Source organism: Actinomadura rudentiformis (genome assembly GCF_008923185.1).
Taxonomy (GTDB): domain Bacteria; phylum Actinomycetota; class Actinomycetes; order Streptosporangiales; family Streptosporangiaceae; genus Spirillospora; species Spirillospora rudentiformis.
In genome coordinates this window covers 107,069-159,442 of sequence record NZ_WBMT01000009.1, presented here as the reverse complement: position 1 = coordinate 159,442, position 52,374 = coordinate 107,069, and the positions used below count along the sequence as shown (strand labels likewise).

Genomic DNA, 52,374 nt, shown 5'->3' with positions numbered 1-52,374 from the left:
GCATAGGTGAGTTTCGCCGTTGGGGCCAGCACCGAAGCGCCGTCGGCACTGCGGAAGGCGGCGGACGCGGCGGCACCCTGCGGGTGAATCATCCAGCGGCCGAGGAAGAGCGTGTTGAGGTACGACTGCTGCATGCGGTCCGGGATGAGCCGGAAGTTGGACAGGTCCGCCAGCATCGCGAGGTAAGGCCGGTCGGGTCCGGAGATGCCCATCCAGTTGGTGGCGCAGAGCATCAGGCCGTGGTCGTTGGAGAACGTCTTGACGGCGGTGGCGTCGATGGTGCTGTAGTCGCCGAAGAGCCCGTGCCCGTACAGCACCGGGTTGAGCTTCTGCTTCCCCGTCACCGCCGTTCGCGGGATGTTGCACTGGAACGGCGCGTGGTACGTCCGCCAGGTCGGCGCCACGGGCTTGTCGTACAGGCCCGGCTTGGCCTTGCCGTAGTCGAGCCTCGTCCCGGTCGGGTCGAGGAAGCTCGGCACCTCGATGAGACCGTTGACGCGCCGCGCGATCCGCGGGTCGTCCTGCTCGGTCAGTTCCTTCACCGAGGTCAAGCGCACCTTGGGCGCCTTGGCACCGAGGCGCCCGAACGAACTGTCGCGCATCGCGAGAGCCCGCCCGGTGAGGCTGCGCGTTGACGAGGTGGTGAAGTCCCACGCGAGGTTGAGTCCTTGAGGGCCGACCCCGCGGCGCCGAAGGTCTTTCAGCGTCGTCTGGAGGGCGGCCCACCGCGGCTTGAGACGCTTGTCCTTCGGTGCGGTGGTCCTGCTGAGCGCCTTGAACGCGGCGCTCGCCTGGACGGGCCGTCCGTCGGGGGCGCGGACGTTGCGGAGGGCGACCAGATAGCGCGTGCCCTCGTTCAGCCGGATCGCCGGACGGATGATCAGTGTGCGGTGCCGCGGGTCCTGCGCGTCGATCTCGGCCCAGTACGGCTGCCGCTGCCCGGTCCTGGCGTTCACGATCACCACCGGCGCGTCGGCCCGCAACGACCGGGCGATGTCGGTGCTCGGCGCGACGCCGGTCTTGACCGGGTCGAGCCCGGGCACCCGGACGAGGATCGGCGAGCCGGGCGAGAAGCCGTCGTTGCGGTTGAACTCGGTCGGGTCGATGCCCTTGCCGAAGACGTTCTTCGGCATCGCCGCGGCCTTGAGGCTCACCCGCCGACCGGTGTCGCTGCGGCTGTCGCGAACGGTGTAGACGTCGTTCGGGAACGGCACCAGGCACGCCGCCGGAGCGATCGGATCGCACCCGCGCGCCGCCTGCTCGGCGGCCACCTTGAGCGCATCGGCCGCCTTCGGTTGAGCGGCCGCCTCGAACGGGCCGGCTGCCGCTGGAACCGCCTGCGCCACCGCGCCGAGGGTCAAGCCGGTGAAGGCCACGAGCACACCGAACGACCGTCTCACCGGCGTCACCCCGCGTCTTGAACGTGAACAACATTCAGATGAGCAGGGTGATCTTAGCCACCGTTGACTTACTTGTCAGTAGGTCGCGGGCCTCCCGGCGGGACGACCGGCAATCCGCCCGGTACGCCGCGTTCGATCAGCCGCCATACGGCGTCGGTGTCGAGATGTTCCTCGACGAGATCGCCGAGCGTGTCGAAGGTGGCCTCCCTCAGCGCGGCGAACGAGACGTCCGGCGCGGCTGTGAAGTCTCGCCTGGCCACACCGGCGACGTCGGCCAGGAAGGCCCGGCGGAAACCGTCGTTCTCCATCGCGCCGTGCCAGGTCGTCCCCCACACGGAACCGGTCCGGCAGCCGTCGAGGAACGGTTCGCCGCCCTCGACCTCGGCGATCCCATGGTGGATCTCGTACGCGATGACCGGCTCACCGTAGGCGGTCCCGCTCGGCCTGCCCAGCGTCTTGTCCCGTTCGAACGTCACCCGGACGGGCAGCAACCCGAGCCCCTCGGCCCGCCCGGCTCCGGACTCGACCTCGTCCACGATCTCGTGCGCGAGCATCTGGAAACCCCCGCAGACGCCGAGCACCGGACGGCCTTCACGGGCGCGCCGTACGACCTCGTCGGCCATCCCGCGTTCCCGCAGCCAAGCGAGATCGTTCACCGTCGCCCGCGTGCCCGGCAGGACCACCAGATCGGCATCGGCGAGGTCTCCGGGACTGGCCGCGTACCGCACCGCGACGCCCGGCTCGCAGCTGAGCGCGTCCAGGTCGGTGAAGTTGGAGATGCGCGGAAACCGGATGACCGCCACCCGGAGTGTCTCCCGGCCGTACGGCGCCCGCGCGTCCGGCCGCGGCGCGTCCAGGGCGAGCGTGTCCTCGGAGTCCAGGTACAACCCGAGCTTCCAGGGCAGCACGCCCAGCGTCGGCCGCCCCGTCAACGCCTTCAACTGGTCCAGCCCCGGCGCGAGCAGCTCGGCCGCTCCCCGGAACTTGTTGATCACAAATCCGGCGATCAGCGCCTGGTCCGCGGGCTCCAGCAGCGCGACCGTCCCGAACAGCGACGCGAAGACGCCGCCCCGATCGATGTCCCCCACCACGATGACCGGCAGGTCCGCGGCCCGGGCGAGCCCCATGTTGGTGATGTCCCCGGCCCGCAGGTTGATCTCTGCCGGGCTGCCCGCGCCCTCGCAGATCACCACGTCGTACTCGGCCCTCAACTGCCCCAGGCTCGCGGCCACGACCTCCCGCAGCCGCTCCTTGTGCGCGCCGTACTGCATCGCGTCGACCTCGGCGACCGGCCGCCCGAGCACCACCACCTGGCTGCGCCGGTCGCTCCCCGGCTTGAGCAGCACCGGATTCATGATCGCCTTCGGCTCGACGCCGGCGGCCTGGGCCTGCATGTACTGCGCCCGGCCGATCTCAGCCCCGTCCGAGGTCACCATCGAGTTGAGCGACATGTTCTGCGCCTTGAACGGGGCGACCTTCACACCCCGCCGCGCCAGCCACCGGCACAGCCCAGCCGTCAGAACGCTCTTCCCGGCGTCCGACGTCGTCCCGGCAACGAGCAGCGCACCACTCATCCCACTCCCCTCGCCACCAGAGCCGCCAACACTCCGGCCGCCACGGACACCGCAGCCGACAGCCGTACCGCCCGCCGAATGTCTCTCACCTCCGGCGCCCGCCCGTCGCCCATCTCAGGCCGCCGTTCCAGCCGTCCACCATAGGCGTTCGCCCCGCCCAGCCGTATGCCGAGGGCACCGGCGAACGCCGCCTCACACCGCCCCGCGTTCGGACTCGGATGAGCACCACCATCACGCCTCAACACGCGCCACGCCTCACCCCGCCGCTCCGCGCAGGCCACGGTCAGCAGGCCCGTCACGCGAGCGGGCACCCAGTTGGCCACATCGTCCGACCTCGCCGACGCCCACCCGAACCGTTCATACCTGGGGTTCCGGTAGCCCACCATCGCGTCCAACGTGTTGATCGCCCGGTAGGCGAGCAACCCCGGAACTCCCCCGATCGCGCCCCACACCAACGGGGCGATCGCCGCATCCGAGGTGTTTTCCGCGACCGACTCCACGGTCGCCCGCGCCAGCGCCTTCGCGTCCAGCCCCTCCGGATCACGCGCGCACAGGTGCGAAAGCCGCGCTCGCGCGCCTTCAAGGTCGTCGGCCTCCAGGAGCCGGGCCATCTCGCGACCTTCCCTCCCCAGCGACGTGCCCCCCAGCACAGCCCACGTCGCAAGAGCGGTGGCCGGCATCCGCGCGCCCGGAAGCCGCTCAACGAGCCCCAGCCCCGCCGCGCCCGCCACCAAGACCCCCGCATACCCAACGCCCCGCACACGCGAGTCGGCGTAGAGGGCCCTCTCCAGCCCAGAGGCGACACGGCCGAAAGCGGCCACCGGATGTCCGCGCCTCGGATCCCCGAGAAGAGCATCAAGAGCGACCCCGAGGAGCAACCCCACAGCCCGTTCAGTTGAGGCAGGCATCAAGCTCATCCCAGTGGCGTTCCAGCCAGTCCTGCGCACGCCGGATACGCGGCCCGGCACCCCCATGCCACATGCGCGCCCAGTTGCCACCGACATGCTCCGCCCTGAACCGCATCGCGTCGTAGGACCGCTCGAACCGCGTCCTCGCCGCGGCCAGCAGCACCCGCCGCCGGTCCCGATCCAGCCCATAGCCGTCGCAGAAGACCCGCATCCGCCGCCCTACATCGACCCCGTACAGCAGCCCGTCCCGGTCACAGGGATCGGCGATCGGAGCCCAATGCCGCAGAGCCGTCACCACGTCGTACAACCGCGTCGTCGGCCGCGCCAGATCAAAGTCGATCAGCGCGACCGGCACCCCGTCCCTGAAGACCACGTTCTCCGGCGTCACGTCGCAGTGCCCGATGATCTCCGGCTCCCCGTCCAGATTGGACGCCGCGGTGTCCCAAGGGGCGTCGTCCGGCGCCTCATACGAACTGACCGCATCGTGGTAGCCCCGCACCAGCCGGGCCACCCCCACCAGCGCCTCCTCGGTGACCGCGTAGGGCGGCAACGGCCGGGCCGGCGCATCCCCCTGCACCCAGCTCAAGATCTCCCGTCCCTGCTCGTCCATCCCGAGCAGCCGCGGCGCCCCCTCGAACCCGACCCGCTCAAGATGCCGCAGAAGCCCGTGGACAGCAGGACTATGGGGCCCGACCGGCCGCCGCACCGTGTCCCCCACCCGCACAACGCCCTCCGTCACGTCCCCGCCGGAGAGCGGCACCTCCACGTTCACAGTCCCCCACGATAGGCGCTCTCCCCCACCGCCGAATGATCAACCGCCCACCACCAGGCGTAACGGAACAGCAACGCGAAATACGACAGTGCGAAGACCACGGGCCGCGCTCTACACTCAGGGCTCAACAAGCGCCGGTAGCTCAGCTGGATAGAGCATCGGACTTCTAATTCTCGCAGGTTAACCTGCATGCGATGAGGGTTTTCGCAGGAAGTTCGCCACCTGCATGCGGAGAATCCGATGCTCAATCGCCGGGTCCGTCTTCACCTCTCCAGGAGACGAATCCGATGGTTCCCGGTCGCTGCCAGCCCGTCCCGCCACAAGTCCTCGCCGACGGCCACGTCTTCCCGGGGCTGACAGGCCCGCAAGCCAGTGGGCATGCGTGTGTCGTCTGCTTCACGCCACTTGTCTCGCTGGACGGTCGCCCGACACCGGAGTCCGTCGTCGTCGGCACGGCCAAGTCGACGGGGCGCCAGGTCAGGGCGTGCGCGGCAATGTGCGCGAGGCAGCTTGGATATCTGCCAATGCCTATCTCCTCCGAGGACGGCGTATCGTAGGTGGCGGTATAGGTACGCCAGAGCCCCCGGCCATACGGCCGGGGGCTCTGTGCTTGTCGTGGCTAGAGGTCGAACTCGCCGGTGTTGATGCGTGCGGCGAGGTGAGCGAACGCTGAGCGGCGCAGGCGGAGGATTCCGCCTTCCTGGTCCTTGGAGTCGCGCACAGCGATTCCTGCAGGAAGGTCGGCGACCTCGACGCATTCGCCTTGCTGCTTGCTGCGGCTGCTCTTGCGCCAGTCGTCGGGCGCGGGGAAGTGAGCGGTTGGCATAGGTACGGTCTCTCGTCGTAGGGATGTGGTCAGGTCTTTGCAGCGTAATCCGTAATCAGGTTGATGCTAGCTTCGTGGCTCAGCGCTGTTGCCTGAAGGCGACGGTAGGCCGTGTGGAATCGCTCAACCTCGTCCGGGAGCTCCACGAACAACTCGCCGGCCGGGTTCTCGACATAGACGGCATCCGGGTCCTCCTCTTCGGGGAACTGGAGGATCGCGAACGCGCCAGAGGCCGCGGCGTGAGCGCCGGCCTTGAACGGGATCACCTGGACGGTAACTCGCGCCAGTGCCGCCAACTCGCAGATGTGGTTCAACTGTTCGCGCATCACATCTGAGCTGCCTACTTCGCGATGGAGCGCCGCTTCGTCGATGACGACCCATAGCCTCAGCGGGTCATCGGGGCGCGTGATGAGCTTCTGCCGTTCCATGCGTAGCTTGACCTTGCGGTCGATCTGCTCGGCTGTGATCTCAGCAGGGCCGCCGACGACGACGGCACGGGCGTAGGCTTCGGTCTGGAGGAGTCCCGGAATGACGACCAGGTCGGCGACGAAGACGGTCGCCGCACCGGCCTCAAGGCCGATGTAGGTGGTGTACTCCTCCGAGAGCATGTCCCGGTAGGAATGCCACCACCCACGCTCGCGGCCCTGCCTGGCGAGTGTGATCAGATACTCGCGCTGGCGTTCGTCGGTGACGCCGTACAGGTCGCAGAGATCCTGGATGTCACGCGGGTTGGGACGTACCCATTCCCGGCGCTCCATCTTCGTGAGCTTCCCGCCGCCCCATTCGAGGCGCTTGGTGGCTTCGACGCTGGTCATGCCGATCGACTCGCGGAGCACGCGAAGCTCGGTGGATAGGCGTCGGCGGCGGAGTGTGGGGCTTTGGCGTGACCCTGGCATAGGTACGGTCGCCCTTCCTGTCACGGTGGGTGAAGCGATCGTAGCCGCCATACACGCCTCCGACACGCAGTGATCTGGTCATCACCGCACGAAACGGTCGTACTTTGATTGTCGTATTGAAATTCTCGCACGGTTGGCCCACGATGGGGGGGTACCTAGCCACCGAGCCTCCAAGTCCTGTTTCGCGGAGGCTGTCACCGGAAGTGATCCCCATGACGCAAGACGGTGCGTCCGATGACGTCACACCCGTCAGCATCGACGCCGCCACCGCAGAAGCCCAGCGCGTCGCCTACCGCCTCAAGGGCGTGATCCGCGAACTCACCGGCGGATGGAGCACCTGGGCCTCCGACACCGGCAAGCTGTACGCGGTCAACCCCGCCCGCCTCACCGATGAGCAGATCAGCGCCGGCTGCGCCCAGACCGTGCACGGCGAGAACCCCGCTGAGCTGGTCGAGAACCTCCGATTCCAGATGCGCAAGATGACCGAGTTCAACGAGCGGCACCAGGCCAAGTCCGAAGCCGCCAGGGTCTAGCGCTCCATGGGAGCTGTCTGCGGTGGGGTCGTCACGTACCGGGGCCTGGCCGGGACTGGTACGTGGCGGCCCCACTGCAGACAACTCCGACAGCGACACAGACCACAGGTGGTTGCGCCATCGGCTCCACACCCTCCGATGGCGCAACCGTTCCCCCCAGGAGCTGCGCGGCCGGGATGCCAGGGGCGCACCTCGTCCCGGTCGCGCAGCCACTTACCGCAACTCGCGTCGTCCTGGAGCAAGGGATGAAACTCCGCATCATGAGGACGTCGAACGGCATCTACTTCGGCGTGGCCCCTGACGGTGCCGTGCTGGAGTCGTTCTACGCCGACAGAGATCAATCCGGCTGGTGGACGGTGTGCAGACCCAACACCACGCAGTATCGGCTGTTCCTGCCCGGCGCTGACTACGGCGAGGCCGCAAAGTCGGTGTTCGGCGGCACCGCGTTCATCCCACCGGACTCCGCAGCCCCGGACAGCAACCTCCCAGAAGGGCGGGAGGCTTCCCCGTAGTCCGGGGCTGCGGGCTTCAGACAGCAAGGCGGCCTCCGGTCGGGCGACCCTACCGCCCGGCCAGAGGCCTTGATCGGACCACTAGGGGGTCCAACCCATGAGCAAGCGTAACCAGTCCGTAGCGACATCACGACACACGGCCATCATCGGCCGAGTCATCACCCTCAGTGCCCTCACCACCGTGATCTATCTGCTCGCTGACACTCCCGTCACCCTGTCGGCACTCACACTCACGGGGCTCCTCGCCTGGGCCGGATTCGCCACCCTTCTCGCGGTCGGCTATGCCCGGCGCGCACGGGTGCTCACCAGGACGCAACAGGCCGCGTCCAGTCCGGCGCGCAAACCTGCCCCCTTCGCACCTCGGATGGACGTGCAGCTATGACCAGCAGGAAGCACCAGATCGGCCGCGGTGCAGGGTACGGGATCGCGCTTCTCGCGGGTGTCATCGTCTTCGCGAACGGCACCGCCACCAGCTTCGACACCCTGAGCCGCTACGCCGGCGAGCATCAATGGCTGTGGGGGCCGTCGCTGCCGCTTGGCCTGGACGTCGCCATCTTCGCGCTGCTCCTGCTCGACTGGCTGCGTCCCAACATCTGGCTCCGCGGGTCAGCTTGGATCCTCACCGGCATCACCGTCGTCGCCAACGGAGCCATCACCGACGGATCCTGGCTGGACCGCGGGCTGCACGGCCTCATGCCGGCGCTCGCGGTCATCATCGTCGAGGCCGCCCGCCGCTGGGCCCGCAAGGACTCAGCGCCGGCAATGGACAAGATCCGGGCCTCCCGCTGGGTCTTGTCCCCGATCCGCACCGCCATGCTGAAGCGCCGCATGGTGCTGTGGGAGGTCACCTCCTACGCCGAGGCGCTGACCCGGGAGTCCGCGATCCTCCACGCCAGGACTCTGCTCGTCGCCCACTACGGCAAGGACCGCTGGCGCCAGGTCCGGAAGCTCGTTCCCCTGACGCTCCGGCACCAGCTCGCGACCGGCCAGCTGCCGTCCACGGTCCTGCACAGTCTTGATCTTCAGGCAGCGGTTGGGGACTGGGTCTCCACCGCGCTCGCCGAGCTCACAGCGAAGGCATCCTCCGACCTCGTGGAAGCGCGGAGGTCTGAGGTGCCGGAATCAGAGGACTCGGAAGACCTGAGTCGTGCTCAGTGGGACCTGATCTGGGACCTGAGGGACCGGCTGCGTCCTGACGGTGAATCGCCCGAAGTTTTCGCTCAGGCGATCGCTCTCGCCAGGGAGCAGTTCGAGCAGGCGGAGACGCTGATCCGTAACGATGACCTAGCCGCCAAACTCAAGATCGGCAAGAGTCGGGCAAACGCAATCGGTCAGAAGCTCCGGACCTCGTTCACCGCTGGCCCGGACCTCCAGGTCCGAATCCAGGACTCGGCTCCTCCATCGAAGGATGCTCGATTCGAAGGCTTCAGTCCCGGTTTTGCACCCACCGGACTCTCCGGTCTGAACGGGCAGCGCGTTAGCCCCATCGGCGCCGGCCTCGGTGGTTCGCCTGAGTGGGGTGAGTCCTGATGGGTCGCCCACGCGGATGGCCCAGGACTCGATGGGCGCGCTATCTGGGTCGCGCGCTCGCAGCTGCGCTCGCCGCCTATCTCGCCGCCGTCGCGATCATGCCCCATGTGATCGCTCAAGTCCTGGCGGTCCTGGCCTTCGGGATCGTGCTCGGGGTCGGGGTCCCGCTGCCCCGGTTCAGGTCCCCCATCGCGTGGCGAAGGAGATGGTGACTCGCCATGGGTACCCGCAACATCGACGAACTGGCCGGCATCCAATTTTCTGGACCCCTCGGTGAGGCGTTTTTCGCCTACGCCCAGCAGCTCTACGTGCTCGGGCAGCGCTGGAGCTTCGAGCTGGACATGGCGTCTGCGGAGGTCCAGGCCTCCCTTGAGGCTATGTACGGCAATCCCCTGCTGTTCGGCTTGAACGCCAAGTGGAAGGCCCGGCGCGTGGCCAAGCGCCTCAAGCGCGCCCAGGAGATGGCCCACGGCATCGCCGAAGAAGGTCGCAAGTTCTACCAGGCCTACGAAAAACACATCCTCAACCAGGCGAGGTAGATCGATGTCATCCGCTGAGCGCCGCATCGACAGCCTCGGTGATATCCCGTTCGCCGGGGAGATCGCCGCGGACATCGTGCTCTACTCGAAAGCGAACCAGCAACTGGCACGCGATATGGCCTCTGAGCTGGACATCAGCTCCGAGCGTGCCCGGCTGGCCATCCTGAAGCTGAAAGGCCATCCTCGGCTGGCCGGCGTGAACGTGCGCGCCCGGTCCTTCCTGGTTGCCTACCGGTTGAAGCGGGCTCGTGACCTGTGCCGCGGCCTGTCCGCCGAAGTGGTGAAGTTCAGTCTGCAGTACCGGCGGGAGTTCATCGAGGCCAGCCCGCCCAAGAAAGACCCGTACAAGGGTGAGGTCGATCTGTAATGGCTCGCAAGCAAACTTTCGAACTCGCCCAGCGCGAGGGCATGGAACGCATCGTCGCCGCCGCGGTGTCGAAGGTCGGCGTTCTCGTTGGCCCTTGGATCCTGCTCGGCCTCATCTATCTGGTCGGCGCGTTCTCCCACTGGCTGTGGGGCAAGCCGCCGGCGGCGACATGGATGACGCTGGCGGGGACGCTGTGCACCGTGGCGCTCACGCTCCTGGTGTGGGCCATCTCCCACCACCGTGGATTGCTCGGACGCTGGCATTCGACGCTGACCTGCGCCGGAGCGGGCCTGTGGTTCGTCGTCGCGAACATCACCGGCGTGTGGGTCCCGTTCGTTGATGAGTGGTCGCGGGTGACCGTCGGGCTGTGGTTCATGTTCGGTGGCACGCTCGCGCTCGGCTGGAACTTCCGCACCGTCATCCGCAACAGCCCCAGCGAAAGTGCGGGCGACGACCCGCTGCGCTGGCTGTTCACCAAGGTCAAGGCCAAAGCCGGGCTTGAGGGCGCCGACGTCCGTACGCAGGAGGCCACCGAGCACAAGGTCCAGGCAGAGTTGGACGTGCCCGACGGTAAGACCGTCGATGATGTCCAGAAGAAGGTTCCCGCGCTGGAGGCCGCGGCCGGTGTCCCGAGCGGCACTTTCCAGGTCGCGCCGAACGTCGATAACGCAGGCAAGGCCCACTTCATCACCGTAGACCCGCGGACGATGCGCCGCCCGATCCGCTGGCCTGGTCCCTACCTGCCCGGACGCAGCATGGGTGACCCGCTCCGGCCCGGCCTGTGGCAGGACATGGAACCGGTCCTGCACACCCTCCCTGGTCATCATGTGCAGATGATGGGCATGTCGGGGGCGGGCAAGTCGATCGGCGGCGCGTGGAACTATCTCGCGGAGATCATCACACGCTTCGACGGTGCGGTGCTCGCTGCTGACATCACCAAGGGCGAGCAGACCCTTGGCCCTCTGCGCCCGGCGCTGCACAGGTTCGAGACCACGGCGCCCGGCGCCCGCTCCCTGCTGTACGACGTACGCGGTGAGCTGCAGGAACGGACGAACTGGCTGGCCGCACGTGGCTTCCAGAAGTGGGTGCCTGGCTGTGGCCTCACTTACTGGATCATCTGGTGGGAGGAGTTCCCCGACATCTACGACACCTTCAGCGACAAGGATGAGGAGACGTTCAAGTCGACGGTGCGCACGACCCGGTCCGGCGGCGCTTCGATGTTCCTGTCGCTGCAGCGCAGCGACTTCACGCAGATGCCGACGTTCGCCCGCGGTCAGCTCGCCAAGATGTGCTTCGGCGTCGCCGACGACTACGAGGCCAGCTTTGGTCTCTCGGACCGGCAGAAGGCCGCTGGGGCATCGCCTGAGCTGTGGCAGAACCACCCCGAGCACCAAGGCAAGGCCTACCTCGATGCGCCCTCGATCCCAGAGGAGAAGCTGGGAATGGGGCTGCGTACCTGGTCGTGGGGCAAGACCGATCAGGAAGCGCACGCGAACATCACCGCGCATGCCGAGGCATGGCCTGCGGCGTCGAAGACCGTTGACGAGTTCACCAAGAAGATCGCTGACGCTTCGGGGTCCGCGGCGCGGCCTTCTGCGGCGATCCCGATGCCCCCGGCGGCGCCCGAGCGGATCGTAGTCAACGGAGCGAGCACCCACGCGCCGAAGCCTGTCGAGGACGGTATCCCCGAGGGCCAGGAACTCCTGGAGCGGGCCGCTGAGCTGGTCATCAACAAGCAGCGCGCGTCAACGGCGATGCTGCAGCGCGGTCTGCGGCTGTCGCATGAGGACTGCGTGCGGGTGATGGAGGCGCTGGAGCGCAAGGGGATCGTCGGGCCGCTGCGCGAGGACGAGACGCGTGAGGTCAAGGTCGCGGCCGTCGATCTGCCGGCGGCGCTGGATGAGCTGCACAAGGCCGGTGACGCTGTCGCCGAGTACGCGCAGACGGACGATCCTGACCCAACGATCACGGCTGGGCCCGACGATGAGATTCCTGACCTTCCTCCCGCGCCTCGACCCAAGGCTGGCGCGGCGCCAAAGAAGAAGATGTCGCCGGAGGCCGCGCGCGGTCTTGTCGAGGACTGGATCCGGCACCGGTTCGAGATCGGTGAGTTGTCGTTCACGGCCTCCGATGAGGAGTTGCGGCGGATCCGCGACGAGTCGGGCAACACTTCGCGCTCGTGGGCGCACAACGTGCTGATGCGGATCGCGTCCGACGGACTCCTGGAGGTGGACAATTCGGGTCCGAGCACGGTGTTCCGCATCGTGGCGGATCGGTTCGAGACGGTGCCAGCATGATCGCCGCAGCGCTCCCCCAGCCCCTTGACGGCTTCCGTGACGCGGGAGCGGGGGCTGGGGGAGAGAGTTACAGGTCAAAGGCCCGTGACGGCCGTCATGACGCCCTCCGTGACGCCCGTGTGACGACCCATGACGGGCCCGTGACACCCCCGCGTGACACCCGCTCGCGCGCCGGTGACGCAGGCGCACACCCGCACACGCACAAGATCATCTAGGCGCGCTCGCGCCATTCCCACGCGCAGCCGTGCGCGCGAAAGGACAGGCCCGTCATGACCAACGACACTCCGACCCTCCCCCGGTTCCTGACCCTCGGCGGAGCCATCGTCCAACTGGTTCGCCACCCCCGCCCGGTGCCGATCGATACCGGTGACGTCATGTGGCGCTGCGAGGGCTGCGGCCAGCGAGGCTCGGATGCCCCTTGGTCCGCCGGTACGGCCGAGTCATACCCCGTGAGCCTCGACGACGCGCGCCAGGCGGCGAATGAACACGCCGGCCAGTGCCGGTCGACCCCCGCGGACCGAGACCCCGTCTTCGTCGCCGCCGCGATGGCCGTCCTGGCGTCGCTCGCTGGGAAGGACTTCTCGCTATGAGCGCCGTGCGGATGACGCTCGCGCTGCAGCTCGTCCTGCGGCACACCCTGGCGGAGCCGGACAGGGAGTGGTTCGGCAACGAGATCGCGCAAGCGACGGGCCTGGCCGACGGCACCGTCTACCCCATGCTGGCCCGCCTGGAGCGCGCCGGCTGGTTGAGCATCCGGCACGAGGCGCCCGCCGAGCGCGGCACGGAGCGCCGGCCGAGCCGCCGCTACGTGCGGTGGACGGAGCAGGGTGTGGCGGCGGCGCGGTCGGCGCTGGCCGGTCTGTCGGGTCAGCGCGTGCACATCGCGACGGTGCTGCCAGAGCCCAGCACGATCCTGGAGGCAGCATCATGATCGACCTCACACCGTTCACGCCTGAAGCCGGGCCGGCCTTCTATGCGCTCCTCGACCCGGCTACCGTTCACGACGGTGTGAACGTCGTCACCGAGGATGGTGAACAGTACGCAGCCGACAGCGGCGACGTCTTGTGCGTCACGCGTGAGCCACGACGGCTGCCGCTGAGCCGTAGCTGCGACGTCGACCTGCGAGGACTGCTGACCCGCGGCGAGTGCCTTGCCCGCCTGACTCCGCGCGGTGACGTGACCCGGCATCCAGACGGGAGGCGTCTGTACATCTGCACGGAGGGATGGGCGATCGCCGGTTGGCAGTCCCCTGACCTGGTGCTCGGGCCGCAGGCCGCACAGCTCCGCGCCGTCATGGACACCTTCAGCGACTTGAGGGGCTCTGGCCCGATCGGCCAGGCATACGCCCGCAGCGTCAACGCCTCCTACGACGAGGGCCGGTGGCTGCCACAGGTGCACGCCGATGCCGCCCAGGCCGCGCTCGACGCTGCCGGATGCGACGGCCGGTGGTGGGCGTGGTTCGCCGAGCCTTGCTTCATGCGCGGCGAGCTGGCGGCTCTGGCCGCCAGGGATCTGCTCGGCAGCGTCCCGGGCTGGAACTGGCGGGCTTACGCGACCCTGATGCGCTCGTGGGGGACGGCGGTCGGGCGATGGGCGCACCCGCAGGACGCCGATTGCGCGCAGGTGCACTGGAGTATGGACAGCCCATCATGACCGAACTCGATTCGGCGCCGGACGGCGAACTTAGGGTTGCCTCACCCCCGATAAGTTCCCTTATCGGGGGCGAGTGGAGCGATGTTCTAGAGCGCGGTTCAGACTTCGGCCTCACGCCAGAAGAGGCCGCGCGGCTCTCCCTGCTCGACGCCGGAGCCGACGCCTACACCCAAGCGGTCCGCCCCGGCAACACCGTTCGTTCGTACGAACGAGCCTGGCGATCATGGGAAGAGTTCTGCGCCTTCGTCGGCCTCCCCGTCGCACCCGCCTCCCGCGGCATGCTCGTCGGCTACGTCCGATGGCGCTGGGAGGCGGGCGACTCCCCCGCCACGATCGACAGCCGACTCGGCGGCATCGCCACCAGCCTCCGCGACCGCGGCCACCCCATCGACCGCGCCGTCACCGCCCAGGCCCGCGAAGTCCTCAAAGCCGAGGAGCGACGCGCCGCCGAGGCCGGCCAGCCGCACCGTGGCCGCGGGCAGGCGCCCGCCGTCACCCTCCCCCAGCTCCGCGCCATGTCTGAACATTGCCCAGACGATCTCGGCGGGATCCGGGACCGGGCGCTGCTTCTCGTCGGGTTCGGCATCGCCGCTCGCCGGTCCGAACTCGCCGGGCTGCTCGTCGGCGACGTCGAAGTGCACAGCGAAGGCCTCCGTGTGACGACACGGTTCGGCAAGAAGGGCGGCCGGACGGTCACCGTAAGGCCGGGCCGCAACCCGCTGACGGATCCGGTCGCAGGCTGGCTGGCCTGGCTCGAAGCAGCCGGACATGACGAGGGGCCGGCGTTCCTGCGCGTGGATCAGTGGGGGAATCTCGGCGGCGAGATGAGCGACCGGGCCGTCAACGAGCGCGTGGCCGCGTGCGCGCAGCGCGCTGGACTGAGCGAGCTGACGAGCCACGGTCTGCGGGCCGGGCTGGCGACGACGGCTAGGCGAGCAGGTAAGGATCCGGAGAAGATCGCCGATCAGGGCGGCTGGGCGCGGAACTCCAAGGCGCTGCTCGGCTACATCCGCAGTGTGGACGCCTGGGGAGATAGCGCCACCGCCGATATCGGACTGTAGGTCCGCTGATCTGGCCGTGGCCACCCGAGCGGGGGGCGCATTGCGGGATAGAGATGCCATGAGCAAGCAGACGAGCCTCCGCGCCGCTGTAATCAGCCCTTACGGGGCCGGCCTGGATGCATCCGGGCGCGGCGCTCGGCGAGCTCCTGTTCTCCTTGTTGCAGCGCTGCACGGTCTTCCTCGCTGCCGTGCTCCAGGATCTGGTCGCGCATGCGCTGGTGGAGGTCGCTGGTGCGGTCGGTGCCGAGGCGTTCGCAGACGCGGCCGTAGGCCTCCCATATGACGATGGGGACGCGGATGGGGCGGGTGGGCGTCTTGCTGTTCTCGGTCACGCTGCCTCCGTTGTGTAGCTACTGAATAAATCTTGGCACAGGTATTGCGTAGCTACAAGACTGGGAGTTAATCTGTAGCTACACAACAAGGGGGAAACAGGGGTGGTGGCAATGACTGCAAGGGAGCCGCAGGCCGGGCGCCGCCGTCACTCCGCTTGCCGCCCGACTGTCCATCTCGCCCCGAACGGAGACCGCCAGGTGGCCACGAACCAGAAATCTGCGAGGACGATCAGCCGCCCCCAGTACGAGGCTCTGCGCACCGCCGAGCCCGTCGCTCAGTGGCAGGACCTCCCCGACACTCACCCGATGTCCTGTTTGAAGGCACGTCACGCTGTTTGTGCGCAGCTCAGCACGATCAAGGTCTTGATGCGTCTCGGTCTCGTCGAGTTGGTCGAGGGTGAAGTCGCCGAGGAGACAGGGCGCCCGTGGAACGCGATCCACGCCTTGACCCCTGCCGGCGAACGGGTCGCCGCGTGCCTGGAGGAGGGCGGTCCCTTGGTCCGGTTGGACGATATCGGCCTAGTGGTCCGCAACCTCTGACGTCCCGCCTCGGGGCCCGTCCATCGCATACGGGCCCGGGACAGGACGCCAGACCCTGAACGCAAAGGAGAGCCTGATGCAGTTCCATCCTAGAGATCGAGTTCTGGACACCGCTCACGCGTGGACGACGGGCCTGTCCTCCACGGGGACGGTGGTCTCGGTCGACGCCAGCGGCGGCGTTTACGTCGACTGGGACGGTGAGGGTGTCGACCTGATTCCGATGGACCCGGTGCGGCTGGTCTTGGAGACCTGCCCGCAGAGCTGACGCCCCCCGACGCGACGAAGCGGCCCGCCCTCCCGAAGGAGGACGGGCCGTTTCCGTTTCCGATCGCCTACACCCGTGGCGGGGCCCACCTGGCTCATTGCGAGTCGGCGGGCGCCTCCCCGTCCGGCGGGCTGACGAACGTCCCGCGCTGCGGCACCGTGTACACCCAGCCCTTGTCCCGCATGAACGCCACCGCCCGCCGCGCCGTCTCCCGAGCCACCCCGAACTCCTGAACCATCGCCGACTCGCTCGGTATCCGCCGTCTCGGCAGAATCTCCCCCGCGTCTATCCGCGCCTTGATGATGAGCGCGATCTGCTGGTAAACGGGGACGTCAGCGTCATGATCCACGGTCACGGCGGCAACCGTAGACGTGCCCAGACATCCCCACCTGTGCAGCTACGTAGGCATACGTAGGTAGACGTCTATAGACGAGGTGCCTACCCTCAGAGTCACTGCGCCGTATCGCGGTGTGGTCAGGTCAGGGGTGCGCCGGCACATCATGGCTGGGGTGGCGGCGCACCCCAGCCGTAATCCAGGCGCCCTCGGTGCGCGTCGAAGTAGCGACTCGCACCCGATCACCTGGAGCCGACATGCGCCCCCTGCTCGCCGCACTCCTGCTGGCCGTGGTCCTGGCCGGCTGCTCCGGCGACGATTCGCCGCCGCAGGTCGACGGGTCCGCGCGGACGGCGTGCGAGCACCTGGCCAAAGCGGCACAGGCCCGCACTGCGGGCGGCTACAAGGCTGAGTACAGCACGGACGGCGTCAAGGCGATCGAGGCGGCGATGACTTCGAAAGCCCAGGGTGTGCGGGACATCATGCGCGACTACGACGACCCGTCCGATCAGATCGCGGTCGAGGGCAAGCTGCGCGCGTGGTGCCAGGCGCACGGGATGGCGGCTGGTTAAGCGCCGACTCAGGGTTCTTCGCGTGCGTGACACAACGGGCATGGCACACGGCCGCGCATGCCTTCCTGAAGCCCGATGACTTCGCCAGCCCCGATGCATTGAGGGCACAGACCCGATTCCTCTACGGCCGCTGCCTGCCCGACGGGACGACGCTCGCTCTGGGAAGGCGGGCCGACCGGATCAGGCTGGCCGCCTTCGTTGCCGGTGCCCTGGCAGTGCCAGCAGTTCACCTCGATCCAGGACCCGTCCTTGCCGGTCATGACGAGACGCCTGGTGCCGCTACAGCGAGGACAGGCGGGGGCGTCCCAGTCGCGCATCAGACCATCCCCTCGCCGTTGCAGGCCGGGCACTTCACCCATTTGCGCTGTACGCGCTGGTCGTCCTCGGTCTTGCCGTTGACTTCGGCGTAGTAGCCGCCTTCGCCGTTGCAGGCTCCGCATTTGCGTGGTCGGCGGTCTTGGTCCCTGTCTTTGGCCATCACTGCAAGCCCACTCCTGTGCGGCTGGCGCGTCAACTCGCCGGCAGGAAACAGGTCGCCTTCACCCGGACGGCTCGTCAAGGTTCTGCAGGTGGTTCTGGTTCCCAGTCACGGATGTCACCGTCTCGGCAGAGCTGGATGCGACGTACATCCTTGTACGCGGCAGGCGGCATCAATGGTTTGACCCGGCCGGCGCCGACGTTGACGAGCATTCGCTCTGCCGGGCGTTCGCCGACCTGGCGGATGTAGGTGACGATGGCCCGCCACTCACCGGTGATTTCCATGCGCATCCAGGCGAGCAGGTATGCGGGCTGGGGTGGGTCGCCTGTGATCTGCACGAACGGCGGACAGTCGACGACGTCCTTCCACTTCATGGTCGGCATGCTAGAACAGTAGTTCGAAGCCATGTCTCCAAGGGCCTGTGATCGTATAGCTCGGCCGCGCAAAGGACCGTGCATCCGCGCGTGCGGACGATCTATGCCCACTCCGTCAGGTGACAAAGCAAAACGGCCCCGCCCTCCCGAAGGAGAGGCGGGGCCGTTTCTGTGCCAAGGCTGTCCATTCAGAATGCCTGCGCTCAGGGTAACTCGAAGGTTGCTGAGCGTCTAGGCTTATGCCTCCGGGCTACGTCCCTGGCGGTCCGATCGGCGTCACCTTCGAGACACGCGCGCCATCAGCCGTTACCACCGCGTCCACCTGCGGACGCACCCCGAACAGGCCCACGGCCGCTGCGACGAACGCCATCACCATCGCGACCTGATCCGCGCTCCAGTTCAACCCGAACGCCAGACCGCACGTCAGGATCGCCTGAGTGAAGCCGACGATGGCCGGCAGGAACTGGTCACGGGCGACGAAGAACGCCGTGACGACCCCGAGTAGCGCGGCGACGGCGGCGTTCACGGCCGCAGTCTGGTCGTTGTCCCAGTCAAGGCCGAACGCGACGAGCATCTGAATGCCCGCCGAGACGAAAGCCAGGATGGTGGCCGGGTCTCGTCCGAGGATCTTCATGTGCCTTCCTTTCAGGCGGAGAGGAACTCCGCCATGACCTTCACGTGCCTGGCGTCCGCCAGGGCGTTGTGCAGGCCCTCCGCCTGCTGCGGCATCGGCGGGTTGCCGAGCCGGTCGCATTCCTGCTTCAGGTCGTGGGTGTACATCGGTACCCCATCCGGCAGATCGACCATGCGACCCCAGAGCTGGCAAAGTGCCACGTGGTCGTACGCGCCGTACCAGGCCCACAGCTCCACATCGGGTGTTTCGAGAATGAAGTCCCGGGCAGCCTGGGCGATTTCGCGGCGTGATTTCACGTGATCGATGTCGGGATGGTTGACATCCCAGCGCCACGGGTTGACGTCGAGTGCCAGGGGCAGCGAGGGGACGACATGTTCCCTCAGCCACGGATGAGCGAGAACGCGGTCAATCCGCGGCCTGTCGGCATAACCGTCAGATGCCACGGCGTAGTACTCGCGACCGTCCTCGGCCACCAACCCGATCGAAATCAGCTCGATCGTCCGGCCATCCTCCAGGAACTCGGTGTCGTAGTAGATGCGCATCTACGCGTGCACCCGCAGCAGTACGGGCCACGTCGCCGAGCCGACCACGCCGTCGTCGTCGACCTTGCCCCACCGCTGTACCGCCTTGACGGCCTTCTCAGTCGCGGGACCGAACTCGCCGTCGATCGCCACCTCCAGATGGCTGCGCGCACGCAACAGGCCCTGGAGGGACTGCACGTCCTCGCCCTTGGCGCCGCGCTTGAGGGTGGGCAGCCTCTTCACCATGGCCTCCGTCCAGTTGCTGGTGCTGGGGGTTGATGTCCCGGGCTTTGAGGAGTCGTAGGCCGGGCGCCCGTACCCGGCGATCGAGGACGCCGACCGCACACGGCGTAGGCAACGGTCGCCGGTGTTGCCCTCGATCGTCTGCACGCGCCCACCACCGAGGACCTTCTCGACGATGCCGACGTGGTCGATCGCACCGATCGAGTTGGAGGCGCCCCAGTCGAAGAAGACGATGTCGCCCGGCTTGGCCTTGTCGACGTTCTCGACGGTCCCGGCGTACCAGCGGCCAGCCTTACGGAAGTCCTGCGCGTGCCAGACCGTGTACGCACGGTCCCCGGCGGGGAGTACGGCCTGGGTGTTGCCGGAGCGGCGGGCCCAGTAGGTGACAGCCATGTCGCACCACGCGGCACGCAAGAACCCGTTGCCGTTTCTGCTGGCGTAGTCACGGGTGATGTAGTTCGGACGGCCACGCAGCCCCAGGGAGCGGCGGGCCTCGGCCAGCATCGCGGCGGCGGTGCCCATCTCAGGCCTCCAATTCGAAAAGGTGCCAGACGAGCCCGTCCTCCGTGCGCGCGGTGGTACCCCAGTACCGTGCACCATCCGGCAGGTCGTGGCCGGTGCCGAACACCTGGAACGTGCGCTTGAGCTCCTGTGCGCCGTCGTCATGCAGAGTCCAGAAGTCCACGCCGTGCTGAGCGTTGGGACCGACGTCGATCCGCACCGCCTCGCAGTGCAGCGGCGTCCCAGCGGCAACGGTGTGCGGCGGGCTGCCGACGATCAGGCGGTGCCGATACACGCGGCGGCCCATTACGCCTCACCGCCCGTGTAGATGCCTTGCACCGGTTCGCCGTACAGTTCGCCGAGCACGGTCTTCTCGTCGTCCTCGGTGGCCCGCTCGGCGTCCGGGTGGGCGTCGACCTGGTCCATCAGGTCGATCTCGTTAACGTCCTCGCCCTCGGCGGGGACATCCACGTGTGGATCAGTCACTGCCTGCCCCTCTCTCGCTTCAACCCCGGACGGATCTGCCGCCGGTACAGCAGCCAGCACCGCCACATCAGCAGCGCCGCGATCGTGCAATAGATCACCGCGCGTGCGATCTCCACGCCCAGCGACACCGGCCGGGCGCCGGCGAGAAACGACCGCACCGTCACCCAGTCGAAAACGACGGCCAGCGCCGCGGTGAACGACATCAGATGCCAGCCCTCCTCGCTGCGCCACCACCGCGCCGACAGGTGATACAGCAGGCAAAACGTCGTGGACGTGACCGCTGCGGCCACCAGGCCGATGGTTCCGATCAACTGGATCAACGACCCTCCCTCAATGCGCGCTCAATCGCCTCGGCGAGATGGTTGTGCTCACGCATCTCCCGGATGCGCCGAGCCAAGCGGTGTCCGCGCTCATCACGCGCCTGGGTCTCCCGCAGCCGCTTCGAAGCACGCTCCAGCGCCTCGTCCGCGCGCTGATCCCCCGGAGATTCCTGCCGGCGCCGCCAAGGCCATCTCATCGGCGAGCCCTCTCCACAAGCGAGCTCAGGAGCTGTGTGTTGAGCTCGGTTCCCTCGTTCAATGCCGTGAGGCGGCCCTCCAGCGCGTCGATCCGCGCCTCCGATACCCGCCATGCGGCCTCCCACTTGTCGGCACGCTCTTTCTCGTCCGTCAGGACCGAGCGGGGCACAAGGTCGCCCTTGACGATGGAGCGGATCACCAGGCCGAGCGTGGCGATGACGAGAGTAATGAGGCCGCTCGCGACGAGTTCGGGCCACGGCGACTGGCTCACGCGGCGATCCCAGTGTGCGACCGCGGTCGCTGCGAGACGGCGAACATCTATGCAGGCCCCCTGTTAGATCAGGTCGTAGCGGATGCCGTCCAGGGCGATCCAGCCGGGCGCCGCGGCAATCCCCGAATGCCACTGCAGCGCCCCCGCCGACGTGATGATCACGCGGAACACTCCATAGGAGGCGGCAGCGCCGGTAGTCGCTCCGACGACGACGGCGTGGATGGTCTGGGCGGGCCGGATCTCGGCCGGCAAAGTCGCCATGGTGTCGCCGTTGGCGAAACCGTTGACTCCGACACCACCGGCCCCGGTGCCTTTCCGTACGCCGCCGCGCAGCTCCACCTCCAGCCGGGATCTGAACCGGTAACTGGGGGTGTAGCCGCCGGCGACAGAGGTGCTGTATCCGGACGCGAGCGTGATGGCGACCCACGGGCCGATGCGCGGTGTGGTCTCCAGGGCGTGCAGGCGGCGGCGAAGGGCGGCGAGTTCGCGCTGGGCGAAGCGTTCGTCGCGTGGCGGGTTCTGGCTGGTCATGCGGGGGATCGCGGTTCTTCGATGATGAGACTGGTACGTTCCCTACCGCCTGGCTGGATGCGCAGGCCGACGACACGGACGACCGCCTCAAACGGCACCGCACTGGAGCCTGGGAACCAGTTCTCGTCGGCGATCCGGACCCGGATGTAGGCGCCGGGGTTGATCTGCGGGTAGCCGACGATGTCCAGGGAGGGGACGGTGCGGTCTCCAGAAACTGCGGCGAGGTCGGCGGCGGCGCGACCTTGCAGGATGACGAGGCTGGAGTCGCTCTTGTGGGAAGTGACGGTCTCCAGCAGCGGATATCCGGCGAGGAGCTCATCGTCGAGAGAGGACTCGGCCCAGCGGAGGTTGTCGCCTTCACCCTCCCCCAGCGCCGCGACATAGTTGGCTGACTGTTCACCGTCGTCCGGCCACTCGTAGGAGTAGATCTGGCCTGGGTACTCGTAGGTCGGCAGCGGGCTGGCATTGGGGTCGCCGCCCAGTTGCGGTGACCCGAGCAGGACGCGGCGGCGCAACGCCCGCCCTTCATCGATCCAGGTGTGGATACGCCATTCCATGCCGGGATCGCCTTCAACCAGGTCCCGCAGCAGCTGGCCGTAGGTGGTGAAGGTGTAGCCGTGGAAGGCGCCGAGTTCAGAGCCGGCGTCGCGGCGGTCGATCAGCACACCCGACATCTGCGAGGCGTCGGCTTCGATGCCCAGGTCACCGGGGCGTAGATCAAGGTAGGTGAAGTTTTGGGCGTCGGCCAGCAGGTCCCGGAAGACGGTGAACATGTCAGCCTGGGTGTAGCTCAGTGTCTTGGCGGATCCATAGCCGAGCAGAGGCCGGAACAGGCGCCGCTCCAGAACAGAGCGGATCTCGGACGCCTGGAAGGTTGCAGAGCTTTTGCTTCCTTCACGTCTGGGGCGGCGATGCCAGATGACCCCGTCCCACACCGGCACCTCGTCGCGGAAAATGATCAGGTTGGTGCGGCGCGTCAGGAGCAGTTCTCGCGGTTTGCGGGCGCGGATGGCGGGATCGCCGAGCGGAAGGGTGGCCTGCAGGGTGCCGGCTTCGCCGAGCATCGTAGTGAACGACTCGATCTCGAACGGCATGTGCTCGATCAGTTGCCGGCGAGTCAGTAGGTCGTAGATGGCGTACCGCCAGGCGTGACCGGGCACGACTCAGGTCGCCGCTTCGTAGGTGCCCGACAGCAGGAAGGTGTTGCCGTTGGCGAACGTCAACGGGACCGTCGGCGACCACACCGTCAGACGGCAGTCGGTGGCGCTGGTGGGGAAGTACAACGCGGCGACGGTGCCGTTGGGGACGATCTCGTATTGTCCCTGCCAGCGGGTGGCTCCGACTACGCACAGTTCGCCTACGGCGACCGCGTTGGCCGACTGAAACGGCACCGACACCCGGTAGGCGCCGGTACCGAACGTCGTCGTCGAACCTGGCACGATCACGACTGTCCAGTGGACGGTGCGTCCGACCTTCATGTACCGGCCATTGAGGAGGCCGTTGCCGATCGCCGGTTGCGTGCCGGTCGAGGACCAGGTGGGGGCATAGTTCGTCCACTGGCCGCCGATCCCGCCGAGGTAGACCTGACTGGCTTGCGGAGTGATATTGGCATCGACGATGTTGGTGGCGTTCGCGGCGACCGCGATGTTGGAGACTCTGAGCGTTTTCGCGGTCAACTGATCGGCAGGCGGAAGCGCGGGCGCTGATGGCGACGCGGCCGGCGTGCCGGTTAGGACTCGGTACCGGTAGAGCGAACTCGCGCCGTTGTCGGTGAATTCGGCGATCAGGGAGTCGATACGCGGCTGTGTGGGCGACGACGCGGCGATGTCGAGATCGGTGGTGGCGGCGAGTTCCAGCGGCAGCAGCCCGTTCTGCCCGTCGGAGACCACGCTGAGTCCGGCGGGGACACGGATCTGCATCGCCGGGGTGGGGATCTGGGCGGGGAAGATGCCGCGGACGACTCCGGCCGACGGGTAGAGGAGCCCGGTGACCGCGGCGCGCATCTCGGCGCCGTCCACGGGGACGCCGTCGAGCCAGGCAGGTTCACGAGCGGTCACCGACGAGGCCATGCAGTGCCTCCTTTCACGTCCAGGCGGAGTAGAACGAGATCTGAGCCGACGGCGGTGAGGCGGCGGTGAGCGTGCCGAAGATGCGCAGCAGGTTGTCGCCGGGGGCCATGAAGAACTCGGCGACGACCGCGCTGCCGGGGGCGGGGCCGCGCGGCGAGGTGCCGCCCAGCAGTGTCGTTCCGGCGGCGACGTCGATGACCAGGTAGTCGGTGGCGCCGAGCGGCAGGTCGAAGATCAGAACCTTGGAGGTGGTGTAGTTGACGACAGAGATGTCATCGCCGGGGCCGCGGATCGTGATGATCGGCGGGGAGTCGTAGTCGCCGCTGTTAGTGAGAGTCGCCTGCGATGGCGCGGTGGTGATCGCCGGAAGGGTGACCGGCGGCGTCCAGGGCGGGGCGAGGCCTCCGGAGCCGGAGCCGGCGGAGATGGACGCGGCCTGTTCCAGGACGCCGTATTTGCGGGGGTCCGGGGCGAGCAGGCCGATGGAGAATTCACCCATCACGTCGCTGGTCGGGCCGACCCGCAACGATCCGGAGCGGCGGCAGTCCACCCTGCGCGGCGTGGTCTCGTTGACCCGCAGGCTGACGAGCCGGTTGCGGGGGACGGCGCGGCGGAGCCGGTACTCGGCTGCCTCCCGTTCCTCATATGAGGGTGCGGCGAACGTCCCTGCCAAAGTGAGGGTTCGGCCGGCGAAGAAGTTCTCGACGTCCCACAGGCCGTCGGCGCCGCTGCGGGGTTCGGCGCCCTCTTCGAGGTCGGGGCTGTCCCAGCCGTCGAGTCTGGCCATGCGCCAGTCGACGCCAAACTCGTCGACACCGCTGTTGAAGGGGATGCTGGTGCCGGTTTCGGCGTCGTCGAGGAGCGCGGTCAGGTCAGAGGCGCCCGCCACAGATCACCTCCTGGACGTGTTGGCCTCGCGATGTTGTCCGTGAACGGCAGGGATCCGGAGGGGTCAGCGGAGCGCCCAGGCAGCTTCGCGCTGCGCTTCGCGGGCCATCTGGGAGGGGCTGAACGGCAACTCATAGAAGTTCTGCGTGAGGTGCTTTGCGGACCCGTGGCGAGTGCCGTCGCCGCCGCGGGCGGGAGAGACCCAGCCGCCTCGGGCGTAGCGGCGGACGAGTGCTTCGCCGACCTTGTCGGCGTTGATCGCCTCAACGAGCGGCGCGTGCCGTCCGGCCGATCTGCGGTTGATCACGTACTCACCCGCGGTCGCCATGATCGGGACCCGGTCGACGCCCCCAGGGCCGCCGATCCAGCCACCCCGCCGGTAGCCGTGCCGCTTCATGTCGGCGAGCAGTGCCTGCCCGCTGGGCGTCTTGGACAGGTCACCGGACATGAGGCGCACGGCGGTGGCTAGGTCGCCGGGCGCCAGGCCGGTTGCCGACAGTAGTGCCTGCCAGGATCCGGCCGCCGCTCCGAGTGACCGCAGGCTAGACCGGACGGTGAGGATGTCCGGCAGGTTCTTCAGCGTCTCCTGCTGCTTCTCCGCCGTCTCAAGCTTGCCTTGGAGGCCGCGCAGTTTGGCGTCGGACAACTTCACCGCGTCGGCTGCGAGCCGTTCGGCCTCGGGCCCGCCCATATTGAGCAGCTGCCTGGCCAGCGTCCCAAAACCCCTGTCTGCGAGTTTGGTGAGATTGGAGATGAACGCACCGGTGTTCTTGATTCCCAAATCCAGCGCACCGCCGAGTTGCGTCGCTGGGGACTGGCGCCCGATCGCGGCTCGCCTCTCAGTGTCCTTGAGGTTCTTGGTGGCGTTGTTCAGCTCCTCGCGTTCCTTCTTCAGGCGGCGCTCGGCTTCACGGATCTTGTCCGTGCGCTTGGCCTTGGCCAGCGCCTCCTTCGCGTCCTGGATCGCCTCCGCGCGGGCCTTGCGCTGCGCCGCCGTCCGCCCCGGCTTGTCATAGGCACGGTCGAGTCGCTTGCGAGCTGCTTTGATCCGGTCGGCGCGGTCCCTGTTGGCCTTGGCCAGCGCCCTTTTCGCTGCGGCGGCCTGATCGGACTGCGTCTTGCGGTTCTTCTGAGCCTCGGTCACGTCGGCCTTGGTGGCCGGCTTCATCATGTCGGTCCACCGCTGCAGCAGGTCCGACAGATTGAGGTCGGCCTGGTCGTCACCGCCGAGGATGCCGCCTTCGGCCATGCGGTTGACCCGCATTCCGAACCTGCGTGCGACCTCGCTGAGGATCGACACCGACCGGGTTCGCTTGGAGGCTGCGAGCGGAATGTAGGCCTCGCCCTGCGTCTCGGGCTCAGACCACAACCTGATCGGTCCGCCCGCGCGGGAGATCTGCGCGACGTGGTTCTCCAAGCCGCCAGCCGCGTACCCACGCAGCCCCATCCCCCCGGGGTCGCCGGCGAGCTGCAGTGTCTTGGCCTCGATAACGAGGTTGCCGCCGCGGGCATCGACGAACCGACGGCCCAATCGCTCCTCATACGGGCTGACCGGCCCGCCCTCGGCGTAGGCGGCCTTAGGCCACCGCCAGTCGGGCATCGATTTGCGAACTTCGCGGACATGGCCGCCCGTGTAGGGAGCCTCGACAACGTAGCCAGACCGTGTGGACGCGAGTACGACATGACCGAGGGAGGCGTTGAACCCCAACGCGCCAGGCCTCGGGTTGCCGATCGCGATGCTGTTGGGGTGCTGACTGTACGTCACCCCGCCGATGTCGACCCCACGCGCAGCGTGCCATGCGTACTGGGTGAGGCCGGAGCAGTCGAAGCCCCTCGTCCCCGCCCCGCGGCCGATACCGAAGGACGGGCCGCCGATGCCGCCGCCGCCCCAGGAGTAGGGGGTACCGAGCCAGCGGCGTGCCGCGCCGACGACGCCGCCGCCCGCGCCGGCGAATTTCTGCCAGGCCGCGGCGACCTCGCTGCCGAACGCGGCGACCATCGCTGACATGCCTTCGCGGATCGGCCGGGTGACTTCACCGACGTTGGCCGAGGGGGAGGTAAGCCCGACTGCGCCGCCCTTGGCGTAGCCCTGCAACTCTCCGCGTAGCGCCATCTGCCGGAGCCGGTACATCTGCTCGTGGCCACCGGCCGCCGCGACCTCCCTGGTAGTCCACACATGCTCATCGGGCATGAGCAGCGACGGGACGCTGTCCTTGCCTGCGCGAGCGCCGGACACGAAGGGAACCTCGCCGCCCTCAGCGAAGTGAATCTTGCCCCGGTTCGGGGCGTGGCCGAGCTGATTCCAGGTGCCCTGCGCGTACACACTGAGCTCGACCTTCTTGCTTTTGATCTTGCCGAGTTCTTTCCAGAGCGCCTCGGCCCGGCCGCGGGCGATGCCCATCGCGTCCGCCGCGCGTAGGAACGCCGTGCGGGAGGTGTTCTGGGCGCCAGTCGCATTCCCCGTGCTCCGGGCGAGCGCGTCGACCTGAGCTCGGGCGGTCTGGTTCCTTCCGGCGAGCGCGTACAGGACCGGGAGGGCTTCGCGGATGCGCTGGTTGTAGTTGCGCTGGGCGGTGTCGCCGGAGCCGGTCCGGATCGCCGCCTTGCGGGTCTCCTCCGCTGACGCCCGCAGCCGCGTGATGTACCCGCCCAGGGCGGTGGTACCGCTGTTGGTGACGCCGGTGAGCCGCTGGTATTGGGTCCAGAGCTGTTCGGCGCGCTGCCTGGACCCGAGCATCGCGGTGGCCTGCGACACGAACGCCTGCCGCGAAACGTGGGTCTGGTTGATGGTGACGCCTAGCGTCCGCGCCAGCGCGTCCACCTGGGCGCGAGCATCGCGGTGGCCGCCGGCCATCGCATACAGCACCGGCAGGTACTGGGCCGCGGCGGCGTTGGCGCGCTGGAGGCCGTCGCCTTTACGTAGTAGCGCGGCACGCAACTCGCTGACAGTGATCAACTGCTGCGCGAACGCCTGCCGTAGCTGCAGGCTCGCGGCGCTGCTGCCGTCCATGCGGCCCTTGGAGGCACCGAGCTGGTCGTTGAGCCGCCGGAAGCCCTCCCGGAGCTGGGTGGTGGCGTTGAACGCGGCGATCGATGGCGTGAACTGCGCTTCCATCGCGGCCGTGAGCGCGTTCATACGGTCTTTCATCTGCAACGTTTCGTTACCGGCGTCATCGAGGGCCAGCGCGATCTGCCGGGTCGGGTCCGCTGCGAGCTGCGCCGCGTACTGGTATTGGCGGATCTTCGCCGCGGCGTCACCCGTGAGCTGCCCCGACTTGTCCATCGCCTTGGTCAGATCCACACCGGCGGCGTCGGCCAAGCGGATCGCCTCTTCGCGAGTGATGCCGTACCGGGTGGACAACTGCGCGGACGCGGCGTCGATGTTCTTAGTCGCCGACCGTGCGCGGTCGAGCTCGGCCTCGTAAGCGAACGCCGCCTCGGCGCTATTGATGAACGCCTTGACGTTCTTATCGTTGATGCGCGTCGCGACCAGGTTGGTGTCAGCCGCGATGGCCTTCTGTGCCCGGTTGACGCCGAGCCAGGCGGTGTTGACGCGCGGCAGGACATCAGCGGCCAACGCGCGGTAGCCGACGATGTTGTTGCCGACGGCGCGATACTCGGCGCGCAACGACTCGGCCAGGCGCTGGCTGTTCGACTTCGCATCACCGGCGCGGGTCGCCATTAGCAGGAGTCCAGCGCCCGCGGCGATGTAGAGCGCGGGCCCTGCCGCTGTCACCAGGTTCATCGCCCGGGTGGCGGCAGATGCGCCGCGGTTGGCCGCCGCCGCCGCACGCATCCGCTCGTTGAACGCTCCGACGCCGCCGACCAGGCCGAGAATGGGTGCACGCAGCAGAATCGCCGACACCGCGAGTTGCGCCAGAGCCGGATTGATCCCGGCGATGGCGTTGACGGCGCTGAGGGTGCCGTTGGCGAGCTCCAGCAGTGTCACGCCGAGCGGAGCGACGTCCTGGACGAGGTCGAGGGCGGTGTCGCCGGCGGTGACCATGGAGTCGTCAAGGACGTGCAGGGCGCGGGGTGCCTGTGCCCCCGCCCAGGTGAGGAACTCGCCGCCGACGCGCTGGGTGGTGAAGTCACCGAACGTGGTCACCAGGGTCTGGACGTCGGCGGCGGTCTCATTGGCGAGCGTGCTGATGCTGGGGAGCAGGGACTGGGTGGCGCCGATGACGGTGTTGAACGCGGTGAGCGCCTGGGGTTCGAAGGCGCGGGCGAGGCCCCGGTAGTTGTCGATCAGTTCTTTGGTCTGGGTCGCGCTGACCTGCTGCCAGCGAGACAGGGTGCTCCACGATTCTGAGAGGTCGTCCTGTGCGGCGACGACCTTGATGATGCTGGGTGCCGCCATCGCGCCGAACGCGGTGAAGGCGGCGCCCGCCGCTGTGACACCGGCGCCTGCTGCCGCGGCACCGGCGATGAGGCTGACGAGGGTGGCGCGCTGCGCGGTCAGACCACGGGTGGTGCCCGCGACGGACCGGGAGAGCCGTTCTTGGGACTGCCGGTTGCGGTCGGTTTCCTCGCTGTTGCGGCGCTGCTCTTCGGAGTTACGACGGGTCTGCCTGGATGCCTGTTCCTGCTGCCGCTGGTGGCGCTGCTCGGTTTCCAGCAGGCGGGCAAGCACTCGCTCCAGGCGGCCTGCCGACTCTTCGCTCTGCTCGAAGTCGTCGCTGGAGCGGCGGCCGACCTGCTGAATTTCGTCCCTGAGTTGCCGGGTGGCCGCGGACGCGGCGCGCATCGCGGCGATGAACTGAGTGGGGTCCGCGCGGAGTTGGGCAGAGACGGTTCTGTCTGCCACGCCGCGTCACCCCCTCATTTCGGGTCCCGCCAGGTGCGCCGCACCGCATACCGGTTGAGCTGCAGGTATTTGTCGTTGAGATCGGCGTTCTGCTGTTGCCGCTGATGAATGGCCTTGCAGCCCTGGCAGTTGGCTGCGGGTCCGGCGTCGTAGCCGTCGAAAGCGGCCGGGTGGAGCGTCTCCGACAGTGGCTGGCCACACCCATCACAGGTGTCGGCCTCGACGTCCAGCAGGCCGGTAGCCCAGGCGCGTTCTTCGTCGTCCCATTCGGGTTCGGTCTCGGTGACCGACTCGATCAGACGGCCGGCCTCGTCGTAGATGTGGCGGGTGGTCCGGCGAGGCTCCCAGCCCAGGAACCGTCGCCGGCTGACGCCCCAGGCTCGGGCTGCCGTGATCTCGGCGCGGGCTTCGCCAGAATCGCGGATGCTGCGACGGATTTTGGGACGTCGACCAGTCCACGGTTCAGGGCCAGGGCGCAGCCGAACAGTTCCAGAACCTGGCCGTCGGTGAGGACCTCGCACAGTTCTTCGACCTGGTCGCGGGTCATGACCGGGTCGATGCAGCACGCCGCGATGAGCGCGTGCGGGAAGGTGGAGTTGTCCGCGCCGAACAGGGCGTCGTCCTTGTTGCCTTCGCGCGGCGGGTACTGCTCCATCAGGTCCCGGTAGCGGCGCCGTGGGATGCCGCGGAACACGAACCGGTGCGTGTGCTCGCGCATCTGCTCTTCGAGGGCCTGGATCTCCTCGGCGATCTTGCGGGCCTGTCCTCCCGCGGCGAGGGTGTTCTGCTGATCGGCGGTGCGCGCCGCCTCCAGGCGCCCCTCCAGCTCTTCATGCTGTAGCGCCAGGTCGCTGCGCAGGCAGATGGAGACGCCGTCCTCGGGGAGTTTGGCGTTCTTGATGAGGTCGGCGAAGTCGGCCATCAGGCGACGACCGCCTCGGTGTCCGCGGCCTCATACACGAACATCTTCTGCTCGATCAGCTGAGGCTCATTCAACTTCGGCGCCTGCCTCATGTAGTCGCCGCACCGCACCGGGAAGATTTCGGCGGGCTGGCCGGCGGCCCATGCGGTCTCGTGTGCCCGGTCGCGGCGCACCGCGATCCACCGCAGCTCACGCGGAGGCAGGGCGTTGAAGGCGACGTCACCGAGGGGGGTGTCCTGCTTCTTGTAGGTGAGGACCACTTCGTGCTTGGTGGTGCCGGCGTCTTCGGTTTCGCTGCGGCTGGCGAGCGCGGTGTTGTCGACGGCAGCCTGATCGACCTTGATGTCGAGACCTTCCTTGGTCACGTACTCCTGGATGTCGATCCCGGCATTGAGCTGCGCCGCCGTGGGGGTGGACTTCGACGACAACGTGGTCACCACGGTGACCTTGACGTTACCGTCGCCCAGCAGATCAGCCATGGCTTACTCTCCGTCCGTGCCGGCCGCGCGGCTGCGGCTCTTGGCGGTGGTGGGCGGGCGCTCTTCTGTGGCGCCGGCGTTCTTGGGGGTGGGTTCGCCCGGGGGCGGGGCTTGCTTGCCGCGCTGCGGCGTCTCGGCGGGGGGCTGCGGCGTCTCGGCGGGGGGCTGCGGCGTCTCCGGCTCGCCGGTGTCGTTCTCGTCGGGGATTGGCTCCCAGAGGTGTCCGAACACCAGGAGGGACCGTTCGGCCATCACGGTGGTGGTGGTGGGGTCATCCTTGAGGCGGACCGGGATTCTCTTGATCGCCATCAGGTGGTCCCCATCCGCTTGACGGCGAACGTGACGCTGGCGGTGGCCGACCAGGCGAGAGCGACCTTGTAGGCGTCAGCGGGGTCGCTGTAGGCGGGCAGGATCGGGATGTCCTTCTCGCCGGACGCGGGAATGGAGAAGATCTTGACGGGGTTGGCGACGCCGTACCGGGTCGTGCCGGGCGGCGTGATCGTGAGGGTGACGGAGGAGCCGCCGCCGTTCTTGACGGTGATGAAGCACCCCGCGCCCGGTCGGGTGATCTTGTCTCCGGCGGCGGCGGGGTTATAGGTGTGCGTGGTCCCGTCCACGCTGGTCGCAGTCGGGCTGTAGTCGGTCACAAGGAATCCCTCCTGGGCATGCGGACGAGCCCGCACTGCGGCGGGACGGTGAGAAGAGGCGAAGGTCAGGCGGATCGGGTCACGCGGGCTGGGTGCGCCAGGTGATCTGCAGCACGGCGTAGTGCAGCGGCGGTGCCGTCCTGTCGTCGCGTGACGCGGGCCGGTCAACCTGGAGCTGGCCGCGATACGAGGCGCGGCCGGGGATGATGAGCTTGGCGTTCACGAACGTGGCTTTGATTGCGTCGGAGACGGCTTCAGCGCCTTCCTGGGTGGCGGCGACGCACGTGAATTGGCAGCCGTAGTCGAAGTAGTGGGCCGGGTCGCCGAGGTCGGCGTCCACATCGCCCGTCATGGGGAAGAGCGCCACGTACGCCTCGAAGGTGGACGCGCCGGGCTCCCCCTGCCATCCGGCCCCCTCGGGCGGTTTGCCGCGACCGATAAGCAGTCCGGCGCTGGTGCCCATCGAGACGACCGCGTCGGTGTGCGGCCGGGCGGCGGCGACGGGCATCAGCCGCTCCTGTCCCTTGGCCAGGGCTGCGAGACGATCCGGCCGAATGCCCTCGTCGCCACCCCCACCCGCCGGTTGAACGCGGGCAGGAGATAGGGCTGCGGGGTGGTGCCTGGATGGTCGACGCGCGCCACTGGGTGAGCCGCGCCGGGCCAGTGCAGAGCTTTCTTGTCTCGCGGTGTGATGACGTGCGGGACGGTGCCGAACTCGACGTGAGCGCCGTACTCCGCGGTCGGCCCGGCTTCGAATCCGAGGCCGTCAGGGTCGGGATCGGAGTCGATTGTCGACTTGAGGTTTCCAGTGTCGACGGGGCATGCGGCTTGCGCGTCCCGCACCACGTCGTGCCTGGTCTTCTCGATGACGGTCCTGACGCGTTCGGGGGCGTTGTCGGCCGCGTCTTCCAAGTCCTGAGCGAGGAGAGCGATCTCGTCGGCGTCGAACCTGATCATCACTCCCCCTTAAGGGCCGCGGTAGCGCCCAGGTTGCGTGCCCAGCTTTGCGATCCGTGCCAGACATCGGAGACGCGGAACTTCAGCCCGGTCATCGTCGGATCGGCGCTTGTGGTGACTTCGACGAGGTCACCGACCTTTATCTCGGCGGCGGAATCGGGAACCTGGACGAGGTATTCGCGTTCGGTGATCTGCCGTTCGCCGGAGATGACGCGTCGTTCGTTGCTGCCTGCGGAGCCGCCCTTGACCGCGACACGGCACGCCCCCTGGTAGATCGGGTCGCGCGCGGCCGGTATGAAGGTCCCGTCAGGAGCAGTGGTACCTGGACCGGCGGCCCGGGTGATGGTGCATGTGGACGTCATCGCGCTGACCGCGGTCGGCCGGTGGTGCTGTGACCAGTCGGGGTGGAAGACGCCTGCCGACGGGAGCGGCATCAGATCTCCTCGAACTCGGCGCGCTCGCTGCCGCGCCGGTTCCACGGATGGACCATGTCGACGATGTCGAAACCGACGGAGTCGTCGCCGTCTCCCTCGCCTGCCTGCTGTCGTAGGTCGGCGGCGCGGGCACGGAGTTCCGCGGCGACTTTGGCGCCGTCGGTCGACAGGTCCTGCGTGCGGATGACTTTGGAGATGAGGACTTCGGAGGTGGCGATGACGCCGAGGGCCTGTGCCGCGGCGAGTTTGACGTTGCCGCCCTCCAGGTCGAGGAAGTCGGCGAGTTCATCGACGCGGAAGATCCGGTTGGCGGGGTTGGTGTCGGCGATGAGGAGGCGGAGCCTGCGCAGGTCGGAGGTGAGCGGCGGCGGGGTGGCGACGATGACGGTGTAGTAGTGCACACCCGCGCCTGTGCCGGTCACGGTGAATTTCGCGGTGTATTCGCCGAGTTCGGTGAGGATCGGCCCGTTGCCGGTCCAGGTTTGACCACCGCCACTGCCGGTCATCGTGAACGGCGTCACGGTCCCGGCGGGGCTGGTGATCTGGGCGGTCATCGCTGTCGTGTTGTCGTACGGGTTGACGGTGATGGTGAAGGACGGGGCGTCGCCGGAGTCGACTTCGAGGAGGCCGACGGCCATGTCGCTCACGCCTCCTTCTGGTCAGGAGGCCGGGCCGCCCGCCCTCGCTTCTGCTTCTGCGTCGGCTTCAGGTGTCGATGATGTTGCCGGCGCGCAGGCTCGCCAGTAGCGCGTTCATCTTGGTCTTCAACTCGTTGATCAGGTCGGCCTCAGGCTGGCCGTAGGTCGCGTCCGCGTTGGCAGTGGCGACGTCGGCGACCGCGGCACCCTGAGCGAAGTTGCCCAGTTCGCCGGATAGTTGTGACGCGGGGATCTTGCCGGAGCTGTTGAGGGTGGCCAACCCGCTCGGCTGGCCCTTGGCGGTGGAGCCCATCGCTCACTTCTCCTTTGCGGCCGTGCCGCGCTTGCGTGTCGTGGTTTTGGCGGGGCGCGGGGACGAGCGCCGAGCCGGTGTGACGCCCGTCCCCTTCCCGCCTGCGGTGGGGCTCGCAGGCGGGTTTTCCCCGCCGCCGTCGGGGGCTGGGGCGGCAGGCTCCCGCAGTTCGACCGTCCCGTTCTCGCGCTCCGCCGGGGCGGGGAACTTGTCGAGCAGTTCGCCGAGCCGGTCGTAGATGCCGGTCAGGATCCGGTCGGTGGGGTTCCGCGGAGGTGGTATCGGTCGGTCGTCTGTCATGGTCAGGCGCCGGAACCGTTGGAGGCGACGGCCATCTTGTAGTCCATGAGCACGCCACCGAGGACGTGCCTGACCTTGTGGCGGATGGCATCGGTCTCGAAGTCACCGTCCTCGACGGGCCCGATGCCGCCGCCAACGCGGAGGCTGTCGGGCGCCTTGACGAAGACCTCGGGCATCTCGTGGCCTCTCAAAAAGCCGACCTCCATGGCGGGGCGTCCGGCCATGGTCTGGCCGATCAGGTACCAGGAGGTGTTGCCGTTGGCGGTAGCGGAGACGATCGGCAGCCACGGATTCACGACGGGTGTGATGCGGCGGGCCAGCCAGTTGTTGACGCGGAGCTGGTTGTTGCCGGTGCCGTCGCCGCCGCCGGACGCCGCATCGATCTGGATGGCGTTCAAAATATTGTTCGCGACGACTTCGAGGGCGGGCGGGACGACGAGATTCATCTTGTCGATGAAGATCGGATTGCCGTCGGTATCGCGCTGCGCGGCGAGGGTCGTCATGGCGTCTTCGAGGGCGTCCACGCTCAGCACCGGATTGCCGGTGACGATGTTGGCGTGGCCAGCGGAGAAGAACGTCGAGTTGGGGCCGGAGGCACTCGCGTAGAGCTGCGTCACGAACTTGTCCTCGGTCATCCGCCCGGCGCGACCGAGGATCAGCGGCAGCTCGCGGAAGGAATCGAGGTCGTCGTTGACGCGCATCTCCCAGGTCCAGTCGAGACGTCGGCCGCGCTTGGTGACCTTGTACTCGTACTCGCTGGGGACGACGGCGGCCTCGGGGTATTCACCGCGCTCGGGGACCTCGTCGAGGGTGGCGGACGCGCCGTCGAGGGCGAAGCGCTTCACCGTCCTGAAGTCGCGGACCGTGCCGCGGCGGGCGTACATCTGCCACGTGGAGGGCCAGTCCTGGTAGGCGCCCAGGACTTGACGGTCGAGGATGTCGGCGAACAGCAGCGAGAAGTCGCTGGTGGTCATGGCCTCCTCGAAGTCGAGCAGGGCGCGGCGGTTGCCGTGCACAGCTCGCTGGTAGAGGCGGGCGGCTTCGACGAGAGAAGCCTGGTAGATGGGGTCGGCTTCGCGGCGCTGACGAACGCCGCGGATGCCACGGCCAACGCCTTCACGCAGCCACGACGGGCTGGCTTCCTCGGCGGAGCGGGTGCCCTCGTCGGGCAGCGTGGTGAGGTTGCTCATGCTGATCGCTCCTAGTACCCGACCTTGACGCGGATGGTGGTCGTCGCCCCTGAGGACACGGCCTCCAGCGCGTAGCCGAACCGCGTGCCGTTGGTGTTGTCCTTGTTGAGCTTGTGGGGGGTGGCTGCGGCGTCGTAGTAGACGATGTCGCCTACCGCGACGGCGGCGTTGACGGTGGTCTCACCCTTGACCGGCAGGTCGAAGACGCCGTCGGTCTGGATAGTGGCCATCCCGTCGTCGTCCTCCGTGGTGAGGGCGACGCCGGGAAGCTGTCCGATGACGACGGGGTCGTCGGACAGGACGAGGCCGCTGGCGCCGGTGCCGGTGACGCCGGAGACGTTGGCCTCGAACTGGTTGCCGTGTTCGAACACGCGGTTGGTCGCCATGTCAGCCACGCCCCTTCGCCGCGAAGCCGGCAGCCGACTCGCTCATGTCGAAACTGCGGAAAACCTCACCCAGCTCCGTCTCGACGTCGACCTTCGGGCCAGCGCCGCCGCCGAGACCGGACGGGGTGCCCATGCCGGATTCTTCGGCGAACGCGGTGAGGTAGTCGCGCTGCTCGTCGATGGCCGCCTTGATGGACTTGACCAGGGCCGCCTCGTCGAGGGCGCCCTCATCGTTGAGGGGGACGTTGGCGCCGGTGACAGCGGCAATAACCTTGGCGTGCGCGACCTTCGGCAGCGTCGACTCCTTCAAGGACTCTTCGGCCTTGGTGCGCGCCGCGTCATTGGCGAGGAGCCGCTTGTTCTCCCGCTCGGCCTCGGCGAGCTTGGCCTCGGCCTCGGCGAGCTTGCGGGACTGGTCGCCCAGCTTGGCGATCTCCAGTTCGGCTTCGGCGAGCTTCTGCTTGGTCTCGGCGAGCTCGGTACGCACCTGCGCGACCTCGCTGACGTCGTTGGGGGCGCCGCCGCTCGGCGGTGCGCCCTGGGGGGTCCCCGTCATCGGGGCTCCTTCCGTGGTGGGCTTCGCCGGCGGCGCCGGCAGGATGGTCTCCGCCATGGCGGCGGAGTTGTCGGGCTCGGGTGGCCCGTCGTACAGATCCCGCTGGTAGAGCTGCGGTGCTTTCTTCTCCAGCGCACCCGCGAACGAGGTGAGGGCGTCGCCGACGGCGGAGGACATAGCGATGCGTTCCTCGCGCGTGACGCGGCCGTCGCCGAACATGTCGTCGCCGAACTGGGTGAGGGCGAGGTGGAGGCGGGATTCGAGCCAGTGGCCGATGTTGCGCGCCTCGGTCATCTCACGGCGGGCTGATTCGAGAACTTCGACGATCTGGCCGCCGCGCCCGGCCTTGGTGACGAAGTCCACGCTGATGCCTTCGGTGAGGCCGGTAATGATGGCGCCTTCGCGGCCTTCGGCCTGGCCGTGTTCGGCGTAGCCGGTCGCGCGGATGGACACGCCGATGTGCTCGGCCATATCGGTAAGGAACTGTTGGTAGGGGCCGAATACGCGCGCTTCGCCGTATAGGGCCCCCTGCTCGAAAGTGGCGGGTGAAGTGAGCACGGCGGCCAAGTCGCGTACGGACCGTTCGGGGCGTTCGGCGTTCTCCGTGCTGGTGGGGTGGTCGATGTACATGTGGGTGCCGGCGGGGAAGACGCGGTCGGCTGCGGCCTGGCGGAGGACGGCTTCGCTGTAGTGGCCGGACGAGCCCCACCCGGTATTGATCAGCTTGATGCGCATGCGGGAACCGGTGCGCTGGCCGCGAGTGGCTTCGACGAGAGGAATGGACTCGGTCAGGGCTTCTTTCATCTGCCCGCTCGCGGCCCAGTCGTCGGGGAGGAGGCCGGTTTTGCCGAGTGCCTTGGCTCGGCGCACGATGTAGGCCCTGATCTTGTCGTGGTCCTTGCCGCCGCGGCCGACCGCCTTGATGGCTTTCTGCAGGTCTTCGGCGTCGCCGATCGGGTAGCTCGGTTCGCCGTTGTCGTTGCGGATGGCGTGGCCCTTGGTGAGCATGTCGCGCAGCTGGTCCGCCGTGTACTTGCCTTCGGCGAGGAGGGCCGTGCTGTCGTCTCGGAGTCTGTCGGTCTGCACGTCTCCCCCATCGGGCGGGCTACGGTGGTTATGCGACAGGGCGCGTCCGCGCGGTCGCCAGGAATCGCATCGACGGGTGCGTGGATAGGCGGCGAACCGGGAGGCTCGATCCCCTTCGGCAGGTACCGGCCGCAGCGGAGAGGGCCGCTGGGGACCCTGGGCGCTGCTTTTAGGCGCTGCGAGTTAGATCTCTGACCGGGGTGACTGCGAAGTCGTCGCGCCAGCCGTCGTTGCTGCGGCGTCGCGCCAGATCCCGCCACGCAATCGCGCCCTGGTCGAACAGGGCAAGTCGCGCCGCCCCCATGATCTGGAGTTGCTGTTCGCGCGGCAATGCTCTGAACAGGGTCTCGGCGTCCGGGATGAGGTCCTCGGGCTCGTCGAGGTCGAAGCCGAGATCCCGCCAGGACTTCGTGCGTGGGGCTCTGCTGCAGCGGCATTGCGGATGCCCGAGCGGTCCCGGCTCAGTAAGCGGATGCTCGGTGCCGTGCATCGCCCAGCAGGCCGGACAGCCACGCGAGTCGAGCTTGGCGAGCCAGATCCAGCCGCTCAACACACCGCGAGAGTCCTCTTGGGCGGCTGCGGCGGCTTGGCGGTAGGCGTCGAGGGTCTCGGTCCGTGCGATGGTGAGCGCCCGGTTGAGACCGCCGTTGAAGGCGTGTTCGAGGTTGCTCAGCATCCGCCTGGCGGTGTCGCGCGGGTTCCTGCCGAGTGTCACGCCGCGGACGAGTTCGCGCCGCATGGCCGTATCGGCGTCTCGGGTCAGCGGCCGGGTGAGGGCGGTGATCCGCTGCCTGGTCCGGGCGGTGATGGCGTCGATGGCTCGCTGCAGGAAGGCGGTCCGGTCGGCTCGTTGTTCGCCGGGCGGTAGTTGCGAGTCGATGATTGCGGCCTGGTCTCGGGCGGCCTGCTGGGCCAGAGTGCTCGCCGCGGCAGAGACCTGCGAGCGAATGAGGTCGGTGAGTGCGTCGAGGGCTGTGGCCGCGTCGTTGAGCGCGCCCTGCAGGGCATGGTCGCGGTCGAGGGTGCGGCGCCCCGGCCACTGCTGCGCGCCGGTGAGGAGCCGTTCCAGTGCGGCTGTGAGCGCTTCGACGATGGCGTCCCAGGCTTTGACCCAGGCGGCGGTGAGCGTGCGTACGACGTTGTCGATGACGCGGCCTGCGGCGGTGATGGCAACGCGAGCGAGGCCGAGCGTGCGGGACGTGAACGCCATCAGGGTGGGGGCTGTCGAAGATGGCTCATGCTGGCACAGGGGTCCTCGGCGAGTTCCTCGGCGATGACCGGAGACTGGCCAGGGCGCGATGCCCCGTAGCAGCAGCGAGACAAGATGGCCGGTATCAAGTCCCGGCCGGTCTCGGCCGAGCGTACGACGCCGCCCGTCGCAAAGCCGCGCCGCCTAAGGAGCCTGCGCAGAAGCCGTCTCAGCATCCTGTTCGCCTCCCGGCTCATCGCCGCCTGCAAGCGCTGCAGGGTCCTCACCGCGCCGGAACCGGTCCGCAGCAGCCTGTCCCGCCGTCACACCAGGCGCGACGAATACCCCATCCGGCCCGGTCAGGTCCTTGAGGATCTCGTCCACGTCCCGCACGCCGAGCGCCTGCAGCAGCAACCGCGCCACCACCAACGGCGGCAGGTAGCTGGTCTGGTCGGCCTTGGTGATCGCGTCGATCAGCACCGATGGTGCGACCTCGTCGACATCCGGCCACACGATGTCGATCGTCGGCTCGGCCCGCCCACGCAGCTTTACTTGCTCGCGGGTGCCGGCCTGCGTGACGGTACCCCGCAGCGCCCCCTCAGGGGCCCGCACGGAGGAGGCTATGACGTGCCCGAGGATGGCGTGCATCGCTTCGGTCCACACCATGCGGCGCTGCTCGGCCATCATCTCCGTCGGCGTGTCCAGCGTCTCTGCGGTGGCGCGGTTGCCGGTGACGCCTGGGTCGCCGAGAAGCATGGTGACGGGAACGTCCAAGGCGCTGGCGACCATCGCAGCCAAGGGTCGTCCGGAGTCGCTGTCGATGGTCGCGCCGGACTTGGGGATGGCTTCCAGCATCTGGTCCGGGGTTTGCAGTGCGGTTGCGCCGGCCCAGTTACTGTCGCCACTGGTGGTCTTGCTGGGTGCGGCGGCGATGCGGGCTTTGGCTGCGGCCTGCTTGCTGCCTTTGGTGGTGAGCCGCCATGCGTACCGGCTCAACGATTTAATCAGCCGCGCCCAGTCGGTGAGGAAGTCCTTGTATGCGCTGGCCCAATCGACGGCGGCGTAGGCGTCGCCGATGCCGAACTTCCAGCCGGTGAGGGCGTTGACTTTGACGTGGACGAGTGGCGCGTCCCAGCGGACGCGAGCCTGTGCACCGGTGGCGGTGTCGCGGATCTGTGACGGTTTGACGGCCGGCCGGTAGCCGAGCGCCGGATAGTAGACCAGGCGAGGGCGCTGGATGACACCGTTGCCGCCGGGCGTGGGTTCGTCGATCCATGCCTCGTGCCGGTAGAACCAGGGCTCTGACTTGTCTTCGGGATTGGTGATGACGTCGCTGACCTCGTCCCAGGGGACGATGCGGATCTGGACGTTGCCGTCGCGGGGGCTGGTGAAGCAGGCGATGAACAGGTTGCCGTCGGTGCCGAGGCTGCGGTCGGCCTGCTCGCGGGCGACGGCGCCGAAGAGGGACCGCTTGTTGCCTTCGTCGTCGAGGAATTCCTGGACGACGCGGTTGACACGCTGGTCGCGGGCGCTGATCTCGACACCCTGTCCCCATACGTAGGATTGTCGGAGCGCGAGACCGCGCTTGATGAGCGGGTTTTTCACGGCCATGATCCGGCAGACGGCGGAGATCTGGCGGAGGCCTTCGCGGCTGAATTCGACGGCGGCGGAAGCGGTGAGTTCCTGCCAGCCCGGCTCGTACATGCGGGCTTCGAGGTCGGAGATCGACTCGGCGAGGAAGTCGACCTGCCGCCGCTCTTGGACGAGAGCATTAGCAAGTTCGGCGCGGCCGGAGGCGCGGTACCAGGTTTCCTGGATGCGATCGAGTACCCGCATGTCCGCGCCTCCTCCCGTCGCCTGATGTGCTGGTTGTGTGGCGGGTTACGACTGTTCGCCGGGCTCGGGCGCCGGCTCGGGTACGGGCGCCGGGTTCTCGGCGTCCAATCCCTCCAGGTCGGCGACGCGGCCTTCCAGCCCGGACAGGTCGAGTTCGGGGTGTGCGGCCTTGAGTGCTTCGATGTCGGCGCGGAGGCCAGAGACTGCGGATTCGATGCGGGCAGCGATGGCGTCGACCTGCTCCTGCGTTGCCATGTGATCCATCCTTTCGTGGAGACGTTCGAGCATTGCGATGACGGTGCTGATGCGGTTTCGGCGGCGCCTACGGCACATGACGAGGCCTCCTTGCCGCTAGTAACGGCTGATGGAGAAGTCGGCGAGTTCCTCGTCAAGGTCGTCGTCCTCAACGATCTCGTCCGGCGGCGGCACGTGCGCCTTGGCGAGCATCACCGCGTCGGCCTTGTCCGGGGAGGGCAGCCCGCGCTTGCGCATGTCGTCCTTGGACTCGATGAGAATCTGGCCGCGAGCGGTGTACCTGTAGCGCATTGCACCTAGCTGGGCAGCGAGCTCATCGTCGTCAGCGTCGATGTCGATGTCGCCGTCCTCGAAGATCTGCCGGAGTCCCCACCACCACTCTGCGCGAGCATTCGCATAGTGCTTGGGATCCAGAGCCGCGGCGCCGGACTGCATGTCGACAACGTCATGCCCGGCTTCGAGGAGTTCGTCGACCACACCGGCGCCGACGCCGACACCGTCAACATGGATCTCGGCGACCTTGTGTTCTTCTTTGGCAGCGATGACTCGGCCGGTCGTTTCAGTGGTGCGCTGCTTGGTGTGATCGCCGACGATGCGGATGACGGGGCCGTGAGCGAGCGCGAAGATGGTGCGGTCGGAACCGAAACGTGCGACATCAACGCCGAGGACTGAGTGGTGCTCGGGATCGAGTTCGCGGTTCTGGGCGGCGAGGATGGCGCCGAGCGAGATGAGCTGGTCGTCGCCGACCTCGGGGAACAGGCCGCGCACCTTGGCCGCGAAGAGCGGCGACTTGATGCCCCAGCGTGCGATGCGTTCCGCGACCCAGAGCGGGGAGAGCAGCATGGCTCGCAGGTCTTCGGGGATCGGCTCGGTCGACGGCGCCAGGTGCTGCTTGTCGAAAAGCTCGGCGAGTGCCGGGTAGGCGGCGATCGCGTCGGCCGTCATGTTGGGGGTGGCGAGCCCGTCGATGCGGATGACGTGCCAGCCGGATCCGGGCCGGCAGATCTCAGCGAAGTGGGAAGCGGGATCGTCGGGGTTGCCGATGGCCAGGACGCGGGCGGCCTCGTTGGTGGCGAGGGCATCGACGGCGTCGAACAGGCTCTTGGGGACGCCGCAGGCTTCATCGACGATGACGAGGACGTAGCGGGCGTGGATGCCTTGGAAGGCGGCCTGGTCGTAGTCGGCGGGTTTGCGGCCGTAGGCGACGATCTCGCCGTCGGCGAGTTTCCATTCGGGGACGGTGCCGCCGGTGATGCGGCCGGTGAGCCGGCCTTTCTTGTGGGCTTTGCCGATCTCGCGCCACAGGATCGCGGACACCTGGGGGGCGGTGGGGGCTGTGGTGACGACGAAGGCTTCGCCGGGTGGGTGGACGTCGAGCCACCAGCAGGTGAGGCGGGATGCGATGAAGGATTTGCCGGCGTCGTGGCAGGACTGGACGGCGGTGTAGCGGTTGGCGACGACGGAGGAGGCGATCTCGGCCTGCTTGGACCAGAGGTGTTCGCCGAGCTTGTCGCGGACCCAGCCGACGGGGTCGGTGCGGTACGGGTTGGTCTCGGGTGTTTCGAAGCGGCGGAGCATGGCTTGTGCGACGCCGCGGACCGGGTCGAGGGTGGCGGCCATAGGGTGACCTCCCCCGGGTACGGCGAAAGCCCGCGAGCGGCTGGCGCTCAAGCGGGCTTTCGGCTGCGGTGACTCGTCACCACGATGAGCTAAATATGGGACACCCTAGGTCAATGCGTCAAGTCTGACGCGTGCGCCTGGCCTGCCTTGATGTGACGCGAGGTGCCTGTCGCGTTCGCAGGCGAGGAGTTCGCGCTTGATCACATACCGACCTGTGGTGCCGGGCGGGGTGATGACGCGGAGCCGTTTGGCGGCGATCCAGCGGTTGATGGTGCGGCGGGTGACGCTGACGGCGGCGGGCGCGTCGGCGAGGGGGATGACGCTGCTGAGGGGGTCGCTGTGGTCGGCGTAGAGGACGCCTATCTGCAGGTCGGGGTGGTGAAGTGCGTCAGCCATGAGACAAGGTTACTCGGTTGTCTCACCCCCGGCCCGGCATTGAGCCGGATGAGCGTCGGACCCGGACAAAGCCCTGCGTCTGTAGGTCCCGCCCGTACGCGACCATCGCTGCGCGGGCAGAGTGAGGGGTCGGCAGCCTGTGCGTCCTGAGACCGTCACTGCATGCCCATCGGTCGCATTCGTCGACCTGGAAACGGACCTCCATGAACACGGTGGTCGCGTCGCGGGCGATATACAGATCGACGCGTTGGTTAACGGTGGCGTTGACGTAGGTGTGGCCGTACGGATTCGGCACCGTGGTGGGCACTTGGGTTCTCCTGTCTTGATGCCGGGTTGGGGTCTGACGTCCGGTCCTTTGGCTCGTAACGAGAAGAGCGGGTGACGCTAGCCCGCCTTAGGTCGGCCTAGCGTGCGGGGCGGCCAACGATGTCATCCGGAGCGAAGATGCCGCACCGGCTACCGTCGCTAGCGATCAGCGTGGCGGTGCCATCACCGTTCGCTTCCCAGCGGCCGACCGTGATCCAGTGGTAAGAAAGCCCCGGGGCCGGAAGCCCGCGCAGCCAGTCGTCGGAGTTGTGCACGCAGACGACAGTTCCTGGTACCGCTTCCCGTGCAGTGATCGTGTCCATGTCGCTCCTCGTCACCGTCCGCTTCGGCAACGGAACAGCGGATCGACGGAGCCGGTATGCGAGTCGTCATCCCCAACGTTTGCTGGTCCTGTCAGGCTCCGCTGTACGCACGGCATCTTGTGCCGCCGCCTGGGCTCACCCTCGCGTTATGCGCCGCTTGTCCGCTTTTCCTCAGGACTGGTTACCTGACGATCACGGCTTCGCATGTGCCCGTACCGTCCCGGTCTCCCAGGTTGGCCCGTAGGGCGGGCGCTCCTCGCGTTGCTCTCCGGCTCGCCGATCCGCTGTTCTGTTGTGGCCTTTACTCTAGAGGTAACCTATAATCCATGGCAAGAGGTAACCTCTAAACATTTCATGATTCTTTGAGAGGAGACCTCTAGACTCAATCGGATGAGGAGGCCGGCCACCGTGATCCAGAAACTCATCGACGACCTGAGGGCCACCGAGGACCCCGCCAGGCGCGGCGCGCTCGCCACTGAAGCCCTCGAACACCTCAAAGACGCCAACGCCGCCATCGCGGAGATCCGGCAGAGCGCCGCCCGCGAACTCAAAGAGCAGGGGCACACCTACGAGCAGATCGGCTTGCTGTTCGGGCCCCAGGGTAAGCCGCTGCACTTCTCCCGCATCGCGCAAATCCTCAAGGGCGGAAAGACCGGCAAGCTTGCCAAGCTCGCCCGAGACGCTGAGGCCACAAAAGATGCGCAGGGACCGGCCGCGCAAAGCTGATCAGCAGACGAACTAGCCCACCATCACCTGCTGCTCTGCGCCGGAAAGCTGTACGTCGTCGACCACAGGCGGTACGTCCACACACCCCAGCCACCGCCCGGCGCCCAGCCATTCCCCACCGCGTGCACAACCTCCAGGCCCGTGTCCGAAGCGGCCGAACCCCACGGCGTGCGGACGATCCCAGTGTTGTGGTTGAACGCGTGCCCCGAGTGCGCGCCCGTGATCGTTTCCTCATGCCGCCAGGACCCGGCCCCGGCCCACATGTCGCCGCCGTCGATCGACACGATCGCGGTGTCGGTCTGCACCGGCGGCCCATTGGTGTGCTTGTTCCAGACGCCTGCGTCGTAGGCCGCGTAGAAGCGGCCACGCGCCGGCGACCAGACGACCGACGCGTTGTGCAGCCAGTCCGGCAGGCCGTCGCTAGGCAGCGTCCGCCGCTGGCCGATGACGGGACTGGTGGCGTTCGTCAAATTGACCTCGCGCCAGACGAACCCACCGTTGTCCTGATACCAGACCATCAGCCGCCCCACCCCGTCGATCGAGGACGCCGCGGGCTCGCCGATGCAATAGTCCTGAGCCGGGCACTTCGCGCCGTAGTCCAGCTCGTAGGAGATCAGCGGGCTCGGGTAGATCCGCCAGTCCGTCGCGGGTGCGTCGAGGGAGTCGGCGAACGCAACGCCCACCTGGTTGGGATAGGCGTGCTGGTCAGGGCACGGTTCGGCGGTGACGGCGCACCCGTAGGCGGTGAACAGCATCGCCCACGGGTAGACGTGGTCGCCCCAGGTGAACTGACCACGGATGATCTCAGGGTCGCACACGTGGTAGTTGGCCCACGGGATGGCGGAGCTGGGCCCGAGCCCGACCCGCGGGGCGCTGTAGGTCCACGCGCCGTCAGCCTGCTTGGTGCCGACGCTTAGCATGGCCTGGTCGTGCACGGAGCCGCTGGTCTTGTTGCCGCAGTAGAAGACGTGTCGCGTGCTGCCCTGCTCGACGACGCTGGGCGCGTACGCGTAGTACCTCCCGGCCGGAGGGTCGATGCCGAGAGGCTTTGATGCGGGCAAGGCTGACTCTTTGGCGAGCGTCGCCTGCTGGGCAGGGGGCGTGGTGCTCGCGGACGTCAGGGCGAGCAGCAGCGCGGCGATGAGGGCGATGCCGGTGGCCGGCCCGCGCAACCAGGTGTGCTTGGTGTGGCGGCGGTTGGTGCTGCCGGGTGCCGGCATGGATGTCTCCTACGGCAACGCAAATAGCACAACTGTGCTTTAACGGTCCGTAGTGTTACATCCGTGCTAGTACGGGTCAAGCATGGCGATCAGGGCGTCCACCGATCCGAGCCTGCACTGCGTCGATCATCTCTGAGATGGCGGCCAGCTCGGCCCAGTGACCTGCAGTCCGACAACGCTTCGCGAGCAGCTCCTGATTGGAACGCAGCATGTCATTCGTGTCCTGCAGGATCTCGTTCGTCTGGCGGACTGTCCCATCGGCTCGCCCGGCTGAGCGCTCAACTTTGCGTCTCGCCTGAGCTGCCCGTGCTGCATTCCGCACGGCGCAACAAGCGGCGACTACCGCCACGACAGCCGAGATCACCAATACCTGCGTCATGACGCCCGCCTCGCCTCCTTGGACTCCGCCACCACCGCAGTATCCGCGCCCCCGACCACGTCCCGCTGATACTCCTCCTCGTTCATCAGCCGGCCGCAGTCGCAGCATTCGGTGTGACCGTCGTCGCGGGTCCGCAGCACGTTGACGAGCCGGCACCGCGGGCAACGGCCCGGCCGCTTACGGACCACCGGATCGGACTTGGCGAGCGTCCTCAGCCGCCGCTCCCATACCCACACCTCATAGCCGAACGTGACGCTGCCGGGGTGCTTGAGCATCTCGTCGAGATGGGCCTGCAGGTAAGCGAGGACGAGTTCGCGCGCTTCGGCGTTGCGGGATCGCCGCGGGCGGGTCTGGTGGCCGGCGTGCGCGCGCCATCCCGCTTCGACTTCGGCGAGCCGACCGTACAGCTCGTCGAGGGTGTCGGTAATGGGCGACGGGCTGGGGGTGCTGGCGCGGCGGCTGAGGATCTGTTCGCCGGATGCGGCGCCGCGGTGGCCGTCGGCCCAGGATTCCAGGAGTGCGGCGAGGTCGCCGATGCTGCCGAGCGCGCCGCGGATCCGGGCGCGGCAGCGTGAGCACCAGACGGGAGCACCGAGGACGCATGCCTCGGCCGGCGTCGCGGGCGGCTGAGGAAGCCCCAGGGCGTCGAAGGCGGTGGTCCGCGCCTCCTCATCCTCGTACACGGCTGAGAGCGCCTCTGCGGCGTTCTCAGCCGTGTCGAGGCAGTGCTGCAGCCATGCCTCGTATGCGGTGTCCCAGGCGTCCCAGGCTTCCCTGTACGGCCTGTTCTCTGGTCCCGCACAGACGTCGGTGCGTCGTCCCATTTCAGTTCCCCCGGTCGCTACTGGTCTCGATGTAGATGGAGGCGAGCGCCCGCACCGTCAGGCAGGGCGCGACGACGGGATTGCGTACCCACCGCGTCTCCTCCTGCTCGCCGTCCCAGGAGACTTCGAGCTCCCCATCGGTGGTGCAGGCTCGGCAACTACCACCCTCGGCGCGGTGCTCCTCGACGATCTGACGCTTGGCTTCGACCTCGGCGAGCGCTCTGGTCTTGCTGATGATCAGGTACTCGGTGTTGCTGATGGCGTCACCGCTTGACCAAATACCGATGCCGCCCGGCTCGCCCGTTTGATCGGGCTGCTTGGCGATCTCGGCTGCATCCTCATCGAGACGTGCCAGCAGGAAATCCCGCAGGTCACCCATCGATCTCCCCTTCGATCTTGATCTCGCTAACGAACCTCGTGATGTCGACCGGCGGATAGTCGGGCACGACTTCGTCAGCCCGCGGCGGGACCCAGAACACGACGCTTGTGACGTTGCCCGTCATCCCCATGCCGCTGGCCTTGATGGGCGGGTCGCTGTACTCGACGCCGCAGCCCGTGCACAACCATCTCCGTCGCATGTCACCGAACATCGTGTTCTCGACGGCGTCAGCGTGATCACAGGTCAGCCACTCGGCGGGTAGTTGTTGATCGCACTCGGGACAGAGCGCAGCGACGACCTCGCCGCCGAACTCAACGGGGATGGCGCTGCCGTGCGCACATTGCGTGGCCATCAGTCCGCCTCGCTGATAAGCGCAGGGAAGACGGCGGAAATCCACGCTGGGATGGTCACGGCGGCGATAGCGGTCCAGCCCTCTGGTGTGACTGGCCGGCCAGCCAGCGAGCCGAGCGTGCCTTCGATTGCACGGTAATAGCGCTGTCCGTCTACGACGCGCTCGGCGATGAGGTCGACCCGCGGCCGACTGCCCGCCGAGGCGAGCTGGATGGTGTGCCAGGCGTCGACTCGAATGGCGAGGCCGTCAGCGGGCTGGACGCGCCACGCCTGGCAGGTAGCTGTGCTGAGATTGGCGGCCATCAGAAGCCCCATCTGTACGCGGCGGCGATGAACGGCGGCGCCACCACGAGACCGAGCACCGTGACGGCTGCGACAGCACGGCGCACGGTGTGGCAGAGGAGTTCCAGTGCGCTGGGGTGGCGGATCTCGGAGTACAGGACGGGTGGCCGGTCGACGCTGTGCAGGCGGCGAGGCTGTTCGTTCACTGAGTCGACTCCTTCGGGCCGTCAAGGTTGGCGCGCAGGTCGGCGCTGAAGTCTTGGTGTCCGCACGAAAATGTGGATGGCTCGTTCAGGACCGCCTTGACCAGACGCCCCTCGCCGCATCGGGGGCAGCGCGGTCGCCTGTCCTGCTGGTCGAGGGCGGCGAGAGTGTCGCGGGCCTGGTCGATGGCCTGGACGCGGCAGGACGAGGCGATGGTCATCTCGCATAGGCGCCACACCCGCCCAATAGCGGCCTCAGCCTGCTCGGCGCGCTCACGCTGGTCAGTGAGCGCAGCCTTGACCATGCGCTGCCCCGCCTCGCGGTCGCTGCACAGTCGCTCGATGATCTCCTCGGCCTTGAGCAACTCCCGCATGTGCGGCATTGCGCTCTCGCAGGTACGTGTCCGCCATGCCTCTGAAGCCGTTCACCTGGCGGCGGAGCTTCTCGATTTCGGACCGCTCGACAGCGGATCGAAAGCCGCTTACGTCGGGCTGAATGATGATCACGACCTCGCCCGCATCATCGAAGACGGAGGGGAGTTCCTTGGCCCGTGCGCGCTCCAGCACGCACACCGCACCCACCGGATGCTCCGGATGACGGGCCTCGCTGCATTTGTGGCAGCACAGCTCTGACGGCGGTTCGCAGTTGGTGTTATGGAACTCGCAGCACCGAGCCCCGTTCGCGCGCACAGGGACGCTAGCCGGACGGGCAGCAAGCTCCTCTCCGTCCAGTGCCTCACCGACGAGCGTGGCGATCCTTTTCCGCTCGGATAGCGCCACGAACCGGCCTGCTTGCGACAGGCCGCGTGTGATGGCGTTGAAGACCAGGGCGTGCCTGCGGTCGCGCAGATGATCTGTCATTTCCCCTCCGGAGCAAACAGCCGCCGTGCGGCGGTGAGTGGATCGGACTCGGCGGTCAAGGCGGCGAGGTCGGCGAGCACGCACACCTCGCTCACCTCGCAGGGCCGCTCGTAGGTGCGCGTCACGATGGGCCGGTCGGGTGGCAGCGGCATGTCGGGGGTGCGGTGCCAGCGGGGACGGCGGGCATAGAGGACGGCCACATCGACGATCACGGCGCCTCACCTCGCGCACTGGCAGTGGCCGTGTGCGAGCATGCGGCCCGCATGAGGTCGGAGATCTCGTCACGCCAACGAGCATGAGTGACGAGCTCCATCCGGTAGCCCTTCCGCTGCTTGGACTCACGCTCGCGCTTGGTCGGATAGAACTCCTTCCATGCGGCGTCTTCGGTGGGCGTATGACGGGCGACCACGACGCCGATGGCGCATCCGCAAGGCGCCCAGAGAACCCAGTCGCAGTCGTCGAGCTGGACGAGCTCACCGTCGATCTCAGCCAGAAGCTTCATCGGATCCCTCCCTGTTCGTGGTGATGGCGGTCATGCCGCGCTCCCCTGCCCGCCGGCGATCGCCCGCAACTCCCCCTGCACGACCTCCGGCACCTGCCGCCGCTGCGCCTCACTCAACTCCAGACGGTCCAGCACCCGCTCCAGCACCTGCACATACGCCGTCGCGACCTGCTCGTACACCGCGACCACGCGCTCGGACACGCCAGCGTCGATCGCCGCCTTCGCCACCCGCGCGAGACGGTCCCGCTCCTGGCCATACAGCGTCACGTACGCGTGCGGCACCGCCTTGCGCTTGGTCTCCAAACCGCCACCGCGCAGCTCCCCGTCATCACCGTACGAGGGCGGCTTGTCGGTCTCCTCGACCACGCCCCAGACGAGTTCGGACTCCTCCAGCTCGGCGACGCGCATCCCGAGCCATGCGACGTGGCCGGCGGTGCGGTGCACCTCTTCGAGGAGCGCCTGCCCGGGGTCGACCTCGCGCGGCAGTCCATATGTCACGACGGCCTGCCGTGCCTTCTCCTCGCGTGCAGCGGTCTTGTGCGTCGCCGTCGATCCACCGTGCAGCTTGCAGGCCCCGATGCCGACATGATCAGTGCCCCACCCCGCAGGACGGTGACACGCCTTTCCTGACCCGTCACGACGTCGCCCGTGACAGTGTTTCTTCACACAACCCTCAAGGTCGGGGGCAGGCTTGGTGTCACGACCATCCCTCGGCGGCGCAGTTGTCATGGTGCACCTCCGCCGAACACGTCCGGGTGCTTCGCCTTCCAGGTCAACCACGCATCCGACGGCCCATCACCGCTGATCGTGTGCGCGTAGTCCATGACCTGCTCCAGCGTCCACGGCCCGCGCGCCCGCTTCGTCCCTTCGCAGCGCCCCCGGATGACGGGGTGCTCGGGCACGAACGTCGGCCCGTACTGCCAGGAGCGGCGCCGAAAGCCCCAGTCGTCCGGCCCCCACTTGCGGAAGATGACACCGTTGGCGCCACCGTCGATGTCGAAGGGACGATCGAGCATCTGCCGACGGAACCAGTTGTCGCCGTACCAGTAGTCGATGTACTGGTCCAGGAATGACCGGAGCATCGCGGCCTCGCGTTCGTCGGGCCGCTCGGTGGCGCCGTCGATGCTGTCGAGGTCGAACGCCACGATGTACGCCCAGCGCGGGTAGGCGCTGGTGATGACGGGGATGCGCAGTGCGGTGAGCGGGTCGTCCTGAATGGCGTCGTACGGCCAGTCGGTCTCGATCGTCATGACCCGCCGCCAGGCAACAGAGCAGGCATCTGCCCCTGCGAATAGGCGACTTGAAGCTGCGGCGCCACCCAATCGCCGACCGTCGAGCCGTCGGGCAGGACGACGTGTGCGAGGAACTCGTCCTCGACAGTGGAGATCTTGGCGTCGACCGCTTCGAGCTTGGCCTTGATGACAAGGGCAAGCGCCCGCCAACTCTGCCGGACGGCCTGCTCGTACTCCTTCTCGGCCGCCGCCTGGCTGCGCTCTCGCCCGGTCGGCGTGAGGACGAACTGACCGTCGGCGGGGTCGGGCATCGGGATCGCAAAGCGGATGCGTCGGTCGGCGAGCTCGAACATGACGGTTGCTTCAAGGCCCTGCCAGCCGTACGCGAAGGCGGTGGCGCCGTAGCGGCGCAGGGTCTTCTCGATCTCGGATCGGCTCTTCTCTGAGCTGACCTCGGTGCGTTCGGCGTAGCGCGTCATGATGCTTCTCCCCCGGTCTTGACCAGTCCTGTGCTGCTCGGCTTATGCGCGCAGTTGCACCACCGGCCGCCGCCGTAGCCGCCCTCCGGCTCAGGCCCGTCAGCACAGTCGGCGCCGTCGTGGCCGGGGTTGCGGCACGGGTGGCACACCATGGCGCCGGGCCAGTCGCCACCGCAGCAGCACCGGCTTGGCATGTCGAGGCGCTGGTGATGGCGCGCGCAGTGTTCGCTGTCGCAGCCGCGCTCCGCGAGCACGTCGACAAGAAGCTCCATGCCGGCGCCGTAGCCGACGGGCCGCCAGTCCAGATCATCGGCGGACTGGGTGCCGCTTGGGGCCGTGGCGGGCGTGGCGCCGTCGGGGGCTGTGGCGAGTCTCCAGGCCTTGTCACGCTCGGCGGGCCGCCAGTCGTCGGCGACGAGGCTTGTGTTGTCGACGGAGGCGGTTTCTGGACGCAGTTCGTCGCCGGGTGGCGGAGTTGGGATGACTTCGACGTTGCTCATCGGCTCAGCTCCTTGGGTCCGTTGGAGGTGATGGCGTCGTACTGGGCGCGGACCCAGCGGACGTCGCCCATGGCGGTATGTCGCTCGTAAGCGTCCGGGTCGACTCCGATCGCGCGCGCGATGGCATTGGAATCCCATGGCGGCGCCAAGCGCGATCGGTCGAGCGCCGGAGCTTCATGGCCGTCCATGAGGGCTTCGTCCGTCACTCGTGCGGCTACCCCGTTCAGCCAGCCCACCGCCATCGTCTCGACGTCGATCAGGTGGTAGTGCCAATCGGGTTCCAGGCCGAAGCGTCGCAGCAGCAGGGCGATCCGCTCTGTGTCGAAGCTCGGGACGGCGCCGACGATGTGCGGGCCGCCGGAGAGAATGTTGGCGATTTCGTATGCGGCCCCCTTCCTTGATCGGACGTCGGGATGCCAGTCGGCGTCGCCGGAGATCGGAAACCGCGCTCGATGGTCGGTGAGGAATTCCTCGGGGAGCCGGGCGCAGCGCTGAGTGTCGTGCTGGATGAACATGTGGTATTCCCACTCGGCACCGTCGGGCTCGCGAACAATGGCGGCGAACTCCCAGATGTCATCGTCACGGCCGAGGCCGGTGGTCTCGGTGTCGAGAAAACAGATGCGCGTCACTCGCTTTCCTTTCTAGAACGGCGGCTCGGCGGGCGACACATAACGCGCGCCCGCCTGGATGGTTTCGATGTGTGCGTCAAGAGGCTGCCCGCAGCGGTGCTCGGGCAGCACCGGGTGTTTGCGTGCGCCGCTGATGTGCCATTGGTCGCGGCGCCATAGTTCGCGTCGCCCGTAGGGGGCGAGGAGGTCGTAGGTGGCGCGGCCGGCGAGCAGCGCGACGGCTTCGCCGAGGGGGGTGATGGGGGTGGGGTCGGCGCGGGCGGTGCGGGCGGCGTTGTCGTCGTCGAGGCCGGTGAGGATCGGGGCGTAGCATCGGGGGCAGCGGCCGAGGATGGCGGTGCGGAAGACGCCGCCGGTCTGGCGGAGGAGCCACGCGGGGGCGGTCATCGCGACCACCCGCCAGCTATCCACAGGGAAGCATGGTTATCCACAGGTCGGATAGGCAGGGCGGGTGCAGTGCCCCCATGTGCCCTTAGTTTCCGCAGGTCAGCGAGTTTCAGTGCCCCCAGTGCCCCCACGCCATATATGACCCGAACATGCGCGTGTGCGTGCGCGTGTATATACGGGAACCCGGAGATTAGGGGCACTGGGGGCACTGCATACCGGGTGACCTGCGAAAAGGCACCCTTCGTTGGGGGCACTTTCGGGGGCACTTTGGGGGCACTGTGGGGGCACTGTCTCAACGTTGAGAGATCGGTCATCGCTCGTCCCACCTGTCGTCGTCATCCGTGCGGAGCAGGCC

76 protein-coding genes (2 of these 76 only partly in view) are annotated in these 52,374 nt (G+C 67.8%); 17 read left to right on the top strand and 59 right to left on the bottom strand.

What is annotated here, in order from left to right:
- From F8566_RS20465 to F8566_RS20440, 6 genes are all read right to left on the bottom strand, one after another.
- Positions 1-1,400, bottom strand: partial view of a hypothetical protein gene (locus F8566_RS20465; protein WP_151562177.1) — the 5' portion only. Its footprint begins 646 nt before the window's first position; 1,400 of the gene's 2,046 nt are visible here — the first part of the coding sequence; the start codon lies at positions 1,398-1,400; its stop codon lies off the left edge, out of view.
- Positions 1,401-1,468: 68 nt separating this feature from the next.
- Positions 1,469-2,974: a cobyric acid synthase gene (locus tag F8566_RS20460; RefSeq protein WP_151562175.1), complete on the bottom strand. Its 1,506-nt coding sequence runs from the start codon at positions 2,972-2,974 to the stop codon at positions 1,469-1,471.
- Positions 2,971-3,882, bottom strand: a complete 912-nt coding sequence (locus F8566_RS20455) for a cobalamin biosynthesis protein (RefSeq protein WP_318836425.1) — start codon at positions 3,880-3,882, stop codon at positions 2,971-2,973. The genes F8566_RS20460 and F8566_RS20455 overlap by 4 nt, the downstream gene beginning before the upstream one ends.
- Positions 3,866-4,654 carry a phosphotransferase gene (locus F8566_RS20450; RefSeq protein ID WP_192809772.1) on the bottom strand — a complete coding sequence of 263 codons (789 nt, stop codon included), beginning with the start codon at positions 4,652-4,654 and terminating at the stop codon, positions 3,866-3,868. The genes F8566_RS20455 and F8566_RS20450 overlap by 17 nt, the downstream gene beginning before the upstream one ends.
- Positions 4,655-5,273: 619 nt before the next feature.
- Positions 5,274-5,480, bottom strand: coding sequence for a DUF397 domain-containing protein (locus F8566_RS20445; RefSeq protein WP_151562173.1), 207 nt, complete (start codon positions 5,478-5,480; stop codon positions 5,274-5,276).
- A gap of 29 nt (positions 5,481-5,509) precedes the next feature.
- Positions 5,510-6,376, bottom strand: coding sequence for a helix-turn-helix domain-containing protein (locus F8566_RS20440; RefSeq protein ID WP_151562509.1), 867 nt, complete (start codon positions 6,374-6,376; stop codon positions 5,510-5,512).
- 212 nt (positions 6,377-6,588) lie between these two features.
- Between F8566_RS20440 and F8566_RS20435 the strand changes: the two genes are divergently transcribed.
- From F8566_RS20435 to F8566_RS20385, 12 genes are all read left to right on the top strand, one after another.
- Entirely contained in the window at positions 6,589-6,909 is a 321-nt protein-coding gene (locus F8566_RS20435; protein ID WP_151562171.1) for a hypothetical protein, read from the top strand.
- A 260-nt stretch (positions 6,910-7,169) separates the two neighbouring features.
- Positions 7,170-7,421 (top strand): hypothetical protein, encoded by a 252-nt coding sequence (locus F8566_RS20430; protein ID WP_151562169.1) that lies wholly within the window; start codon positions 7,170-7,172, stop codon positions 7,419-7,421.
- Between the two features lie 97 nt (positions 7,422-7,518).
- Positions 7,519-7,803: a hypothetical protein gene (locus tag F8566_RS20425; RefSeq protein ID WP_151562167.1), complete on the top strand. Its 285-nt coding sequence runs from the start codon at positions 7,519-7,521 to the stop codon at positions 7,801-7,803.
- On the top strand, positions 7,800-8,951 hold the full coding sequence (locus F8566_RS20420; RefSeq protein ID WP_151562165.1) for a DUF2637 domain-containing protein: 1,152 nt from the start codon (positions 7,800-7,802) through the stop codon (positions 8,949-8,951). The genes F8566_RS20425 and F8566_RS20420 overlap by 4 nt, the downstream gene beginning before the upstream one ends.
- A complete protein-coding gene (locus tag F8566_RS20415; RefSeq protein WP_151562163.1) occupies positions 8,951-9,163 on the top strand; it encodes a hypothetical protein in 213 nt (70 codons plus the stop codon). Before F8566_RS20420 ends, F8566_RS20415 begins: the two co-directional genes overlap by 1 nt.
- Before the next feature lie 6 nt (positions 9,164-9,169).
- Positions 9,170-9,490 (top strand): hypothetical protein, encoded by a 321-nt coding sequence (locus F8566_RS20410; RefSeq protein ID WP_151562161.1) that lies wholly within the window; start codon positions 9,170-9,172, stop codon positions 9,488-9,490.
- 4 nt (positions 9,491-9,494) lie between these two features.
- Positions 9,495-9,857: a hypothetical protein gene (locus tag F8566_RS20405; RefSeq protein ID WP_151562159.1), complete on the top strand. Its 363-nt coding sequence runs from the start codon at positions 9,495-9,497 to the stop codon at positions 9,855-9,857.
- The gene (locus F8566_RS20400; protein ID WP_151562157.1) at positions 9,857-12,154 is read left to right on the top strand and encodes a DNA translocase FtsK; all 2,298 of its coding nucleotides are present in this window, start codon (positions 9,857-9,859) and stop codon (positions 12,152-12,154) included. Before F8566_RS20405 ends, F8566_RS20400 begins: the two co-directional genes overlap by 1 nt.
- A gap of 269 nt (positions 12,155-12,423) precedes the next feature.
- Complete coding sequence (locus F8566_RS20395) at positions 12,424-12,744, top strand: hypothetical protein (RefSeq protein ID WP_151562155.1); 321 nt, start codon at positions 12,424-12,426, stop codon at positions 12,742-12,744.
- A complete protein-coding gene (locus F8566_RS20390) occupies positions 12,741-13,085 on the top strand; it encodes a PadR family transcriptional regulator (RefSeq protein ID WP_151562153.1) in 345 nt (114 codons plus the stop codon). The genes F8566_RS20395 and F8566_RS20390 overlap by 4 nt, the downstream gene beginning before the upstream one ends.
- The gene (locus tag F8566_RS49975) at positions 13,082-13,807 is read left to right on the top strand and encodes a hypothetical protein (protein ID WP_192809771.1); all 726 of its coding nucleotides are present in this window, start codon (positions 13,082-13,084) and stop codon (positions 13,805-13,807) included. The genes F8566_RS20390 and F8566_RS49975 overlap by 4 nt, the downstream gene beginning before the upstream one ends.
- The gene (locus tag F8566_RS20385) at positions 13,804-14,868 is read left to right on the top strand and encodes a tyrosine-type recombinase/integrase (protein WP_192809770.1); all 1,065 of its coding nucleotides are present in this window, start codon (positions 13,804-13,806) and stop codon (positions 14,866-14,868) included. The genes F8566_RS49975 and F8566_RS20385 overlap by 4 nt, the downstream gene beginning before the upstream one ends.
- A gap of 92 nt (positions 14,869-14,960) precedes the next feature.
- On the opposite strand, the gene F8566_RS20380 is transcribed toward F8566_RS20385, so the two are convergent.
- A complete protein-coding gene (locus F8566_RS20380; protein WP_151562149.1) occupies positions 14,961-15,200 on the bottom strand; it encodes a hypothetical protein in 240 nt (79 codons plus the stop codon).
- A 198-nt stretch (positions 15,201-15,398) separates the two neighbouring features.
- On the opposite strand from F8566_RS20380, the gene F8566_RS20375 reads away from it, so the two are divergent.
- Positions 15,399-15,740, top strand: a complete 342-nt coding sequence (locus F8566_RS20375; RefSeq protein ID WP_151562147.1) for a hypothetical protein — start codon at positions 15,399-15,401, stop codon at positions 15,738-15,740.
- A 76-nt stretch (positions 15,741-15,816) separates the two neighbouring features.
- Positions 15,817-16,005, top strand: a complete 189-nt coding sequence (locus F8566_RS20370; protein WP_151562145.1) for a hypothetical protein — start codon at positions 15,817-15,819, stop codon at positions 16,003-16,005.
- A 94-nt stretch (positions 16,006-16,099) separates the two neighbouring features.
- Here the strand turns inward: F8566_RS20370 and F8566_RS20365 are convergent, their stop codons facing one another.
- Positions 16,100-16,360 carry a GntR family transcriptional regulator gene (locus tag F8566_RS20365; RefSeq protein ID WP_225993347.1) on the bottom strand — a complete coding sequence of 87 codons (261 nt, stop codon included), beginning with the start codon at positions 16,358-16,360 and terminating at the stop codon, positions 16,100-16,102.
- 236 nt (positions 16,361-16,596) lie between these two features.
- Between F8566_RS20365 and F8566_RS20360 the strand changes: the two genes are divergently transcribed.
- The gene (locus F8566_RS20360) at positions 16,597-16,911 is read left to right on the top strand and encodes a hypothetical protein (protein WP_151562141.1); all 315 of its coding nucleotides are present in this window, start codon (positions 16,597-16,599) and stop codon (positions 16,909-16,911) included.
- Positions 16,912-16,919: 8 nt separating this feature from the next.
- Here the strand turns inward: F8566_RS20360 and F8566_RS20355 are convergent, their stop codons facing one another.
- The 35 genes from F8566_RS20355 to F8566_RS20195 form a co-directional block, all read right to left on the bottom strand.
- Positions 16,920-17,171: a hypothetical protein gene (locus F8566_RS20355; RefSeq protein WP_151562139.1), complete on the bottom strand. Its 252-nt coding sequence runs from the start codon at positions 17,169-17,171 to the stop codon at positions 16,920-16,922.
- A gap of 56 nt (positions 17,172-17,227) precedes the next feature.
- Positions 17,228-17,389, bottom strand: coding sequence for a hypothetical protein (locus F8566_RS49970; protein ID WP_192809769.1), 162 nt, complete (start codon positions 17,387-17,389; stop codon positions 17,228-17,230).
- Between the two features lie 77 nt (positions 17,390-17,466).
- Complete coding sequence (locus F8566_RS20350) at positions 17,467-17,796, bottom strand: hypothetical protein (RefSeq protein WP_151562137.1); 330 nt, start codon at positions 17,794-17,796, stop codon at positions 17,467-17,469.
- 217 nt (positions 17,797-18,013) lie between these two features.
- A complete protein-coding gene (locus tag F8566_RS20345; RefSeq protein ID WP_151562135.1) occupies positions 18,014-18,397 on the bottom strand; it encodes a hypothetical protein in 384 nt (127 codons plus the stop codon).
- 11 nt (positions 18,398-18,408) lie between these two features.
- A complete protein-coding gene (locus F8566_RS20340) occupies positions 18,409-18,939 on the bottom strand; it encodes a 3'-5' exoribonuclease (RefSeq protein ID WP_151562133.1) in 531 nt (176 codons plus the stop codon).
- Positions 18,940-19,683: a peptidoglycan-binding protein gene (locus tag F8566_RS20335; RefSeq protein ID WP_151562131.1), complete on the bottom strand. Its 744-nt coding sequence runs from the start codon at positions 19,681-19,683 to the stop codon at positions 18,940-18,942.
- 1 nt (position 19,684) lies between these two features.
- A complete protein-coding gene (locus F8566_RS20330) occupies positions 19,685-19,969 on the bottom strand; it encodes a DUF7352 domain-containing protein (protein WP_151562129.1) in 285 nt (94 codons plus the stop codon).
- A complete protein-coding gene (locus F8566_RS20325) occupies positions 19,969-20,148 on the bottom strand; it encodes a hypothetical protein (RefSeq protein WP_151562127.1) in 180 nt (59 codons plus the stop codon). Before F8566_RS20325 ends, F8566_RS20330 begins: the two co-directional genes overlap by 1 nt.
- Positions 20,145-20,468, bottom strand: a complete 324-nt coding sequence (locus tag F8566_RS20320; RefSeq protein ID WP_151562125.1) for a putative phage holin — start codon at positions 20,466-20,468, stop codon at positions 20,145-20,147. The genes F8566_RS20325 and F8566_RS20320 overlap by 4 nt, the downstream gene beginning before the upstream one ends.
- Positions 20,465-20,665 (bottom strand): DUF7620 family protein, encoded by a 201-nt coding sequence (locus F8566_RS53270; protein ID WP_449692088.1) that lies wholly within the window; start codon positions 20,663-20,665, stop codon positions 20,465-20,467. The genes F8566_RS20320 and F8566_RS53270 overlap by 4 nt, the downstream gene beginning before the upstream one ends.
- Positions 20,662-20,937 carry a hypothetical protein gene (locus tag F8566_RS20315; protein WP_151562123.1) on the bottom strand — a complete coding sequence of 92 codons (276 nt, stop codon included), beginning with the start codon at positions 20,935-20,937 and terminating at the stop codon, positions 20,662-20,664. Before F8566_RS20315 ends, F8566_RS53270 begins: the two co-directional genes overlap by 4 nt.
- Before the next feature lie 63 nt (positions 20,938-21,000).
- Positions 21,001-21,468, bottom strand: coding sequence for a hypothetical protein (locus F8566_RS20310; RefSeq protein WP_151562121.1), 468 nt, complete (start codon positions 21,466-21,468; stop codon positions 21,001-21,003).
- Entirely contained in the window at positions 21,465-22,628 is a 1,164-nt protein-coding gene (locus tag F8566_RS20305) for a hypothetical protein (RefSeq protein ID WP_151562119.1), read from the bottom strand. The genes F8566_RS20310 and F8566_RS20305 overlap by 4 nt, the downstream gene beginning before the upstream one ends.
- A 3-nt stretch (positions 22,629-22,631) precedes the next feature.
- Positions 22,632-23,537 (bottom strand): hypothetical protein, encoded by a 906-nt coding sequence (locus F8566_RS20300; RefSeq protein WP_151562117.1) that lies wholly within the window; start codon positions 23,535-23,537, stop codon positions 22,632-22,634.
- A gap of 13 nt (positions 23,538-23,550) precedes the next feature.
- Positions 23,551-24,426, bottom strand: coding sequence for a phage tail family protein (locus F8566_RS20295; protein WP_151562115.1), 876 nt, complete (start codon positions 24,424-24,426; stop codon positions 23,551-23,553).
- Positions 24,427-24,489: 63 nt separating this feature from the next.
- Complete coding sequence (locus tag F8566_RS20290) at positions 24,490-29,232, bottom strand: NlpC/P60 family protein (protein ID WP_151562113.1); 4,743 nt, start codon at positions 29,230-29,232, stop codon at positions 24,490-24,492.
- A gap of 295 nt (positions 29,233-29,527) precedes the next feature.
- On the bottom strand, positions 29,528-30,154 hold the full coding sequence (locus tag F8566_RS20285; protein ID WP_151562110.1) for a hypothetical protein: 627 nt from the start codon (positions 30,152-30,154) through the stop codon (positions 29,528-29,530).
- On the bottom strand, positions 30,154-30,633 hold the full coding sequence (locus tag F8566_RS20280; RefSeq protein ID WP_151562108.1) for a phage tail tube protein: 480 nt from the start codon (positions 30,631-30,633) through the stop codon (positions 30,154-30,156). The genes F8566_RS20285 and F8566_RS20280 overlap by 1 nt, the downstream gene beginning before the upstream one ends.
- A 3-nt stretch (positions 30,634-30,636) precedes the next feature.
- Positions 30,637-30,942, bottom strand: coding sequence for a hypothetical protein (locus tag F8566_RS20275; RefSeq protein ID WP_151562106.1), 306 nt, complete (start codon positions 30,940-30,942; stop codon positions 30,637-30,639).
- Positions 30,942-31,280, bottom strand: a complete 339-nt coding sequence (locus F8566_RS20270; protein ID WP_151562104.1) for a hypothetical protein — start codon at positions 31,278-31,280, stop codon at positions 30,942-30,944. The genes F8566_RS20275 and F8566_RS20270 overlap by 1 nt, the downstream gene beginning before the upstream one ends.
- A 79-nt stretch (positions 31,281-31,359) precedes the next feature.
- Positions 31,360-31,788, bottom strand: coding sequence for a hypothetical protein (locus tag F8566_RS20265; RefSeq protein WP_151562102.1), 429 nt, complete (start codon positions 31,786-31,788; stop codon positions 31,360-31,362).
- Entirely contained in the window at positions 31,788-32,237 is a 450-nt protein-coding gene (locus F8566_RS20260) for an HK97 gp10 family phage protein (protein ID WP_151562100.1), read from the bottom strand. Before F8566_RS20260 ends, F8566_RS20265 begins: the two co-directional genes overlap by 1 nt.
- Positions 32,237-32,671, bottom strand: a complete 435-nt coding sequence (locus F8566_RS20255) for a DUF6093 family protein (protein ID WP_151562098.1) — start codon at positions 32,669-32,671, stop codon at positions 32,237-32,239. The genes F8566_RS20260 and F8566_RS20255 overlap by 1 nt, the downstream gene beginning before the upstream one ends.
- A complete protein-coding gene (locus tag F8566_RS20250; RefSeq protein ID WP_151562096.1) occupies positions 32,671-33,318 on the bottom strand; it encodes a hypothetical protein in 648 nt (215 codons plus the stop codon). Before F8566_RS20250 ends, F8566_RS20255 begins: the two co-directional genes overlap by 1 nt.
- A 58-nt stretch (positions 33,319-33,376) precedes the next feature.
- A complete protein-coding gene (locus F8566_RS20245) occupies positions 33,377-33,622 on the bottom strand; it encodes a hypothetical protein (RefSeq protein WP_151562094.1) in 246 nt (81 codons plus the stop codon).
- A gap of 3 nt (positions 33,623-33,625) precedes the next feature.
- Positions 33,626-33,922, bottom strand: coding sequence for a hypothetical protein (locus tag F8566_RS20240; RefSeq protein WP_151562092.1), 297 nt, complete (start codon positions 33,920-33,922; stop codon positions 33,626-33,628).
- Between the two features lie 2 nt (positions 33,923-33,924).
- Positions 33,925-35,112 (bottom strand): phage major capsid protein, encoded by a 1,188-nt coding sequence (locus F8566_RS20235; RefSeq protein ID WP_151562090.1) that lies wholly within the window; start codon positions 35,110-35,112, stop codon positions 33,925-33,927.
- Between the two features lie 11 nt (positions 35,113-35,123).
- A complete protein-coding gene (locus F8566_RS20230) occupies positions 35,124-35,498 on the bottom strand; it encodes a DUF2190 family protein (RefSeq protein ID WP_151562089.1) in 375 nt (124 codons plus the stop codon).
- A gap of 1 nt (position 35,499) precedes the next feature.
- Positions 35,500-37,140, bottom strand: coding sequence for a hypothetical protein (locus F8566_RS20225; protein WP_151562086.1), 1,641 nt, complete (start codon positions 37,138-37,140; stop codon positions 35,500-35,502).
- Between the two features lie 169 nt (positions 37,141-37,309).
- Positions 37,310-38,350, bottom strand: coding sequence for a phage minor head protein (locus F8566_RS20220; protein WP_151562084.1), 1,041 nt, complete (start codon positions 38,348-38,350; stop codon positions 37,310-37,312).
- A gap of 183 nt (positions 38,351-38,533) precedes the next feature.
- Positions 38,534-40,033, bottom strand: coding sequence for a hypothetical protein (locus F8566_RS20215; protein WP_151562082.1), 1,500 nt, complete (start codon positions 40,031-40,033; stop codon positions 38,534-38,536).
- Between the two features lie 177 nt (positions 40,034-40,210).
- Complete coding sequence (locus F8566_RS20210) at positions 40,211-40,420, bottom strand: hypothetical protein (RefSeq protein ID WP_151562080.1); 210 nt, start codon at positions 40,418-40,420, stop codon at positions 40,211-40,213.
- Positions 40,421-40,516: 96 nt separating this feature from the next.
- The gene (locus F8566_RS20205; protein WP_151562078.1) at positions 40,517-42,040 is read right to left on the bottom strand and encodes a hypothetical protein; all 1,524 of its coding nucleotides are present in this window, start codon (positions 42,038-42,040) and stop codon (positions 40,517-40,519) included.
- 105 nt (positions 42,041-42,145) lie between these two features.
- Positions 42,146-42,436: a hypothetical protein gene (locus F8566_RS20200; protein ID WP_151562076.1), complete on the bottom strand. Its 291-nt coding sequence runs from the start codon at positions 42,434-42,436 to the stop codon at positions 42,146-42,148.
- Positions 42,437-42,840: 404 nt separating this feature from the next.
- Entirely contained in the window at positions 42,841-43,065 is a 225-nt protein-coding gene (locus F8566_RS20195) for a hypothetical protein (RefSeq protein ID WP_151562074.1), read from the bottom strand.
- A 408-nt stretch (positions 43,066-43,473) separates the two neighbouring features.
- Here F8566_RS20195 and F8566_RS20190 point away from each other — a divergent pair, with 408 nt between their 5' ends.
- Positions 43,474-43,791, top strand: coding sequence for a hypothetical protein (locus F8566_RS20190; protein ID WP_151562072.1), 318 nt, complete (start codon positions 43,474-43,476; stop codon positions 43,789-43,791).
- A 23-nt stretch (positions 43,792-43,814) separates the two neighbouring features.
- On the opposite strand, the gene F8566_RS20185 is transcribed toward F8566_RS20190, so the two are convergent.
- The 7 genes from F8566_RS20185 to F8566_RS20155 all read right to left on the bottom strand — a co-directional run bounded on the left by F8566_RS20185 (position 43,815) and on the right by F8566_RS20155 (position 47,803).
- On the bottom strand, positions 43,815-45,011 hold the full coding sequence (locus F8566_RS20185; RefSeq protein ID WP_151562070.1) for a hypothetical protein: 1,197 nt from the start codon (positions 45,009-45,011) through the stop codon (positions 43,815-43,817).
- A 375-nt stretch (positions 45,012-45,386) separates the two neighbouring features.
- Positions 45,387-46,214, bottom strand: coding sequence for a hypothetical protein (locus F8566_RS20180; RefSeq protein ID WP_151562068.1), 828 nt, complete (start codon positions 46,212-46,214; stop codon positions 45,387-45,389).
- A gap of 1 nt (position 46,215) precedes the next feature.
- On the bottom strand, positions 46,216-46,593 hold the full coding sequence (locus tag F8566_RS20175) for a DUF6221 family protein (protein ID WP_151562066.1): 378 nt from the start codon (positions 46,591-46,593) through the stop codon (positions 46,216-46,218).
- The gene (locus F8566_RS20170; RefSeq protein WP_151562064.1) at positions 46,586-46,990 is read right to left on the bottom strand and encodes a hypothetical protein; all 405 of its coding nucleotides are present in this window, start codon (positions 46,988-46,990) and stop codon (positions 46,586-46,588) included. The genes F8566_RS20175 and F8566_RS20170 overlap by 8 nt, the downstream gene beginning before the upstream one ends.
- Complete coding sequence (locus F8566_RS20165) at positions 46,945-47,247, bottom strand: hypothetical protein (RefSeq protein WP_151562062.1); 303 nt, start codon at positions 47,245-47,247, stop codon at positions 46,945-46,947. Before F8566_RS20165 ends, F8566_RS20170 begins: the two co-directional genes overlap by 46 nt.
- Positions 47,247-47,432 (bottom strand): hypothetical protein, encoded by a 186-nt coding sequence (locus F8566_RS20160; RefSeq protein WP_151562060.1) that lies wholly within the window; start codon positions 47,430-47,432, stop codon positions 47,247-47,249. Before F8566_RS20160 ends, F8566_RS20165 begins: the two co-directional genes overlap by 1 nt.
- The gene (locus F8566_RS20155) at positions 47,429-47,803 is read right to left on the bottom strand and encodes a hypothetical protein (RefSeq protein WP_151562058.1); all 375 of its coding nucleotides are present in this window, start codon (positions 47,801-47,803) and stop codon (positions 47,429-47,431) included. The genes F8566_RS20160 and F8566_RS20155 overlap by 4 nt, the downstream gene beginning before the upstream one ends.
- On the opposite strand from F8566_RS20155, the gene F8566_RS20150 reads away from it, so the two are divergent.
- On the top strand, positions 47,802-48,062 hold the full coding sequence (locus tag F8566_RS20150; RefSeq protein ID WP_151562056.1) for a hypothetical protein: 261 nt from the start codon (positions 47,802-47,804) through the stop codon (positions 48,060-48,062). The genes F8566_RS20155 and F8566_RS20150 overlap by 2 nt on opposite strands.
- A gap of 224 nt (positions 48,063-48,286) precedes the next feature.
- Here the strand turns inward: F8566_RS20150 and F8566_RS20145 are convergent, their stop codons facing one another.
- From F8566_RS20145 to F8566_RS20105, 9 genes are all read right to left on the bottom strand, one after another.
- Entirely contained in the window at positions 48,287-48,502 is a 216-nt protein-coding gene (locus F8566_RS20145; protein ID WP_151562053.1) for a hypothetical protein, read from the bottom strand.
- Positions 48,499-48,792, bottom strand: a complete 294-nt coding sequence (locus F8566_RS20140; protein WP_151562051.1) for a hypothetical protein — start codon at positions 48,790-48,792, stop codon at positions 48,499-48,501. Before F8566_RS20140 ends, F8566_RS20145 begins: the two co-directional genes overlap by 4 nt.
- Positions 48,793-48,822: 30 nt before the next feature.
- Positions 48,823-49,290: a hypothetical protein gene (locus F8566_RS20135; protein ID WP_151562048.1), complete on the bottom strand. Its 468-nt coding sequence runs from the start codon at positions 49,288-49,290 to the stop codon at positions 48,823-48,825.
- Between the two features lie 227 nt (positions 49,291-49,517).
- Positions 49,518-50,042 (bottom strand): hypothetical protein, encoded by a 525-nt coding sequence (locus F8566_RS20130; RefSeq protein WP_151562046.1) that lies wholly within the window; start codon positions 50,040-50,042, stop codon positions 49,518-49,520.
- The gene (locus F8566_RS20125) at positions 50,039-50,503 is read right to left on the bottom strand and encodes a hypothetical protein (protein ID WP_151562045.1); all 465 of its coding nucleotides are present in this window, start codon (positions 50,501-50,503) and stop codon (positions 50,039-50,041) included. Before F8566_RS20125 ends, F8566_RS20130 begins: the two co-directional genes overlap by 4 nt.
- Positions 50,500-51,003 carry a hypothetical protein gene (locus F8566_RS20120; protein WP_151562043.1) on the bottom strand — a complete coding sequence of 168 codons (504 nt, stop codon included), beginning with the start codon at positions 51,001-51,003 and terminating at the stop codon, positions 50,500-50,502. The genes F8566_RS20125 and F8566_RS20120 overlap by 4 nt, the downstream gene beginning before the upstream one ends.
- Positions 51,000-51,632 (bottom strand): 3'-5' exonuclease family protein, encoded by a 633-nt coding sequence (locus F8566_RS20115; RefSeq protein ID WP_151562040.1) that lies wholly within the window; start codon positions 51,630-51,632, stop codon positions 51,000-51,002. The genes F8566_RS20120 and F8566_RS20115 overlap by 4 nt, the downstream gene beginning before the upstream one ends.
- Positions 51,633-51,644: 12 nt before the next feature.
- Entirely contained in the window at positions 51,645-52,019 is a 375-nt protein-coding gene (locus F8566_RS20110; protein WP_151562038.1) for a hypothetical protein, read from the bottom strand.
- A gap of 310 nt (positions 52,020-52,329) precedes the next feature.
- A protein-coding gene (locus tag F8566_RS20105; protein ID WP_151562036.1) for a phage/plasmid primase, P4 family crosses the window boundary here: on the bottom strand, positions 52,330-52,374 show its end. The gene runs 2,619 nt beyond the window's last position; only the last 45 of its 2,664 coding nucleotides appear in the window; the start codon falls outside the window, past its right edge — the gene reads right to left on this strand; it ends in the stop codon at positions 52,330-52,332.

Coding starts and splice junctions, on each gene's coding strand:
- F8566_RS20310 (WP_151562121.1), bottom strand. CDS start 21,468: ATGACCAGCCAGAACCCGCCACGCGACGAACGCTTCGCCCAGCGCGAA.
- F8566_RS20430 (WP_151562169.1), top strand. CDS start 7,170: ATGAGGACGTCGAACGGCATCTACTTCGGCGTGGCCCCTGACGGTGCC.
- F8566_RS20195 (WP_151562074.1), bottom strand. CDS start 43,065: ATGGACACGATCACTGCACGGGAAGCGGTACCAGGAACTGTCGTCTGC.
- F8566_RS20265 (WP_151562102.1), bottom strand. CDS start 31,788: ATGCCCGTCGCCGCCGCCCGGCCGCACACCGACGCGGTCGTCTCGATG.
- F8566_RS20260 (WP_151562100.1), bottom strand. CDS start 32,237: ATGATCAGGTTCGACGCCGACGAGATCGCTCTCCTCGCTCAGGACTTG.
- F8566_RS20405 (WP_151562159.1), top strand. CDS start 9,495: ATGTCATCCGCTGAGCGCCGCATCGACAGCCTCGGTGATATCCCGTTC.
- F8566_RS20230 (WP_151562089.1), bottom strand. CDS start 35,498: ATGGCGACCAACCGCGTGTTCGAACACGGCAACCAGTTCGAGGCCAAC.
- F8566_RS20175 (WP_151562066.1), bottom strand. CDS start 46,593: ATGGGTGACCTGCGGGATTTCCTGCTGGCACGTCTCGATGAGGATGCA.
- F8566_RS20240 (WP_151562092.1), bottom strand. CDS start 33,922: ATGACAGACGACCGACCGATACCACCTCCGCGGAACCCCACCGACCGG.
- F8566_RS20205 (WP_151562078.1), bottom strand. CDS start 42,040: ATGGCCGCCACCCTCGACCCGGTCCGCGGCGTCGCACAAGCCATGCTC.
- F8566_RS20140 (WP_151562051.1), bottom strand. CDS start 48,792: ATGAAGCTTCTGGCTGAGATCGACGGTGAGCTCGTCCAGCTCGACGAC.
- F8566_RS20130 (WP_151562046.1), bottom strand. CDS start 50,042: ATGACGATCGAGACCGACTGGCCGTACGACGCCATTCAGGACGACCCG.
- F8566_RS53270 (WP_449692088.1), bottom strand. CDS start 20,665: ATGAGATGGCCTTGGCGGCGCCGGCAGGAATCTCCGGGGGATCAGCGC.
- F8566_RS20455 (WP_318836425.1), bottom strand. CDS start 3,882: ATGCCTGCCTCAACTGAACGGGCTGTGGGGTTGCTCCTCGGGGTCGCT.
- F8566_RS20335 (WP_151562131.1), bottom strand. CDS start 19,683: ATGGGCACCGCCGCCGCGATGCTGGCCGAGGCCCGCCGCTCCCTGGGG.
- F8566_RS20185 (WP_151562070.1), bottom strand. CDS start 45,011: ATGCCGGCACCCGGCAGCACCAACCGCCGCCACACCAAGCACACCTGG.
- F8566_RS20440 (WP_151562509.1), bottom strand. CDS start 6,376: ATGCCAGGGTCACGCCAAAGCCCCACACTCCGCCGCCGACGCCTATCC.
- F8566_RS20435 (WP_151562171.1), top strand. CDS start 6,589: ATGACGCAAGACGGTGCGTCCGATGACGTCACACCCGTCAGCATCGAC.
- F8566_RS20395 (WP_151562155.1), top strand. CDS start 12,424: ATGACCAACGACACTCCGACCCTCCCCCGGTTCCTGACCCTCGGCGGA.
- F8566_RS20340 (WP_151562133.1), bottom strand. CDS start 18,939: ATGCGCATCTACTACGACACCGAGTTCCTGGAGGATGGCCGGACGATC.
- F8566_RS20345 (WP_151562135.1), bottom strand. CDS start 18,397: ATGAAGATCCTCGGACGAGACCCGGCCACCATCCTGGCTTTCGTCTCG.
- F8566_RS20410 (WP_151562161.1), top strand. CDS start 9,170: ATGGGTACCCGCAACATCGACGAACTGGCCGGCATCCAATTTTCTGGA.
- F8566_RS49970 (WP_192809769.1), bottom strand. CDS start 17,389: ATGGCCAAAGACAGGGACCAAGACCGCCGACCACGCAAATGCGGAGCC.
- F8566_RS20200 (WP_151562076.1), bottom strand. CDS start 42,436: ATGGCTGACGCACTTCACCACCCCGACCTGCAGATAGGCGTCCTCTAC.
- F8566_RS20370 (WP_151562145.1), top strand. CDS start 15,817: ATGCAGTTCCATCCTAGAGATCGAGTTCTGGACACCGCTCACGCGTGG.
- F8566_RS20150 (WP_151562056.1), top strand. CDS start 47,802: ATGTGCGGCATTGCGCTCTCGCAGGTACGTGTCCGCCATGCCTCTGAA.
- F8566_RS20165 (WP_151562062.1), bottom strand. CDS start 47,247: ATGGCCGCCAATCTCAGCACAGCTACCTGCCAGGCGTGGCGCGTCCAG.
- F8566_RS20330 (WP_151562129.1), bottom strand. CDS start 19,969: ATGGGCCGCCGCGTGTATCGGCACCGCCTGATCGTCGGCAGCCCGCCG.
- F8566_RS20390 (WP_151562153.1), top strand. CDS start 12,741: ATGAGCGCCGTGCGGATGACGCTCGCGCTGCAGCTCGTCCTGCGGCAC.
- F8566_RS20255 (WP_151562098.1), bottom strand. CDS start 32,671: ATGCCGCTCCCGTCGGCAGGCGTCTTCCACCCCGACTGGTCACAGCAC.
- F8566_RS20400 (WP_151562157.1), top strand. CDS start 9,857: ATGGCTCGCAAGCAAACTTTCGAACTCGCCCAGCGCGAGGGCATGGAA.
- F8566_RS20460 (WP_151562175.1), bottom strand. CDS start 2,974: ATGAGTGGTGCGCTGCTCGTTGCCGGGACGACGTCGGACGCCGGGAAG.
- F8566_RS20210 (WP_151562080.1), bottom strand. CDS start 40,420: ATGGCAACGCAGGAGCAGGTCGACGCCATCGCTGCCCGCATCGAATCC.
- F8566_RS20415 (WP_151562163.1), top strand. CDS start 8,951: ATGGGTCGCCCACGCGGATGGCCCAGGACTCGATGGGCGCGCTATCTG.
- F8566_RS20180 (WP_151562068.1), bottom strand. CDS start 46,214: ATGGGACGACGCACCGACGTCTGTGCGGGACCAGAGAACAGGCCGTAC.
- F8566_RS20235 (WP_151562090.1), bottom strand. CDS start 35,112: ATGAGCAACCTCACCACGCTGCCCGACGAGGGCACCCGCTCCGCCGAG.
- F8566_RS20215 (WP_151562082.1), bottom strand. CDS start 40,033: ATGTACGAGCCGGGCTGGCAGGAACTCACCGCTTCCGCCGCCGTCGAA.
- F8566_RS20125 (WP_151562045.1), bottom strand. CDS start 50,503: ATGACGCGCTACGCCGAACGCACCGAGGTCAGCTCAGAGAAGAGCCGA.
- F8566_RS20300 (WP_151562117.1), bottom strand. CDS start 23,537: ATGGCCTCGTCGGTGACCGCTCGTGAACCTGCCTGGCTCGACGGCGTC.
- F8566_RS20285 (WP_151562110.1), bottom strand. CDS start 30,154: ATGGCCGACTTCGCCGACCTCATCAAGAACGCCAAACTCCCCGAGGAC.
- F8566_RS20350 (WP_151562137.1), bottom strand. CDS start 17,796: ATGGCTTCGAACTACTGTTCTAGCATGCCGACCATGAAGTGGAAGGAC.
- F8566_RS20245 (WP_151562094.1), bottom strand. CDS start 33,622: ATGGGCTCCACCGCCAAGGGCCAGCCGAGCGGGTTGGCCACCCTCAAC.
- F8566_RS20280 (WP_151562108.1), bottom strand. CDS start 30,633: ATGGCTGATCTGCTGGGCGACGGTAACGTCAAGGTCACCGTGGTGACC.
- F8566_RS20355 (WP_151562139.1), bottom strand. CDS start 17,171: ATGACCGGCAAGGACGGGTCCTGGATCGAGGTGAACTGCTGGCACTGC.
- F8566_RS20120 (WP_151562043.1), bottom strand. CDS start 51,003: ATGAGCAACGTCGAAGTCATCCCAACTCCGCCACCCGGCGACGAACTG.
- F8566_RS20360 (WP_151562141.1), top strand. CDS start 16,597: ATGCGCCCCCTGCTCGCCGCACTCCTGCTGGCCGTGGTCCTGGCCGGC.
- F8566_RS20420 (WP_151562165.1), top strand. CDS start 7,800: ATGACCAGCAGGAAGCACCAGATCGGCCGCGGTGCAGGGTACGGGATC.
- F8566_RS20385 (WP_192809770.1), top strand. CDS start 13,804: ATGACCGAACTCGATTCGGCGCCGGACGGCGAACTTAGGGTTGCCTCA.
- F8566_RS20275 (WP_151562106.1), bottom strand. CDS start 30,942: ATGGCGATCAAGAGAATCCCGGTCCGCCTCAAGGATGACCCCACCACC.
- F8566_RS20445 (WP_151562173.1), bottom strand. CDS start 5,480: ATGCCAACCGCTCACTTCCCCGCGCCCGACGACTGGCGCAAGAGCAGC.
- F8566_RS20110 (WP_151562038.1), bottom strand. CDS start 52,019: ATGACCGCCCCCGCGTGGCTCCTCCGCCAGACCGGCGGCGTCTTCCGC.
- F8566_RS20155 (WP_151562058.1), bottom strand. CDS start 47,803: ATGCGGGAGTTGCTCAAGGCCGAGGAGATCATCGAGCGACTGTGCAGC.
- F8566_RS20220 (WP_151562084.1), bottom strand. CDS start 38,350: ATGGCGTTCACGTCCCGCACGCTCGGCCTCGCTCGCGTTGCCATCACC.
- F8566_RS20425 (WP_151562167.1), top strand. CDS start 7,519: ATGAGCAAGCGTAACCAGTCCGTAGCGACATCACGACACACGGCCATC.
- F8566_RS49975 (WP_192809771.1), top strand. CDS start 13,082: ATGATCGACCTCACACCGTTCACGCCTGAAGCCGGGCCGGCCTTCTAT.